The organism is Paenibacillus sp. OV219 (assembly GCF_900110075.1).
Classification (GTDB): Bacteria; Bacillota; Bacilli; order Paenibacillales; family Paenibacillaceae; genus Paenibacillus_Z.
The window spans coordinates 346,029-403,699 of record NZ_FOCJ01000005.1 but is presented as its reverse complement, the minus strand read 5'-3'; the positions used below and the strand labels follow the sequence as shown (position 1 = coordinate 403,699).

50 protein-coding genes and 1 other annotated feature (2 of these 51 cut by a window edge) are annotated in these 57,671 nt (G+C 50.6%); of the genes, 46 read left to right on the top strand and 4 right to left on the bottom strand.

Annotated features, from left to right (window positions below; genetic code table 11):
- Both BMY11_RS15660 and BMY11_RS15655 read left to right on the top strand, forming a co-directional pair.
- Positions 1 to 1,423, top strand: partial view of an EAL domain-containing protein gene (locus BMY11_RS15660; protein ID WP_090577774.1) — the 3' portion only. 1,328 nt of this gene lie to the left of the window's left edge; 1,423 of the gene's 2,751 nt are visible here — the last part of the coding sequence; its start codon lies beyond the left edge, outside the window; its stop codon occupies positions 1,421 to 1,423.
- A 28-nt stretch (positions 1,424 to 1,451) separates the two neighbouring features.
- The gene (locus BMY11_RS15655) at positions 1,452 to 3,098 is read left to right on the top strand and encodes a thiamine pyrophosphate-binding protein (protein WP_090577772.1); all 1,647 of its coding nucleotides are present in this window, start codon (positions 1,452 to 1,454) and stop codon (positions 3,096 to 3,098) included.
- 11 nt (positions 3,099 to 3,109) lie between these two features.
- Here BMY11_RS15655 and BMY11_RS15650 read toward each other — a convergent pair whose 3' ends face one another.
- Positions 3,110 to 3,676, bottom strand: a complete 567-nt coding sequence (locus BMY11_RS15650; protein WP_090577770.1) for a hypothetical protein — start codon at positions 3,674 to 3,676, stop codon at positions 3,110 to 3,112.
- Between the two features lie 245 nt (positions 3,677 to 3,921).
- Between BMY11_RS15650 and BMY11_RS15645 the strand changes: the two genes are divergently transcribed.
- The 4 genes from BMY11_RS15645 (at position 3,922) to BMY11_RS15630 (ending at position 7,591) form a co-directional block, all read left to right on the top strand.
- The gene (locus BMY11_RS15645; RefSeq protein WP_090577768.1) at positions 3,922 to 5,397 is read left to right on the top strand and encodes a protein adenylyltransferase SelO; all 1,476 of its coding nucleotides are present in this window, start codon (positions 3,922 to 3,924) and stop codon (positions 5,395 to 5,397) included.
- A gap of 120 nt (positions 5,398 to 5,517) precedes the next feature.
- Positions 5,518 to 6,450, top strand: a complete 933-nt coding sequence (locus tag BMY11_RS15640; protein ID WP_090577766.1) for a phosphotransferase family protein — start codon at positions 5,518 to 5,520, stop codon at positions 6,448 to 6,450.
- Between the two features lie 24 nt (positions 6,451 to 6,474).
- Positions 6,475 to 7,062, top strand: coding sequence for a DNA-3-methyladenine glycosylase I (locus BMY11_RS15635; RefSeq protein ID WP_090577764.1), 588 nt, complete (start codon positions 6,475 to 6,477; stop codon positions 7,060 to 7,062).
- The gene (locus BMY11_RS15630; RefSeq protein ID WP_143069281.1) at positions 7,055 to 7,591 is read left to right on the top strand and encodes an HAD-IIIA family hydrolase; all 537 of its coding nucleotides are present in this window, start codon (positions 7,055 to 7,057) and stop codon (positions 7,589 to 7,591) included. Before BMY11_RS15635 ends, BMY11_RS15630 begins: the two co-directional genes overlap by 8 nt.
- A gap of 50 nt (positions 7,592 to 7,641) precedes the next feature.
- Here the strand turns inward: BMY11_RS15630 and BMY11_RS15625 are convergent, their stop codons facing one another.
- Entirely contained in the window at positions 7,642 to 8,298 is a 657-nt protein-coding gene (locus tag BMY11_RS15625; RefSeq protein ID WP_256217526.1) for a TetR/AcrR family transcriptional regulator, read from the bottom strand.
- A 129-nt stretch (positions 8,299 to 8,427) separates the two neighbouring features.
- Between BMY11_RS15625 and BMY11_RS15620 the strand changes: the two genes are divergently transcribed.
- From BMY11_RS15620 to BMY11_RS15565, 13 genes are all read left to right on the top strand, one after another.
- On the top strand, positions 8,428 to 9,000 hold the full coding sequence (locus BMY11_RS15620) for a cysteine hydrolase family protein (RefSeq protein WP_090577761.1): 573 nt from the start codon (positions 8,428 to 8,430) through the stop codon (positions 8,998 to 9,000).
- Positions 9,001 to 9,010: 10 nt separating this feature from the next.
- Positions 9,011 to 10,348, top strand: coding sequence for a multidrug efflux MFS transporter (locus tag BMY11_RS15615; RefSeq protein ID WP_090577759.1), 1,338 nt, complete (start codon positions 9,011 to 9,013; stop codon positions 10,346 to 10,348).
- 6 nt (positions 10,349 to 10,354) lie between these two features.
- The gene (locus tag BMY11_RS15610; RefSeq protein ID WP_090577757.1) at positions 10,355 to 11,830 is read left to right on the top strand and encodes a sensor histidine kinase; all 1,476 of its coding nucleotides are present in this window, start codon (positions 10,355 to 10,357) and stop codon (positions 11,828 to 11,830) included.
- Positions 11,827 to 12,513: a response regulator transcription factor gene (locus BMY11_RS15605; RefSeq protein WP_090577755.1), complete on the top strand. Its 687-nt coding sequence runs from the start codon at positions 11,827 to 11,829 to the stop codon at positions 12,511 to 12,513. Before BMY11_RS15610 ends, BMY11_RS15605 begins: the two co-directional genes overlap by 4 nt.
- Before the next feature lie 57 nt (positions 12,514 to 12,570).
- Positions 12,571 to 13,413 (top strand): undecaprenyl-diphosphate phosphatase, encoded by an 843-nt coding sequence (locus BMY11_RS15600; protein ID WP_090577753.1) that lies wholly within the window; start codon positions 12,571 to 12,573, stop codon positions 13,411 to 13,413.
- Positions 13,414 to 13,445: 32 nt separating this feature from the next.
- Positions 13,446 to 14,597, top strand: coding sequence for an MGDG synthase family glycosyltransferase (locus BMY11_RS15595; protein WP_090577750.1), 1,152 nt, complete (start codon positions 13,446 to 13,448; stop codon positions 14,595 to 14,597).
- Between the two features lie 125 nt (positions 14,598 to 14,722).
- Positions 14,723 to 15,463 carry a YheC/YheD family protein gene (locus tag BMY11_RS15590; protein ID WP_090577748.1) on the top strand — a complete coding sequence of 247 codons (741 nt, stop codon included), beginning with the start codon at positions 14,723 to 14,725 and terminating at the stop codon, positions 15,461 to 15,463.
- 248 nt (positions 15,464 to 15,711) lie between these two features.
- Complete coding sequence (locus BMY11_RS15585) at positions 15,712 to 16,800, top strand: hypothetical protein (RefSeq protein ID WP_090577746.1); 1,089 nt, start codon at positions 15,712 to 15,714, stop codon at positions 16,798 to 16,800.
- A gap of 93 nt (positions 16,801 to 16,893) precedes the next feature.
- Entirely contained in the window at positions 16,894 to 17,748 is an 855-nt protein-coding gene (locus tag BMY11_RS15580; protein ID WP_256217524.1) for a L,D-transpeptidase family protein, read from the top strand.
- 206 nt (positions 17,749 to 17,954) lie between these two features.
- Positions 17,955 to 19,175, top strand: a complete 1,221-nt coding sequence (locus BMY11_RS15575) for an MFS transporter (RefSeq protein WP_177182670.1) — start codon at positions 17,955 to 17,957, stop codon at positions 19,173 to 19,175.
- A gap of 62 nt (positions 19,176 to 19,237) precedes the next feature.
- On the top strand, positions 19,238 to 19,531 hold the full coding sequence (locus tag BMY11_RS29090) for a beta C-S lyase family protein (protein ID WP_218150191.1): 294 nt from the start codon (positions 19,238 to 19,240) through the stop codon (positions 19,529 to 19,531).
- Positions 19,532 to 19,713: 182 nt separating this feature from the next.
- The gene (locus tag BMY11_RS15570; protein ID WP_256217537.1) at positions 19,714 to 21,462 is read left to right on the top strand and encodes a MalY/PatB family protein; all 1,749 of its coding nucleotides are present in this window, start codon (positions 19,714 to 19,716) and stop codon (positions 21,460 to 21,462) included.
- A gap of 21 nt (positions 21,463 to 21,483) precedes the next feature.
- Positions 21,484 to 21,945, top strand: a complete 462-nt coding sequence (locus BMY11_RS15565; protein ID WP_090577740.1) for a hypothetical protein — start codon at positions 21,484 to 21,486, stop codon at positions 21,943 to 21,945.
- Positions 21,946 to 21,984: 39 nt separating this feature from the next.
- Here the strand turns inward: BMY11_RS15565 and BMY11_RS15560 are convergent, their stop codons facing one another.
- The gene (locus BMY11_RS15560; RefSeq protein ID WP_090577738.1) at positions 21,985 to 22,593 is read right to left on the bottom strand and encodes a hypothetical protein; all 609 of its coding nucleotides are present in this window, start codon (positions 22,591 to 22,593) and stop codon (positions 21,985 to 21,987) included.
- Between the two features lie 169 nt (positions 22,594 to 22,762).
- Positions 22,763 to 23,031 (top strand) — a binding site (T-box leader).
- Positions 23,032 to 23,165: 134 nt separating this feature from the next.
- On the opposite strand from BMY11_RS15560, the gene asd reads away from it, so the two are divergent.
- From asd to BMY11_RS15510, 10 genes are all read left to right on the top strand, one after another.
- Positions 23,166 to 24,251, top strand: a complete 1,086-nt coding sequence (asd, locus tag BMY11_RS15555) for an aspartate-semialdehyde dehydrogenase (RefSeq protein ID WP_090577736.1) — start codon at positions 23,166 to 23,168, stop codon at positions 24,249 to 24,251.
- 202 nt (positions 24,252 to 24,453) lie between these two features.
- The gene (gene hppD / locus BMY11_RS15550; RefSeq protein ID WP_090577734.1) at positions 24,454 to 25,566 is read left to right on the top strand and encodes a 4-hydroxyphenylpyruvate dioxygenase; all 1,113 of its coding nucleotides are present in this window, start codon (positions 24,454 to 24,456) and stop codon (positions 25,564 to 25,566) included.
- 31 nt (positions 25,567 to 25,597) lie between these two features.
- Entirely contained in the window at positions 25,598 to 27,655 is a 2,058-nt protein-coding gene (locus BMY11_RS15545; RefSeq protein WP_256217523.1) for an AMP-binding protein, read from the top strand.
- Between the two features lie 52 nt (positions 27,656 to 27,707).
- Positions 27,708 to 28,664 carry a hypothetical protein gene (locus BMY11_RS15540; RefSeq protein WP_090577733.1) on the top strand — a complete coding sequence of 319 codons (957 nt, stop codon included), beginning with the start codon at positions 27,708 to 27,710 and terminating at the stop codon, positions 28,662 to 28,664.
- Between the two features lies 1 nt (position 28,665).
- Positions 28,666 to 29,934 carry a fumarylacetoacetase gene (gene fahA, locus BMY11_RS15535; protein WP_090577731.1) on the top strand — a complete coding sequence of 423 codons (1,269 nt, stop codon included), beginning with the start codon at positions 28,666 to 28,668 and terminating at the stop codon, positions 29,932 to 29,934.
- Between the two features lie 21 nt (positions 29,935 to 29,955).
- Entirely contained in the window at positions 29,956 to 31,116 is a 1,161-nt protein-coding gene (locus BMY11_RS15530) for a homogentisate 1,2-dioxygenase (protein ID WP_090577729.1), read from the top strand.
- 36 nt (positions 31,117 to 31,152) lie between these two features.
- Positions 31,153 to 33,015 carry an aromatic amino acid hydroxylase gene (locus BMY11_RS15525; RefSeq protein ID WP_090577727.1) on the top strand — a complete coding sequence of 621 codons (1,863 nt, stop codon included), beginning with the start codon at positions 31,153 to 31,155 and terminating at the stop codon, positions 33,013 to 33,015.
- Between the two features lie 504 nt (positions 33,016 to 33,519).
- The gene (locus BMY11_RS15520) at positions 33,520 to 35,781 is read left to right on the top strand and encodes a copper amine oxidase N-terminal domain-containing protein (RefSeq protein WP_256217536.1); all 2,262 of its coding nucleotides are present in this window, start codon (positions 33,520 to 33,522) and stop codon (positions 35,779 to 35,781) included.
- An 11-nt stretch (positions 35,782 to 35,792) separates the two neighbouring features.
- A complete protein-coding gene (locus BMY11_RS15515; RefSeq protein ID WP_177182669.1) occupies positions 35,793 to 36,629 on the top strand; it encodes a phosphotransferase family protein in 837 nt (278 codons plus the stop codon).
- Positions 36,630 to 36,706: 77 nt separating this feature from the next.
- Positions 36,707 to 37,429 (top strand): YebC/PmpR family DNA-binding transcriptional regulator, encoded by a 723-nt coding sequence (locus BMY11_RS15510; RefSeq protein ID WP_090577721.1) that lies wholly within the window; start codon positions 36,707 to 36,709, stop codon positions 37,427 to 37,429.
- 313 nt (positions 37,430 to 37,742) lie between these two features.
- Here the strand turns inward: BMY11_RS15510 and BMY11_RS15505 are convergent, their stop codons facing one another.
- Complete coding sequence (locus BMY11_RS15505) at positions 37,743 to 39,320, bottom strand: putative glycoside hydrolase (protein ID WP_090577719.1); 1,578 nt, start codon at positions 39,318 to 39,320, stop codon at positions 37,743 to 37,745.
- A gap of 151 nt (positions 39,321 to 39,471) precedes the next feature.
- Between BMY11_RS15505 and BMY11_RS15500 the strand changes: the two genes are divergently transcribed.
- From BMY11_RS15500 to BMY11_RS15425, 17 genes are all read left to right on the top strand, one after another.
- A complete protein-coding gene (locus tag BMY11_RS15500; protein ID WP_256217520.1) occupies positions 39,472 to 40,512 on the top strand; it encodes a stalk domain-containing protein in 1,041 nt (346 codons plus the stop codon).
- Positions 40,513 to 40,525: 13 nt separating this feature from the next.
- On the top strand, positions 40,526 to 41,182 hold the full coding sequence (locus BMY11_RS15495) for a hypothetical protein (RefSeq protein ID WP_090577717.1): 657 nt from the start codon (positions 40,526 to 40,528) through the stop codon (positions 41,180 to 41,182).
- 100 nt (positions 41,183 to 41,282) lie between these two features.
- On the top strand, positions 41,283 to 42,050 hold the full coding sequence (locus tag BMY11_RS15490; RefSeq protein WP_090577714.1) for a YheC/YheD family protein: 768 nt from the start codon (positions 41,283 to 41,285) through the stop codon (positions 42,048 to 42,050).
- The gene (locus BMY11_RS15485; RefSeq protein ID WP_090577712.1) at positions 42,034 to 42,216 is read left to right on the top strand and encodes a hypothetical protein; all 183 of its coding nucleotides are present in this window, start codon (positions 42,034 to 42,036) and stop codon (positions 42,214 to 42,216) included. The genes BMY11_RS15490 and BMY11_RS15485 overlap by 17 nt, the downstream gene beginning before the upstream one ends.
- Positions 42,182 to 42,346 (top strand): hypothetical protein, encoded by a 165-nt coding sequence (locus BMY11_RS28895; RefSeq protein WP_177182668.1) that lies wholly within the window; start codon positions 42,182 to 42,184, stop codon positions 42,344 to 42,346. The genes BMY11_RS15485 and BMY11_RS28895 overlap by 35 nt, the downstream gene beginning before the upstream one ends.
- A 191-nt stretch (positions 42,347 to 42,537) precedes the next feature.
- Entirely contained in the window at positions 42,538 to 43,851 is a 1,314-nt protein-coding gene (locus tag BMY11_RS15480) for a M20 family metallopeptidase (protein ID WP_177182667.1), read from the top strand.
- Entirely contained in the window at positions 43,838 to 45,166 is a 1,329-nt protein-coding gene (locus BMY11_RS15475) for an aspartate aminotransferase family protein (RefSeq protein WP_090577708.1), read from the top strand. Before BMY11_RS15480 ends, BMY11_RS15475 begins: the two co-directional genes overlap by 14 nt.
- Position 45,167: 1 nt before the next feature.
- The gene (locus BMY11_RS15470) at positions 45,168 to 45,929 is read left to right on the top strand and encodes an SDR family NAD(P)-dependent oxidoreductase (protein WP_090577706.1); all 762 of its coding nucleotides are present in this window, start codon (positions 45,168 to 45,170) and stop codon (positions 45,927 to 45,929) included.
- 51 nt (positions 45,930 to 45,980) lie between these two features.
- Positions 45,981 to 46,382, top strand: a complete 402-nt coding sequence (locus BMY11_RS15465) for a Rid family detoxifying hydrolase (RefSeq protein ID WP_090577704.1) — start codon at positions 45,981 to 45,983, stop codon at positions 46,380 to 46,382.
- A 3-nt stretch (positions 46,383 to 46,385) separates the two neighbouring features.
- Positions 46,386 to 47,648 (top strand): ROK family protein, encoded by a 1,263-nt coding sequence (locus tag BMY11_RS15460; RefSeq protein WP_090577702.1) that lies wholly within the window; start codon positions 46,386 to 46,388, stop codon positions 47,646 to 47,648.
- 7 nt (positions 47,649 to 47,655) lie between these two features.
- Entirely contained in the window at positions 47,656 to 49,590 is a 1,935-nt protein-coding gene (locus tag BMY11_RS15455; RefSeq protein WP_177182666.1) for a sensor histidine kinase, read from the top strand.
- Complete coding sequence (locus tag BMY11_RS15450; RefSeq protein WP_090577698.1) at positions 49,583 to 51,190, top strand: response regulator transcription factor; 1,608 nt, start codon at positions 49,583 to 49,585, stop codon at positions 51,188 to 51,190. Before BMY11_RS15455 ends, BMY11_RS15450 begins: the two co-directional genes overlap by 8 nt.
- A gap of 40 nt (positions 51,191 to 51,230) precedes the next feature.
- On the top strand, positions 51,231 to 52,610 hold the full coding sequence (locus tag BMY11_RS15445) for an extracellular solute-binding protein (protein WP_090577695.1): 1,380 nt from the start codon (positions 51,231 to 51,233) through the stop codon (positions 52,608 to 52,610).
- 266 nt (positions 52,611 to 52,876) lie between these two features.
- Positions 52,877 to 54,967 (top strand): type 1 glutamine amidotransferase family protein, encoded by a 2,091-nt coding sequence (locus BMY11_RS15440; RefSeq protein WP_090577692.1) that lies wholly within the window; start codon positions 52,877 to 52,879, stop codon positions 54,965 to 54,967.
- An 82-nt stretch (positions 54,968 to 55,049) separates the two neighbouring features.
- Positions 55,050 to 56,108, top strand: a complete 1,059-nt coding sequence (locus BMY11_RS15435) for a Gfo/Idh/MocA family protein (RefSeq protein ID WP_177182665.1) — start codon at positions 55,050 to 55,052, stop codon at positions 56,106 to 56,108.
- 60 nt (positions 56,109 to 56,168) lie between these two features.
- Positions 56,169 to 57,488, top strand: a complete 1,320-nt coding sequence (locus tag BMY11_RS15430; RefSeq protein ID WP_090577686.1) for a neutral/alkaline non-lysosomal ceramidase N-terminal domain-containing protein — start codon at positions 56,169 to 56,171, stop codon at positions 57,486 to 57,488.
- A gap of 179 nt (positions 57,489 to 57,667) precedes the next feature.
- A protein-coding gene (locus BMY11_RS15425) for an extracellular solute-binding protein (protein WP_090577683.1) crosses the window boundary here: on the top strand, positions 57,668 to 57,671 show its start. Its footprint extends 1,490 nt past the window's final position; only the first 4 of its 1,494 coding nucleotides appear in the window; the start codon lies at positions 57,668 to 57,670; its stop codon lies off the right edge, out of view.

Here is a 57,671-nt window from a genome sequence, read left to right as displayed (position 1 = left end):
GTTTCTGCGGAAGGACACTACGAGCTTCACCGTGGAATACGTCATCTCTTCGATCCGAGAGGGCGATGAAATTGTCGGCGAGGTTGTAACGTTCAAGGATATTACGCAGCGGAAGCAGATGGAAGAAGAAATCAGGTACCGCGCTTATTTCGACAGTCTTACCGATCTGCCTAACCGTCTTCTGCTGAAGGACAGACTTAGCCAAGGGCTAACTCAAGCGCAGATCAACAGCGAGAAGCTGGCCGTACTCTACTTGGATTTGGACCGTTTCAAGTTCATCAATGACTCGCTCGGACATAGCTATGGGGATTTGTTGCTGCGCGACGTGGCGAAGAGGCTCAGCGACTGCGTACCTAAAGGGGCGACCGTTTCCCGGCAAGGTGGGGATGAGTTTACGATTTTCCTCCCGAACATCAAGAATGAGAACGAAGTACAGAAGGTCGTTCAGCTCGTCATAGACTCCTTCACCGATCCTTTCCAGCTGCTCGAGAACGAGATCTACATGAAGGCGAGCATCGGCATTAGCTTATATCCGGATAACGGCGACACGACAGAGACACTCATCAAGAACGCGGATACCGCGATGTACAAGTCGAAGGAAATATCGGGCAACAGCTACCATTTCTTCAAAGAAGGGATGGACACGCGAACGTTTGAGCGCGTGAAGCTGGAGAACGATCTCTATAAGGCGTTGGATCAGAATGAGCTTGAAATTTACTACCAACCGCAATACAACAATAAGACGAACCGTATTGTCGGCGTAGAGGCACTGCTGCGTTGGAATCATCCGAAGCAGGGCATGATTGCCCCCGATTCATTCATCCCGATAGCAGAGGAAACTGCGCTTATCGTGCCGATCGGAGAATGGGTGCTACGAGAGTCATGCAAGCAGCTTAAAGCTTGGCAGAATCAAGGTTTCCCACTTGAAAGCATGTCCGTCAATTTGTCAGTGCGCCAGTTCGAGCAGAACAATCTGTTCGCGATGGTCAGCAGCGTACTTGCGGAAGTTGGCTTGCCACCAGAGCAATTGGAGCTTGAGCTGACGGAGAATCTGATTATCAAGAACCGCGAATTGACGCTCAAGACGATGAAGGAATTGAAGGGGCTTGGCATCAAGATCGCAATTGATGATTTTGGGACAGGCTACTCGTCACTCGGCTATTTGAAGAGCTTGCCGATCGATACGCTGAAGATCGACAAATCGTTCATGCAGGATATTACCAATGACGACGATAACGCCGCAATTACCGATACGATCATTACACTTGCGCATAACTTGAATTTAAATGTTATAGCCGAAGGTGTTGAAACGAAGCAGCATGTAGAGTTTTTATCTGCAAGGGACTGTTACTTAATGCAAGGCTACTTCTTCAGTCGTCCTATGAAAGCGATGGATATTGCGAAGCAATTTCTTACTGTTTAAAAATTAGGCGATATGGAGGCGAGCTTCAATGAGAGCAGCTAGAGCCGTTTTGGAGTTTTTGAAGGAAAATGGTGTGGAGCATCTGTTTGGCATTCCAGCAGGCTCGGTCAACGCAATATTTGACGAGCTATACGATATGCCAGAGATCACGCCAGTCGTAACTAAACATGAAGGAGCCGCTTCGTATATGGCGGCCGCATATGCGAAGTACACAGGCCGGCTCAGTGTGAGCATTGGCTGCAGCGGCCCTGGCGCGACCAATTTGGTCACAGGCGCAGCGAATGCAATGCGTGAGCATCTGCCGGTGTTGTTTCTGACGGGAGCGGTGCCAGTGGGAACGATGGGGCTTAACGCTTCACAGGAGCTTGATGTTAGCCCCGTGTTTCGCCCGGTTACCAAATACAGCGTGCTGGTCACAGAAGCGAAGGATGTGCTTCGCGAGGTAGCCAGAGCGTGCCAAATCGCGATCTCCGGTGTCCCTGGACCTGTACATGTAGCCCTTCCGATTGACGTTCAACATGCGGATATTGGCCTGCCCATTATCCCGCCATTATTACCGAGAAAACCAATCGTTCCAGCCCTCGCTGACATTGAGAAAGCGGCGAAGGCACTGCGCGAGAAGAAGCGCGGCTGTATCTTCGTTGGGCAAGGCGTCAGAGACTCCGTTGACTCCTTGCTAGAGCTGGCAGAATTGCTAGGCTGGCCGATCGTGACGACACCTCAGGCGAAAGGTTATATACCTGAGAGCCATCCGCAATATGTCGGTGTGTTCGGCTTTGCAGGACATGAGGCTGCATCGCGATTGATCACCGAGGACAGCAGCGGCGCACTGCTTATCGTAGGCTCCAGTCTTGGTGAGACGGCGACGAATAATTACAATACGAATTTAACGAAAGGCCGATACACGGTTCAGCTTGATTTCGACCAGACCGTGTTCAATCGTAAATACAGAATTGACCTGCCGGTGCTAGGGGATATCCATTTAAGCCTGCTCATGCTAATTGAGGAATTAAGAACGCTTGGAATTCCGGAGAGAAGCGTGCATGCGGATGATCACGGTGGCGCAGAAACCCCTCAAGTTATCACCGAAGAATATACGACAAGGAATGTGCTGCTGCAGCTTCAACAGTGCTTGCCTGTGGATACACGGTACACGGTGGATATCGGGGAGTTTATGTCCTACGTCATCCATCATATGAAAGTGCTTGATAAGGATACATATAATATCAACGTTCATTTCGGGGCGATGGGAACCGGCATAGCCTCCGCGATTGGCTCCAAGCTGGCAGAGCCGGAGCGACCTGTCGTCTGCGTGACTGGTGACGGCTGCTTCTTTATGCATGGCATGGACATCCTGACGGCGAAGGAGCTTGGCTTGCCCATCCTATTCGTGATCATTAACAATGCGCGTCTTGGCATGGTCTACCACGGACATTCGCTTCAGTTCAAGCGAACGCACCATGCCTTCGAACAGGAAGCGGTGGATATTGCGGGTATGGCCGCAGCGATGGGCATTCCAAGCCTGCGGATAACGGGTATGGACGAGCTTCAGCAAGCTAGCATCGATCCGTTGCTAGCCTTGAACGGACCAGCAATTGTGGAGGTCGTGTTGAAAGACAATAACACGCCTCCAATGGGTGATCGTGTGAAATTTTTGTCGTCCTTCGGCAAATAACCGATTGGATGTTAAAGGCTTGCACATGAAGTGCGGATGAAGGTGATAAGACTTCGCATGGTTTGCCCTTTGAAGGCATCAGAGACGGGTTTGCCAGATGGATCCGCATAGCTGCAGCTTGAGCTGTCTTGATCATACGTAAATCCGAGCTGGACAAGCGCTTCCAGTAGCTCATGCGGCATGGAGATCGAACTAGTCTGCTGCGCGTAATATGCGGTTGGCGTAATGGTGACGTCGACGTCTCCGGCCCCGGTATGTACGATGAACAAATCGCCTTGCTGCTGCAGCATCCAATGTCCTTTCGAGAAAAGCGAGATTCGCGCGCCTTCCAAACCAGACAGCGCATCCAGATTGACCGCGAGCGTTTCGTTCAGCATTCTGCGGACGTCCGGTCCTGTTACTGATCCTGCTGCTTGCTCAAGATAAGCTTCCAGGACCGATTGTGGGAGAGGCGTTAGCGGTAATGTGCCAAGGTCAATGTTGAAGATTTGGTGGATCATCGCAAGCAGTTCCGTGCTGCTGATGTTGGCGGCGCTTGCTTCAATAAGATTGTCCATCTGTGCGGCTTTCGTCATCATGGTATCTCGCTCCCGTCATGAATGCATATTGTTAAGCTCATTAACAATTATAATGGAAAAGCTTGCATCGTTGTGCATTAGATTAGCAATTTCAGCGAAGTATACGAAAGCTCGGACTTCATTGTCCGGGCTTTATTTATCTGTTGGCTGGTGATGGGCGTGAGGCAACATTGAACGTATGGTTATTTTCAGACGATTCAACTAGAATAGAGCTAATGAAGTTTTGCCAAGAGAGAAGGGATAGAATGTCTGACCAACAAACTGCGGGTGAAGCGGGCTGGAACCTTGATAACAGCTATGCCCGCTTGCCGGAGTCTTTCTATACACGAATGAAACCATCGCCAGTGCGCGCGCCAAAACTGACCATTCTGAATGAGCCAGTAGCAGCAATGCTTGGGTTAAATGCAGATGCGTTAAGAACGGATGCGGCGCTTGCTGTGTTTGCCGGTAATGAAGTCCCAGAAGGTGCTGCACCGCTGGCGCAGGCCTATGCCGGACATCAGTTCGGATATTTCAACATGCTCGGCGATGGTCGGGCGCTGCTGATTAGCGAACAAATTACGCCGGAAGGTGAACGGTTCGATATTCAGCTGAAGGGTTCGGGACCGACGCCTTATTCCAGAAGCGGGGATGGGCGCGCGGCGCTTGGTCCGATGCTGCGTGAATATATCATTAGCGAAGCGATGCACGCGCTTGGTATCCCGACGACACGGAGTTTGGCAGTCGTGACGACAGGCCAGTCGATTATCCGAGAGAGTGAGCTGCAAGGCGCGATATTGACTCGTGTCGCCGCCAGCCATTTGCGGGTAGGTACGTTTCAATATGCAGCAGCGAAGGGACATGTTGATGAGCTTCGCGAGCTAGCGGATTATACTACCCGGAGGCATTATGCTGAGATTGCCAATGATGAGAATCGATATCTTGCATTGCTGCAGGAAGTGATCAAGCGGCAAGCCTCATTGATTGCCAACTGGATGCTTGTCGGCTTTATACATGGCGTTATGAATACGGATAACATGGCGATTAGCGGCGAGACGATCGATTATGGTCCGTGTGCTTTTATGGACGTCTATAGTCTCGATACGGTATTCAGTTCCATCGACAGAGAAGCGCGATATGCCTATGGCAACCAACCGAAGATCGCGGTATGGAATCTTGCTCGTTTCGCCGAAACGCTGCTGCCCTTGCTCCATTCCGATGAGGAGCAAGCGGTTAAGCTTGCGGAAGAAGCGCTTGGCAAGTTTGCAGAGCTATATCACGGGCACTGGTTAGCAGGTATGCGAGCGAAGCTAGGCCTATTCGGCGAAGAGGCAGAGGACGAGAAACTCATCGAAGAATTGCTTCGTTTGATGCAGCAGCAAGGCGCGGACTACACGAATACGTTCCGTGCATTAACTTTTGGCCGATTGGACGAGATCGTCATGTCGTGCAGTGCTGATTTCGCAGCATGGCTGGAGCTGTGGCAGTCGAGACTCGGAAGGCAAACGGAGTCACCGGAAGCGAGTCATCAGCTTATGCGAAGCAGCAATCCTGCCGTTATCCCGCGCAATCACCGGGTAGAGGAGGCGCTCGCAGCAGCGGAGCAGCGTGGTGACTTCAGCGTCATGGAGGAACTGCTCACAGTGCTCTCGAACCCGTTCGCGCATTCGCCCGAGCAGGAGGCGTATGCGGAGTTGCCTTCACAGAACGGACGACCTTATCGGACGTATTGCGGGACGTGAGTTCAAGGTTCGGAATCGTTTGTTGGCGGTAGACAGCACTAAATGTCTATCGCCCTTTTTATTTTTGCGGTACACTATTTCCTGTAAATGTAAATATGATGGGGAGCAGGTGAAGCTAGTATGACCGCATATGAGAAACCGATTATCCAAACGACAGAGATCGAACAGATCCTGACTATGCAGTTAGGGACTAGCCTTATCACCGAGCTCATGCCAATGACAGGCGGGAATCTTAGCCGTGTATTCTCGTTTCGGTTTGATGGGCGAGAGGGAGTCATCAAGTTCAGCGATCTGGCAGGCGCTTACGATACCGAGCGTTTCGTGTCGGGACTCTTAACAGGTCATGGTGTGCCTTTCCCACGTTGCCTTGGACAAGGTCAGGTCAATGAATTATCCTTTTCCATTCTTGAGCGTGTGCCTGGGTCCATGTTGATTGATTGTACAGATGAACAGAAGAAGGCGCAGCTCCCTGAGCTAATCCGGATTTTGGCACAGATGAATGAAGTGCAGGTGGATAAGACGCGTGGCTACGGCTGGATCAAGCCGGATGGCAACGGAGCATCTCCGACATGGATGGCACATATCGAGTCTTTCTTCGCGGAGGACCAGACGGGTAACTTCTGGGAAGGATGGTATGATCTCTTCAAGACGACTTTTCTGGAAAAGTCTGTGTTCGACGAGTGTTACGCAAGGCTGCTGCATTATGCTCCGTTTAATGAACCACATCGACATTTTGTCCATGGCGACTTTCAACCTTGGAATATTATGTCGAGCGGAGATCGGATCACAGGGGTTATAGATGGCAACTGCGTGTATGGCGATTATCTGCTCGATCTGGAGACGCTGAGCGGCACATTAGGTGAGCTGGATGTAGTTGCAGCGTATCAGCAGCACGTTCAAGAGAAGGGATTTGAAATCCCGAATTTCGAAGAGCGAATGTTAGGCGCAAGCTACTTCAAAGGGCTGGATGCGATGCGCTTCTATACAAAGATGGGCTGGGAAGAGGCTTATCATGGCCTACGTCATTCATTAATTAATCTCGTTAATAAGTAAGATCTGAGAGGATGTATAGGTAGCATGCCGCCTGAGCGTACACTTGCACGTTGTGCCTGGGTCAACGAGGACCCGTTATATATGGACTATCATGATCATGAGTGGGGCGTTCCTGTCCATGACGATCAGAAGCTGTTCGAGCTGCTCGTTCTTGAAGGGGCTCAAGCGGGACTCAGTTGGTATACGGTTTTGCAGAAGCGCGAAGGTTATCGGGAAGCCTTCGACGGGTTTAATCCGGAGCGGGTTGCTGCTTATGACGATGCGTTGGTAGAAGTGCTGATGAGCAATCCTGCAATCATTCGCAATCGGCTTAAGATCCAATCTGCGATTACGAATGCAAAATGCTTCTTGAAGGTACAGGCTGCATATGGCAGCTTCGATGCGTACATTTGGCAGTTCATCGGCGGTGAGCCGGTTCACAATCATTGGCAGTCGAAGGCTGAGGTTCCCGCTACGACGCCGCAATCGGAAGCGATGAGTAAGGATCTGAAGAAACGTGGCTTCAAATTCGTCGGCTCGACAATCTGCTATGCATTCATGCAGGCGAGCGGGATGGTCAATGACCACTCGATGGATTGTAATTGGTATGCTGGGAGGGGTTCACTTGTCTAGTTTGCAGGCTGTATTCATTGATCGGGATGGCACCATCGGAGGAACGGGACATTTTATCCATCCGCGTCAGTTTGAGTTATTCCCGGGCGTTCAGGAGGCTTTACTCCTATTGAAGAAGCACCGCATTAAAGTGATCGCCTTCACGAATCAGCATAATATAGCCAAAGGGCTTGCGACTGAGCAGGAGTTCATGGAGCAATTCGAGTCATATGGATTTGACGCTTCGTATATTTGTCCGCATGAGCCGGAAGAGGGCTGCGGTTGCCATAAACCACGTCCAGGTATGCTGCACCTTGCTGCAGAGGAGCATCAACTCGATCTGACGAACTGTGCAGTCATTGGCGATGTGGGATCCACGGACATGCTTGCTGCTGCGGCTGTTGGCGCGCGCAAGGTTCTCGTCAAGACAGGATGGGGGCAGAAGTCGCTCGATACCTACCGGCATAAGTGGTATGACCAGGCATCACCTGATTATATAGCAGATGATCTCATGGACGGGGCGAGATGGCTCATTAAGGATCTCCTCTAAAATAATAAAAACAGACAGCAATAAGGACGCCCATCACACGGGCGTCCTTATTATTTGCCAATAAAGGTCGAGCACAAATGCTCCACAATCTCATCCGCCGAATAGCCACGTACATCACGTTGGAACAAGTAGGAGTCGCTGCTAAGAGCCGTGAGCAGGAGATCAGCTTTGAACACGCTGTTCGGAGGACTCAGCTCCTGCTGCTTCTGCTTCTGCTTCTGCTGTCCCGTTGCCTCTATCTCGTCGAAGTGTTTAACAAGCAGCCCATGCAGCTCATCGTATAGCGGACTGCGGGTTCGTGACTTCGGCTTGCTGGTCTGTGCTGTATCTTCAACACCAGTGACAAGCTGCGTCTTCGTTTCTCTGAAGCGGATAAATAGGGTGAGAATGCCCTTAAGCCGCGCTTCGGGCAACGCTCCTCGATTTTGCTCCAAGTAGGCTTCAATATCCTCGAATAAGATAACGATATTGTCTTTGATCAGATCAAGGCAGAGCTCGCTCTTGTTGCGATAGCGCCGGTACAGCGTCCCGGGGCCGATCCGGGCTTCCGTTGCAATTTGGTTCATGCTGACTTGCTCGACACCATGTTGCTCAAATAAATGAAGTGCAGCGTCCAAGATGCGCTGCCGGTTCTCTGCTGCATCTCGACGTTCAGTGCGTGGTGGGATTGGGTTGTCGGATTTATTCGATTTATCGAATTCACTCAATGTATGCTCACGCCCTATGGTAAAAGTTCTATGCTCGAACCTGCATTGACAAGTGGAGATGTCTCCATTTAATATGAAGAGGAGAGTTCTCCGCTTAATGCTATCATAAACGAAGAGGAGTGTACACAGATGGCTACACCTACTGGCAATACTGCACTATTAGTTATGGATTTACAGAACGGAATCGTTTCCCGTTTCGCGCAGAACGAGGAACAGCTGCTGCCCTTTCAGAAGGCAGTCGAAACTGCCCGCAAACATAACATACCTGTCTATTTCATTCGGGTCGCATTCCGTGAAGGCTATCCAGACGTTAGTCCACGTAACAAAGCCTTTTCACAGATTGCGAATTTTGGCGGCATGACTGTGGATGATCTCGCTACTCAAATTCACGAAGCGGTGAAGCCAGAGCCCGGCGAGCATGTGATTACGAAGAAACGCGTGAGTGCGTTTGCCGGTAGCGATCTTGAGGTCATTCTGCGCTCGCGCCAGATCGACACGCTCATCTTAAGTGGAGTTGCAACTAGCGGGGTTGTATTGTCAACCCTTCGTGAAGCGGCAGATAAAGATTTTGTCATCCAAGTATTGTCTGATGCTTGCCTCGATGCAGACGCGGAAGTTCATCGCGTACTGACGGAGAAAGTATTCCCGCGGCAGGCGAATGTGCTAACCGTTGACACGTGGATCGACAGCTTGAAAGCGTAGGCTGATCGCTATGCCCATTTGGAAAAGAAATTTATTCGTTTGCTGGTTCGGGATGTTCGTCACGAGCATCGGCATGAGCCAGATTGCGCCGGTATTGCCGCTCTATATTAAGCATCTTGGCGTCAGCGATACAGATGCGATCTCCCAATACTCAGGCATCGCCTTCGGCATCACCTTCATCATATCGGCGATCTTCTCGCCGATATGGGGGCAAGCAGCCGATAAGTTTGGTCGGAAGCCGATGCTTCTGCGCGCGAGCCTCGGCATGGCAATCGTTATCTTCAGTATGGGATTCGCCCATCATGTGTATGTATTGATCGGCTTGCGCATGCTGCAAGGGATCATTACAGGCTACGGCACCGCATGTACGACGCTCATCGCAACGCAGACAGATAATGAGCATGCCGGTTGGGCGCTGGGAACGCTCTCGACATCGAGTATCGCAGGTTCGCTGCTTGGACCGACAATCGGCGGCTTTATTGCAGAAAACTTCGGAATGCAGAACGTGTTCTTCATTACCGGCGCTCTCATGATGGTCGCATTCCTTACGACATTGTTCTTCGTGCAAGAAAACTTCACGCGTCAGCATAAGAAGACGCTTCGCATGAAGGAAGTGTGGGAAGCCGTACCGCAAAAGAGCTTAACTGTCATGATGCTCGTAACATTCTTCGTGCTGACGGTTGCACTGTACTCTGTCGAGCCGGTGTTGACGGTCTATGTGACGAAGCTTTCGAGCAGCTCTCATCATGTTGCGCTGCTTGCAGGCGTCATCTTCTCCGCTTCCGGGATTGCGAATATTATCGCAGCTCCGAGGCTTGGCAAGCTGGCTGACCGTATCGGTACGCACAAGGTAATTCTCGCTGCGCTAATTGTTGCTGGCGTGACGTTTATCCCGCAAGCTTTTGTCACGAGTCCATGGCAGTTGATGGTGCTTCGTTTCATTCTCGGCTTGTCGTCAGCGGGACTTATGCCGGCTGTGAATACAATTATTAAACGGATTACACCTGCGGCAATTACCGGGCGCGTGTTCGGACTGAGCATGGGCGCGGCGTATTTGGGCGTATTCATCGGCTCGCTGCTTGGTGGTCAAGTGGCTGCTTGGTTTGGCGTCGAATATGTCTTCCTCATAACTAGCGCGCTGCTACTCATTAATGCAGTGTGGGTGTACTTCCAAGTGTATAAAAAGGTTCAGTTCATGCAAGTGATGAATCCCGTCAATCCGGTCAATCCCACCCAAATAACTGGCGGGATTTTTGTTCATACATTTTTAAGAAAAGGTTCACGCATAATTAAGAAGCATCCTGTACGCTTATCGAAGCTAAGAAGCTGTCAATTACGAGGAGAATAGAGCTGCATGTCAATTCGCTTGAAACTATTAGTATCCTACGCGGCCATGCTGTTCATCCCGCTTGTTTTAATTATGGTAATCACGTCGCTGCTGCTCGTCTCGCTCCGAGGGGAGTTATCGTCTGTTCAAGGGGCATATGAGTCGACGGAAAATATGTTCGACCATGAGGTCGTGGAGCATGTCGCGAAGGAGATGAAACGTTCCATTGAGCGTGATCCTGAGCTGATGAAAGACTCTAAATATTTGGATGAATTGACGACAGAGTTGCGAAAGAACGATGCAGGCATGATTATTCGAATGGATGATAGCATTGTCTATGACTCGGCTATAATCGGACAAACACCGGAGCTTATGACAAGCTTGCCGACCTATAAGGGCCCGAATACCGTTACACGTGACCATGTGCGTAGACTCGGCAATATGGACTATCAGTTTATTCAGTTTGACTTCCTTAGCATCGACAAGAAGAAGAGCACCGTGTTCATCATTACGGAGATTAATCCGGTTGTATATTTCATTCATCAATATTTTGGTGCGATGTTTGTTGGCCTGCTTATTATACTGATCGGGACGCATGTGATTCTGACGACGTACATGTCGAAGAATATTATCAAACCGCTGCAAGCGCTTCGGAAAGCGGCTCGTGAGATCAAGGAAGGACGGCTTGACTTTCAGCTCGATGTCGCGCGCAAAGATGAGATTGGTCAGCTTGGAACCGCATTCGAAGAGATGCGATCGAGGCTCCAGAAGTCGCTAGAGGTACAGCAGCAGTACGAAGCGAACCGCAAAGAACTGCTCGCAAGTATCTCCCATGATCTACGAACGCCGTTGACTGCCATTCGCGGATACGTTGACGGCATTATGGAAGGGGTTGCCGATACGCCGGAGAAGAATCACAAATATATGCGGACGATCGCAATGAAAGCCGATCAGCTGGATCATCTTATCAACGAGCTGTTCCTATACTCGAAGCTGGATTTGAATCGTCAGCCATTCCAGTTCGAAGAGGTCGCTCTTATGCCGTTTCTGCAAGATTGGTCGGAGGAGCTGCAGTTTGAGCTGGAGAAGAAAGGGATCGCGCTGCAAATCGATATTCAACTGCCCTACGATGTCATCGTTACGATGGACCGCGACCATTTCCGGCGTGTTCTGAACAATATTATTCAGAACAGTGAGCGGTATATGGATAAAGCAGAGCCGGTAATTCGTATAGGCGCATATCAGCATCCGGATGCTGCGGTGATTGAAATAATGGATAATGGGACTGGTATTGAACCGATTTCGCTTCAGCATATTTTTGAGAGGTTCTATCGAGTTGATCAGTCACGCAACGTCAATACAGGAGGAAGCGGCCTAGGGCTTGCCATTGCCAAACAAATCATGGAAGGCCATGGCGGTGCCATTGCTGCTATAAGCAAGCTGACTGAAGGTACAACGATTCAATTGACGATCCCCACTAAACAAGGGAGTACGAGCGTATGAAATCAATTCTAATCATCGAAGATGATGTTACAATCTCGGAGCTGCAGCGGGATTATCTTGAGATCAGCGGGTTTAAAGTCGATATCGCAGCAGACGGCGAGCAGGGGCTGCAGCTTTGCTTGAATGGTTCATTCGACTTGATCATTCTCGATTTGATGCTGCCAAAGATGAACGGCTTCGACGTTTGCAAAAGAATTCGCGAGAAGAGGGACGTTCCGATTCTAATGGTCACCTCAAGGCGCGAGGATATCGACGTAATTAGAGGCCTCGGAATAGGCGCGGACGATTATATTACGAAGCCGTTCAAGCCTGCGGAGCTTGTTGCCAGAGTGAAAGCTCACCTCGCGCGGTATGATCGTCTGATCGGCACGAAGGAGACGAAGAATGACATTCACATTCGCGGTTTATATATTGATCCTGATACCCGTAGTGTACTGGTCAATGAAATGGAAACCGTGCTGACGACCAAGGAATTCGATCTTCTCTATTTTCTCGCTAGTTATCCGAACCGAGTGTTTACGAAGGAGCATTTGTTCGAACGAATTTGGGGCGTGGATGCAATGGGAGATCTGCAAACCGTCACTGTTCACATCCGCAAAATCCGTGAGAAAATCGAGGCGGACTCAGGGAATCCGACATACGTTGAGACGGTCTGGGGCACTGGGTATCGGTTTAAAGGTTGACCTGATCATTGAAGTTGTTGAAGTTGTTCAACATTCGGAAGGAGCATCAGAACAGTTATGCCACACGTTATTAATGCCGTGATCCAAGGTATCATCGAAGGGTTAACGGAATTTCTACCTGTCTCATCGACAGGACATTTAATTCTTTCAGGCAAATTGCTCGGCTTCACAGGCGAGAAGGCCGATACGTTCGAAATCATCATTCAGCTCGGCGCTATACTGGCTGTTGCCGTCATTTACTGGCGACGTATTCTCAATTTGCTTGGGCTTACGCGTATCAAGCCGGATTCCGGTGATGGGTTACAAGCAGCCTCATCCCAGCAGCCAGAACATAAGCTGAATTTGCTGCATCTGATTATTGCTTGCTTCCCAGCAATGGCGCTTGGCTTAATTTTGCATTCTTTTATCAAAGACTACTTATTCTCACCCTATACGGTACTAGCTGGACTTGTGTTTGGTGGGGTGTTCATGCTGATCGGTCAGCGCAAGCAAGTGGCTGTTCAGGCCGAGGGCATCGATCAAATCTCGTATAAACAAGCGCTGCAGATCGGCTTGTTTCAATGCTTAGCCTTATGGCCGGGCTTCTCGCGCTCTGGCGCGACGATTGCTGGCGGTTTGCTGACAGGGATCAGCTATCGGGCCGCAACGAATTTCTCCTTCCTGATCGCGATTCCGATGATGTTCGCAGCGAGCGGCTATGAGCTGTTGAAGAGCTACGATACGCTAAACGCTTCGGACGCGGGCTTCTTCGCGACAGGGTTCATCGTGGCTTTCATCGTGGCATTGCTCGCGGTCATTACATTCCTCAAGCTGCTTGAGAAGCTGAAGCTTGCGCCGTTTGCATACTACCGTTTCGTGCTTGCGGCTGTGTTCTTCGTTTATCTGCTCATCAATCACTAGTCAGCGAAAAATCCAGAAGGAGGCGGCATGACATGAGTAATCAGGGAGCTGTGCTCATTCTGACCGGAGATTACGGAGCAGGCCATCTGAGAGCGGCTGAAGCGCTGAAGGACTCGCTGCAGCAGCAGCATCCTCACTTAGCTGTACAGATCGTTGACGTCATGTCCGTCACGCATCCGATCTTTAGTCCCGTCAGTAAATATATGTATTTGCGCAGCATTCATCATTTTCCGCGGACATACGGTTTTCTCTTCCGAAGGACGAGGCAGCAAGGCGCAATTTCGAATACATTCAAGACCATTCAGAAGCTTGGACTTCACAGATTGCATTCACTCATCGACCGAATGAAGCCATCGGCAATTGTGTCTACGTTTCCGCTCGCCGCAGGCGCGGTCTCTATATTGAAGCGGGCCGGTCTCGTGAAGGTTCCCTGCACGACGGTCATTACGGATTACACGGATCACAGCTACTGGCTGTATCCGCATACTGATCTCTATCTCGTCGGGAGCAATTCTGTTGCTGAACGTCTGCGACAAGTGGGCATCTCCGGGAGCCGGATCGCAGTCACAGGAATTCCTGTCAAATCAGCCTTCTACAGCTTGCTGCCAAGACAAGCCGCACGGGAGCTGTTCAGGTTACAGCCCGATATGCCAACTATAATGATTATGGGCGGTGGGGAAGGGCTGGTCGCTCGCGGAATCGGCGAAACGATTCGCAGCACACATCGGTTGCTTAGCGGCGGTGTCCAGTTCATTGTCGTATGTGGACGTAATGAGAAGCTTCAATCAGAGCTCACTCAGCTGGTCCTCTCGAATCGCATCCCGGCACTCATTACGGGCTACACCGAGCATATCCCTGAGTTTATGGCGGCATCCGACCTGCTCATCACGAAGCCAGGAGGTCTTACTTCATCTGAAGCGCTAGCTGCTGGTCTGCCAATGGTGCTCGTTCAGTCGCTCCCAGGACAGGAGGAGGATAATGCCGCTTATCTTACCGCTTGCGGTGCGGCTTTGCGTGCCGATGAGCTGCAGGATGTGCCGATGCTTCTTATGGGATTACTGCGCAGTCCGGATAGGCTGCGCCAAATGATCAAACGAACGCTTCAAGCGAGCATACCGAACTCAGCGGATGTCGCTGTTTCAACCATCATGCGTCAAGTTGCGAATGCGCTCATCATTTCTTAAATTTATGTCCCTAACGATAGAAGCCTAACAACGCAGCGTCATGAACCGAATACTGTATTTACAGCTTTATCGGTACGGTACGCAAGAAGCGTAGGCAAACAATCGGTTGAAGATGGGGGAACATCATGACGCGTTATGTGGGGAGCAAATGGAAGAAGACCGCTGCACTCATGAGGGAGCGAGAATTATCAGAATACGTGCCCGAAACCGCCCAATTGTCCAAATCATCGCTTCATTCGTTATTGAGAAAATATGAGATGGTCTATGTGAAGCCAGTCGTTGGCATGCATGGGAATGGTGTCATGCGAGTGGAACGCACAACAGCGGGCTATCAGTTTCAATCGCAAGATCGTATCCGCAGCTTCACACATTTCGATGACATGTACCGGTCCATTCTAGTGCAAACTCGCAAGAAACGATATCTTGTCCAGAAAGGGATAAGGCTGCTCAAGCATAATGGCCGAAGATTTGACATACGCGTCATGGCCCAGTATTCGCCAAACCGGCAATGGGAGACGACGGGCATTATCGGAAGAGTTGCGGCCAAGAACAGAATCGTAACCAACTTTCATGGCGGTGGCAAGCTTGTCGCAGCAAGCCGATTGCTCGCAGAGCATACGAACTATGTTTATCCTAAATTGCATTCCTTGTCCAAGCTTGGCGTAAAAGCAGGCAAGGCGATGCAGCAAGCATTCCCTGGCGTCTATGAAATAGGGCTCGACGTAGCACTCGATCAATCACTGCGTCTATGGATATTGGAAGTGAACACGAGCCCGGACCCGTACGTGTTCAAGAAACTTCCCGATAAAACGATCTTCAAACGCATTATGCGATACGCCAAAATGTATCCGAAAAAGAGAGCCTGATCTCGACCAGGCTTGCAGAGAGCCCGAAGAGATGTCCATGAGACTTCTTCCTGGGCTCTTTCTCATGGACAAAACTTCCAAATTAGTTATTGTTGATAGATAAAACATGTGCTAGAATCGCACTTAGGTAAAAATGCCCATAAGTGCAACATTTTTAAATACGAGTAGGGGGGAAAAGGTGTACGAGTGGGGATTTGATTCTTAATACATATTCAATCTATCGATATGAAAGATAATTGGGAGGAACTATGAACAAGCGAATTACTCTATTCATGCTCACTTTTGCACTCATTCTCACACTTCTGCCGGTTTCTGTCGCGCAAGCCGACGCAAAAGCCGATCTACAGAAAAACGTCGCACTTATTATCTCAGCATTCGCGAAACAAAGCGGATTCACGGCCGCAGACGTTGATTCCATTATTACCGATCTGAACAATGACAACAGTCGGGAAGTGGTCGTCTGGATCAAGCATCCAATGGATTCCAATACTGATTTCTACCTTGGCGTTTACAGCCTTGGAACGACGAAGAAGCTCCAGTTCGAGAAGCTCTACTCCAGCGATTATATTTACGATTCCTATGTCACAGTAAGAACGATCAAAAATCCGCGCTACAAAACGAGCCTCGCGGTCGTTTCCTTCGGTAATAGCTACATCGATGCGGAAGTGTATACGACCAAATATGGCGTGTTTAAGCGAGTCGGTTCAGCTTATATGTCGTATTCGATGCCTAACGGCGTCTATATGAAGGACATTAACGGCGACGGCTATGAAGAGTTTGTCGGCCTGAACAACGAGTATGATCTTGGCAATGAGCAGCTGAGCAACGCGGAATATCCGGTAGGAAAAGTCATTTATAAGTGGAATGTGAATAAATTAACCTATGTTGCTTCGCAATATGGCAGTGACGGCAAGCTGGACAGCACGCGTAAGCCGGTTGGATCTTTAACTTCTGCGCAAGCACTTGCTATGCTGAAGAAAGCCTATACGATGCAGATTGGAATGTCAGGCTACTACGAGTTCGACACAGTACGCGCGAAGATGAAGCCTTCCTTCAGCAACAATATCGTTTCCGGTTTTATCCGCAACGGATTGAAGTATGACTATGGCTTCGGATACAAGCCGATTTACCAGACGAACGAAGATAATGTCTGGCTTCTGCCTAAATTCACGAACGCGCCGGTACAATTCAATATCTCGACAGACAAGAACCGTATCAAGATTGTGCAGAAGCAGAAGAAGGAATATAGCGGCGGCAGTTATGACCGAAATGCGACAGCAGTGCTTGTAAAAACAAAATACGGGTGGAAAATTGATAATTACGGCTACAATTTCTAATCATCAACTACTTGTCCAGTCATATATTGATTAATATTCAAAATATGAATGGGAGGTTGTATACTTCTGAAACCGTACCTTGCAAAGTCAGTCGTGCTCACGATTCTCCTCGCGTTCATTGGGGTATTCCTTGTCCCAGTTAACACGAACGCAGCAGGGAGTAAGAACGAGCTAATCATTGTCAACAAAGGAACGAATAAACTGGCGTTCTATATCGACGGCGAGCTCGTTAAAACGTTCTCGGTGGGGACAGGAAGGTCGCCTGATCTGACACCAGAAGGTTCGTTCAAGATTGTGAACAAGATCAAGAACAGACCGTATTACAAAGACCATATCGCAGGCGGCGATCCAACGAACCCGCTCGGGGACCGATGGCTGGGGCTGCAGGTAGGCGCGACGTATGGTACGACTTACGCCATACACGGGAATAACAATAGCAAGTCGATTGGCAAGTACGTCAGCGCCGGCTGCATTCGCATGCTGAATGACGAAATCCATTGGCTGTATCCGCAGATTGTAATTGGCACGAAGGTCATTGTTACGACATCGAAGCTGGATTTTGCCACGATTGCAGAGCAGAATGATTATCCGGTCACGCATTATTTTGCAGGATCGCTGTTACTCGATGGCAAGTCGGTGAAGCTCGATCATGAGCTATTGATGATGGATTCCCGAGTGTTTATCCCCATGCGAGAGGTGTTTGAGCTTCTAGGCGCACAAGTGGGCTGGGATGAGCAGACGAAGACAGTTACTGCGATCATTGGCTCTCGGACCATCACGCACAAGGCTTTAACCGGAACAGTGAGCGTTGGAGGCTCTACGGTAGCGATCACAAGTTCACGAATTGTCGATAACTCGCTGCTACTGCCATTACGAGATATTACGGAGCTTATCGGCCATCAAGTCGATTGGGATGGAACGAAGAAGCAAATTCGAATTACATCATAATGCACTAATTTACGTACTGGGCTGCCTTGTTGGGCAGCCCTTTTTGTTATGGTATACAAAATTCGGTGAATCGTTTAAATTAGAGAAACAATATATTTATCAGGGGTAAAATGATGACTTGGACGAAACGATTCACCAAATTCAGGAAACAATCGGACAGCCGAAAATATTTAAAATTGATTACGAGCGAGGGCATTTCGGGAGGGATGCTTGGAAGCATTCTCGGAGGACCGTTTCTGACCGGATTCATGCTGTATCTTGGCGCATCATCGGCACAGATCGGCTTCGCGCTTGCGATTCCCGCATTCGCCAACCTGGCGCAAATATTCACAGCGATTATTACTCATAATGTCGATAATCGGCGAGCATATGTATTCGGTTACGGCGTTCTATACCGGGTCCTGTGGGTACTGACAGGGCTGATCCCGTTCGTACTTCCCCAGAGCTATTGGGTATATACATTCATAACGTTATATTTGCTTTCGTATTTATGCTCGAACATTGCAGGCGTCATCTGGGCATCGCTCATCAGCGACATGATTCCCGCACAGGTGCGAGGACGGTACATGGGCATTAGGAACACGATTGTCGGTGGACTTGCCGCATTAGCTGTGCTTGCAGGTGGTCAATTACTGGAGTTGTTCTCGAAGCAGAACGGATTTATCGTCTTGTATGCCATTGCGGCAGTATGTATGGTTTGGAACGGTTATCATTTGTTCAATTATCCGAATCTGCCCTTCGAGAAATCACAGGAATCCCAGAAATTGAAGCTGCTTGTGAAGCCGCTCAGGGACCGTTCATTTCTTCGCGCGACCTTATTCCTTGCTGCATGGATCTTCTTCCAGAACATGGCGGTTCCGCTGTTCTCCTATGTGATGCAGGATGTGCTCACCATTAGCATACAGTGGGTAACGATCATTACGACGATCCAAATGGTCGTTATGATGGCGAGCTACTATGTGTGGGGCAACTTGAATGCCAAGTACGGGACGAAGCGTGTGCTGTTGTGGACATTACCAATTATCTCTGCAGCCTGCATGTTATGGGGTGCAATTGCATGGCTTCCGGCGATTCCGGTACTCATATTGGTGCATATGCTTCTAGGGGTTGGTACTGGCGGCTTCACACAGCTAACGTTCAATTTCACGATAGAAGAAGCGCCTGGCTCGGAACGGACCATCTATGTGGCTGTTTTTGCAGCGTTGACAGGCTTTACCGGATTCCTGGGCCCGATTCTCGGCGGAGAAATCTATCGGAAGATGAGTGCGATGCCGTTTTGGCTGGAGCACTACGGCTTCAGTGCAGGCATGGGGCTTGTTCTGCTAGGCTTGGCACTCACTGCGGGACGATCCATGTTGAGCAGCAATCGTAAAAGCTTCAGCAGAGCGACAGGATTGCGCAAGCAACAAGAAGAGCTGGTAAGCTAATTAGCTTAGCGGTTCTTTTTGCTCGAATCGATAGGACAATGGATACAGTGGGAGGCAAACGCATGCGTTATGATTTCGACCGTGTCATTGATCGCCGGAACAGCTCTAGCTTCAAGTGGGATGGCGTCGCTGCCAGCTATGGTCCAATCGAAGATACGATTCCGATGTGGGTGGCAGATATGGATTTTGCTGCGCCACCGGAAGTGGTAGAGGCTTTGCAGAAGCGAGTCCGGCACGGTATATTCGGCTACTCGTTCCGCCCGGATTCGTATCTCGAAGCGATAACCGATTGGTTGGATAGACGGCATCAGTGGCGCGCATTGATCCGGCGTGGATTGCGCATAGCCCTGATATGATCGCCGCACTGTCAATCCTCATAGAGACGTTCACAAAGCCAGGAGATAAAATTATCTTTCAAGCGCCTGTCTACAATTTCGCTAGAATTATCGCTAATCAGGGACGTATCGCAGTCAATAATCCACTTCACTATTAGAATGACACCCATACCTACACGATGGATTTGGATGGTTTGGAAGCGATGCTTGAGCTTGATCAGACTGTGACGATGCTCATCCTATGCAGCCCGCACAATCCGATCGGCCGGGTGTGGCGGCGTGAGGAGCTGGAACGATTAGGACAAATTAGTGTGAAATATAACCTGCTCGTCGTATCGGACGAAATTCATGCTGATCTTGTGTATGAGGGCAGCGAGCATATCCCTTTCAGCTCGATCTCGGCAGATCTTGCAGCTCGTTCGATCACCTGCGTCGCCCCGAGCAAAACGTTCAATTTACTAAGCATGCACGCAGCAACCGTTATTATTCCGAACGATACGTTACGAGCACAGTACAATCATGCATTGAATAGGCTTGGGCTGGACTCGCCGAACACGTTCGGTAGCCTCGCGCTTGAAACGGCTTATCGTGAGGGTGAAGAATGGCTGAACGAACTGCTTATCTATTTGCAGAGCAACATTCACCTCGTTACCGAGTTCTTCAAAGCACGAATGCCACAAATACGTGTCATACAACCGGAAGGGACGTATCTCATTTGGTTGGACTGCCTGGATCTCAAGCTGAGCATGTCTGCGCTCGAACAGTTCTTCGCCTACAAGGCGAAGGTCATTCTGCAGCCTGGCTATTCGTTCGGCGAGGAGGGGACTGGATTCATGCGCATGAATGCAGCATGCCACATGGGAGTAATGGATTGGTTCCGCGAGCAATTCTCCGGGCAGAAATTATGTCCAATTGAACATCTGGAAAGCTACAAAAGGCTTGGAGAGCAGGTCTATTCGCTTCATGTCGAGCTGGCAGAGAGTACCTCTGCGCGTGCTCAAGCGATCGTGCAGGCTGCACGAAGCATTCAAATTATGGCTGATGAGCTGCTCGGCGATGCGCTTGATGGCGCTGTTCCTAAGGCCGTGCCGATTGTAACGCATGATCAGGCAGACGTCTGGTACGGCATGCTGCCCGATATTATGGTCGCCGCAAGACAGGAAGCTGCGTTCTCGAACTCTGCGCGCATGAAGCTGCCGATTCGGCTCGGCACTCAGATTGAAGGTCCGAAGCCATGCCCGGAACAGCACATCGCCGGACTGAGAAGAGCTGCCGCTGGACTCGAGGAGCTGCTCGCGCTCGAAGTGTCCGTTGCCCGAGGTGAGAAGGAGACGTACAAGGAAGCGATTCTGCTGTACGAAGAAGCGAGAACGCGCAAGCAAGCCGGCGATTCTATCGTGGGCACGATCTCGAATGGACGACGTGTCTCGGAGGAGAGCCACGAGGATGCGGAAGAGCAGTATTGGATGGCGTTATCGAATTACATCCTCGTCGCGCAAGGGTTGAAGGACCCTGAGATGCTGAAGAACATGCCAACGGCTTTACCTGGCCCGAACGGCGTCATCCCGTGCAAGCTGGACTCAAACGACCTCTGGAAAGTGACTTCGCAGATTGCTATTAGTGAAATCCGCAAGGCAGGGGAGTACCTCCAAGCGGAGCGCGATCTTGTCGAGCACTGGGAGAATTTCATTGAGACGAGAGTAGAGCGTGAATATGAAACGACCGTTGAAGAGCTGCTAAAGCGCGGCCATATCAAGGAAGATTCGTATTGGTACTGCTGTCCATTCCCGGCTGTGTACCGCGTGCAAATGGATTCGGTGAATGTGCTAGGCCATGTTATTCCTAGAGGGCATGTGTTTGTGTTCGAATACGGAGATGACGGCGAGCCGGGCCGATTTATTACACAGCCTACTTTCCAATCCGCAGATGAGCGAAAATATTGCGACGACTAATGGAGTGGCAGGAGAGCAATTATGGGACTAATAAATCGAATGATCCACCTATGCCGAACGTTGACGTATAAGGAAGAGGAGGCTGTCTCCTTCGAGGTCTATCTTGAAGCGGCAAATGAACGACTGCGCGAATTTGCCGTTATTGTGAGCCGGCTAGAGTCTGAGCTGTTATCAGCAAAAGATAGACGTCAAGCTATTGAGAAGCAGCAGCAGCAGTTTCGGGAGCAAGCGGAACAAGCCGCTGCTCAGCAGGATGCGGAGGCGGCGAAGCGCTATCTTGAGCAGGCGTACACGAGCAAGACACGTTCTGATGCCATGCTGCAAGATATTCGGAAGCTGGAAGAGCGAATCGCCGTGACCAAGGAGCGTTTCGCGGAGCTGACCTGCGTAATTGAAGAAGCAAGCAGCAAGCATGATGCGATCATGATTCGGAATTTGCTGGCGACGACAGAGATCGAAGCGAATAAAACCATTCATAGATAAACGAAAGGCTGCCGGTCGGTGTTGACCAGGCAGCCTTCTTCATTCAGGTCTTGTGAACAAAATCGTAATGGAATTGATGGCTTCATTCACATTCATTAGCGCATCTCGGATGATCAGCTCATCAATCGCTTCTCCACCTTTGAGAATCGGTTCTCTCGAGGCGATTTGAGCCATAAGCTCATCATTTTGCTGAATTCTCTCGTCCGTAATGGCTTGGAGTGATTTCAAATGCTGCTCATATTGTTCGCGTTCTGGTGATTTGTAAGGAATCCCTTGCGACAGTGCGATCAGGGCATCGTCGAAGAAAAATTTCATATAGAGGACAATTGGGCCTGCAAGCAAATCCTTCATCGTCGCTACTTCCTCGTCCGTCGCCTTGACTTCATCGACGAGCTCCCAGAACTGCCTGATGGTCTCAGGCGTCAAGTTGTTTCGGTCACGCACGACCCGTGCGACGAACATTTGAAATCGATCTTTTTGGTGCTCGGTCATGTGCTTGGAGAGGGTGACTTGGGACTCCTCCGTCTCGATCACGGGTTCCTTGTCCTTGTCTCTGTCCAGCTGCCATCCGCAGCCGACTAAGCTGACTACCATCACAATTGCAAGCGCGGAAGCTGTGAGCCATCTCAGTTGAATCGCCTCTCTCATCCGATGTGATACAAGTTAGTAAGGCTTTAAAGCATCTCCCTCCTAAAGTATGTAATCGCTGCTCGTATCAGTAATAAACAATTCGCTGGCTCGGCTTCACCTTATATGCTGCGAATTTTCAAAAAATGATTTACCTTGCCACCGTAATCTGATAATATAAACGCAACATTCAAATGCGATGAAGAGAAGAGTAGGTAAAGAACTGCTTTTACAGAGAGCTCCGGCAGCTGGAAAGGGGCAAAGCAAACTTTATTGAAAAAAGGCTTAGAGCAGCACACCGGAACTCGCAATCGGCGGGGGATGGGGTGACAGGAGCTCCTGTTACAGAGCTAGAGTATAAGCATTCGCTTTCCATAATGCCGTACTCGAAGAGGCTGGAGTGGCGACATTTCGGCGAATCTAGGGTGGTACCACGAGCATGCCAATCTCGTCCCTAAGACTTTACGAAGTCTTGGGGGTGGGATTTTTTTGTTATAAACGGTGCTGTTGCAACTCGGCTCACGTTTGCATAAGGTACACCAAATGAGATTATGTAGAGAAAATATATTTTATCTGAAAGGAATTGAATTGGAATGACAGATAAGCTAAAAGTTGGTATTGTCGGTGGCACAGGGATGGTCGGTCAGCGTTTTGTTGAGCTGCTGAATCAGCATCCATGGTTTAAAGTAACAGCAATTGCTGCGAGCGCTAGTTCGGCTGGAAAAACGTATGAAGAAGCGGTTCAAGGCAGATGGAAGCTGTCCACGCCAATTCCTGAAGCAGTGAAGCAAATCGTTGTACAGGATGCTTCGAAAGTAGAAGAAGTAGCAGCTGGCGTTGATTTCGTATTCTGCGCAGTCGATATGAAGAAGAATGAAATAAAAGCGCTCGAAGAAGCATACGCGAAGACAGGCACGCCTGTTGTTTCGAATAACTCGGCACATCGCTGGACGCCAGACGTTCCAATGGTCATTCCGGAGATTAACCCAAGCCATCTTGAAGTCATCGCAGCACAGCGCAAGCGTCTCGGAACGGAAACAGGCTTCATTGCCGTGAAGCCGAACTGCTCCATCCAGAGCTACGTGCCAGCGCTTCATGCGCTGCTTGATTTCAAGCCGACGCAAGTTGTCGCTTCGACTTACCAAGCGATCTCTGGCGCAGGCAAGAACTTCACAGATTGGCCGGATATGCTCGACAACGTCATCCCTTACATCGGTGGCGAAGAAGAGAAGAGCGAGCAAGAGCCGCTTCGTATCTGGGGTACGGTTGAGAACGGTGAGATTGTCAAAGCAAACGCGCCGCTCATCACGACACAGTGTATCCGCGTTCCTGTAACAGACGGCCACTTGGCGACTGTATTCGCTTCATTCGAGAACAAACCGGCGAAGGAAGAAATTCTTGCTCGCTGGCGTGAATACCAAGGCCGTCCGCAGGAGCTGGGATTGCCGAGTGCACCGAAGCAGTTCATCACTTACTTCGAAGAAGAGAACAGACCGCAAACAAAGCTTGACCGTGACACCGAGAATGGCATGGGCGTATCGGTTGGTCGTCTGCGCGAAGATTCGATCTATGATTTCAAATTCGTTGGGCTGTCGCATAACACGCTCCGCGGCGCAGCAGGCGGTGCAGTTCTAATCGCCGAACTGTTGAAGGCAGAAGGCTATATCGTAGCCAAATAAGCTTCTATACGAAACAGCAAGCTAATCCGAGTTTACTCGGGGGCTTGCTGTTTTTTTCGTTTCGGAGAGGAATAGCAACAAGCTGTCGACAATAAATTGGAAAGTTCGCCCATCCGCCGAATAAATATTAATACAGCAGCTTCGTCACCATAGGCAGGTGCTGAATAACATAACGGTAAATGCGAAAAGGGATGAGGACAGCATGAAGAAACAGCGACGGATTGGCCAAAGTGGTTCGGATTTCTTCCCAGTGCGAGGCGTCGAATATCTCGAGCTTTATGTAGGAAATGCGAAACAGGCCGCACATTACCTGAGCAAAGGCTTCGGCTTCCGCCAGGTTGCTTATGCGGGCCTTGAAACCGGAGAGTCCGGCAAAGTGTCGTATGTGCTTGAGCAGCAGCAAGCACGAATCGTAGTGAGCGGCGCGTTATCGCCAGATCACCCGATTGCGGAGTTTACGAAGAAGCACGGCGACGGCGTGAAGGATATTGCGATGCGCATGGATGATGTAGAGAAGTCTTATCATGAAGCGGTGTCGCGCGGCGGGATTCCGGTGATGGAGCCGAAGGAAATAAGCGATTCGAATGGAACGGTTCGGCTCGCCGTTGTCGGCACATATGGAGATACGGTGCATACGTTAATCGACCGCAGCGATTATAAGGGAGTCTTCCTGCCGAAGTATGAAGCTTGTGACTTGATTATTCCCCACAGTCCGTCGGGGCTAATCGGCATCGACCATGTCGTTGGCAATGTAGAGCGGATGGAGGAATGGGTGGAGTACTACGAGAATGTGATGGGCTTCAAGCAAATGATTCACTTTGACGACAAAGACATCTCGACGGAATATTCGGCGCTGATGTCGAAGGTGATGTTTGGCGGCGGGCGAATCAAATTCCCGATTAACGAGCCTGCAAACGGCAAACGCAAGTCGCAAATTCAGGAATTTCTCGATTTCTATCATGGCCCAGGCGTACAGCATATTGCGATTCTCACGAATGATATTATTTCCACTGTGTCCACGTTACGGGGAAACGGCATTGAATTCTTGAGTACGCCAGACAGCTATTACGAAATGCTGCCGGCTCGGGTAGGCGTTATTGATGAGGAGCTGACGAAGCTTCGTGAGCTTGATATTCTCGTGGATCGCGATGATGAAGGCTACTTGCTCCAAATCTTCACGAAGCCGATCGTCGACAGGCCAACACTGTTCGTCGAGATCATACAGCGCAAAGGCGCGGTTGGATTCGGGGAAGGCAACTTCAAAGCGTTGTTCGAGTCGATTGAACGCGAACAAGCCCGCAGAGGCAATCTGTAATAGAGGCTGATGCTGTAAGGAGATGCTGAATATGCGGCAAAATCCGGTATGGCACCCGACAAAAGAAACGATTAAGCAGACACGGTTATTTCAGTTCATGCAGAAGCTCGGCTACGACGATTACGATGCGTTCTATGAGAGGTCCATTGCTGACATCAGCTGGTTTTGGGATGCAGTGGTGCAGGATATGGGCATCGTCTGGGAGCGAGGTTACGATCAGACCGTCGAGCTTGTGCGAGGCATTCAATGGCCCAACTGGTTTATTGGCGGGCGTACGAATGCTGCGACGAATGCGCTCGATCGTTGGCTTGCTGATCCGGTTACTGCGGAGCGGCAAGCGCTCATCTGGGAAGGCGAAGACGGCACTTCGCGTTGCTTCACATACAGTGAGCTGGCAGCTGAAGTGAATGCTGCAGCTGGCGGCTTGAAGCGGCTCGGCGTGCATAAAGGCGACCGGGTCGCAATCTATATGCCGATGATTCCAGAGACGGTTATTGCAATGCTCGCCATCGCCAAGCTCGGTGCAATCAGTATTCCAATCTATTCGGGCTACCGAGCTGAGGCGGCTGCGAAACGTTTAGCCGTGGCAGGCTGTACAGTTGTGATTACCGCAGATGGATTCTATCGTAAAGGCAAGATTATCGTGCTTAAAGAGGAAGCCGATAGGGCGGTGGATACAGTGCCTTTGGTCCAGCATGTCGTCGTTGTACGGCGGCTGGGGGATGCTTCCATGCTGTTGCGTCAGGACCGCGATGTGGACTGGAGCGAGTTTGCGCGGCGACAAGAAGTTGTAGACTCAGAAGCAGTAGCAGACGCAGAAGCAGAAGCAGAAGCAGAAGCAGAAGCAGAAGCAGAAGCAGAAGCAGAAGCAGAATCGCTACAAGCAGAACCGCTACAAGCAGAACCAATGGACAGCGAAGAACCGTTGATGCTGCTCTACACTTCCGGTACAACTGGTGTACCGAAGGGCATTATTCATACGCATACGGGCTTCCCAATTAAAGCCGCTTTCGATGCGGGCTACGTAATGGATGTTAGGCCAGGCGATGTCATGCTGTGGGTGACGGATATGGGTTGGATGATGGGTCCTTTTCTCGTCTACGGCACATTGTTGAATGGCGCTGCGATGGTGCTTTATGAAGGTGCGCCGGATTATCCGATGCCGAATCGGGTGTTCTCGCTCGTGGATAAGCATCGGATCACCCATCTAGGCATATCGCCTACGTTAGTCCGCAGCATTATGAAATATGGAGATGCCTGCTATCGCGATTGTACGCTCTCCTCAATGCGAGTCTTCGGCTCTACGGGAGAGACGTGGAATGATGAGCCTTGGCTATGGCTGTATGAGCAGGTCGGCAAGTATCGTGTGCCGATTGTAAATTACTCCGGCGGTACCGAAATATCCGGCGGTATTCTTGGTAATGTGCTGTTGAAGCCGATTGCGCCGGCTGGTTTCAATTCGCCCATTCCTGGTATGGATGCAGATGTTTATTCGCATGAGGGGAAGCCAGTGCGCGGCGAAGTAGGTGAGCTTGTGTTGAAGAGCCCGTGGCTCGGCATGGCAAGCGGTTTCTGGCAGGACCCCGCGCGTTACGAGCAGACGTATTGGTCGCGATGGCCGGATACATGGGTACACGGCGATTGGGTGACCATCGACGATAATGCCGGCAGTTGGTACATTACCGGTCGATCCGACGACACACTTAACATTGCGGGCAAGCGGCTTGGCCCTGCCGAGCTGGAATCCGTGCTGACCGCTCATCCGCTAGTCGTGGAAGCAGCGGCTATTGGCGTCCCTGACGATACGAAGGGAGAAGCAGCTGTCTGCTTCGTTGTCATTCATCGGCCTGATGCGAGTGTGATCGTGGATCTTAGCCATGAACTTCCCCAGCTGGTCGCCGATCAACTTGGCAAAGGGTTCAAGCCTAAGGCGATCTATGAAGTAGAGGCACTGCCGAAGACGCGGAACGGAAAAGTGATGCGAAGAGCGATCAAGGCAGCCTATCTAGGCGCTCCGCCAGGCGATCTGTCGACACTGGAAAATCCAGACGCGGTTGAGGCGATTCGGCATTTGACAAGCGATGATTAGGAGAGAAGATACATCACAAGCGATCCATTCGCAAGAAGGAGGCTGTGAAATCATGATAACGAGCATTCATCCTTTCATGGAAAAGCTCATTGATTACGCGGGTTTGTTCCCTCCAGCAGAGCTACCCATGCAAGCGGCGATCCAGCAGTATCACAGCTATATGCATGATCAAGACCAATGGATGTTAGGGAAATTCGTCATCCCGATTGCGCGACTGAACGAGCTTGCTCCCTTTAAGCGGATGTTCTCAGCTAATCATCCGCTATCGTTGTCGGTCATTGGGAATCGAAGCCGCTCCGCAGCGGAATGTCTGACGCTCTTAACGGGCAGCCTCGAATGGATTGAAGAATTCCGCAATCAATACCAGCTTGCGGCGGCTGTTCACTCACTGGAGCTGCCGCTGCCTGCGGTTACAATCGATCATGAACTGCTTCAGTCCATCTCGCAAGAAACGTCTGCCGCTCGGTTAATAACGTTCTGCGAGCTGACCTATCCTCTGGATTCGCAGTGGGAGAATGCAATGAATGAAGCGATTGTGCAGTTTGCTGCTTTCAATGCGGACTCTAATGTGTCGCTCGGCATCAAGCTGAGAACAGGCGGCGTAATCGCCTCGGCGTTCCCTTCTCCGAGCCAGGTTGCTACAGCGCTCGCAGCGTGTAGAGACGGGCAAGTTCCGATGAAATTTACTGCGGGTCTGCACCATCCTATTCGCATGCTCCGAGATGAAGTGCATACGAAGATGCACGGGTTCCTCAATGTATTCTTCGCAGGTCTGCTCGCTTGGGAGCATGGGTTGGATCACGATGCGATCCGATCTATCTTGCACGACGAGGAACCAGCAGACTTTGAATTCGGAGCAGATGGCATCAAGTGGCGGCAGCTTGCGATGTCTTCTGAGGCCGTGAAGCGATGTCGGGCGAAGGCGATGCTCTCTTACGGCAGCTGCAGCTTCGACGAGCCGCGTGAGGAGCTGCGGGAGCTGAACTGCTTGGAGCAGAGGAGGGGATAACGTGACACGGAGTAGATCGTTTATCGAAGTGGAGCCCGAGTCGCATTTTCCCATTCAAAATCTGCCCTATGGTGTGTTTCGCCCTCAGCACGGAGGACTGCCACGCATAGGAGTCGCGATTGGCAGCTATGTGCTAGATCTGGCTGCGCTCGATGAAGCGGGCTGCTTCAGCCATCTCCCTGCAGTGACGGGGAAGGGTATCTTCGCTCAACCGACGTTAAATGCATTCATGACGCTCGGGCGAGAGGCTTGGCGGGAAGCACGCGGTTCGCTAAGCAGGCTGCTTGATGCGGAGGAACCGACGCTTCGCGATGATAAACGGCTGCGGGCAGCCGCTTTCCACTTGCAAAGTCAGGTTGAGCTATTGCTGCCGGTGCAGATCGGCGATTACACGGATTTCTATGCTTCCAAGTCGCATGCGACGAATGTCGGTACGTTATTTCGCGGTAAAGAGAACGCATTGATGCCGAACTGGCTACACCTGCCTGTAGGCTATCACGGCCGAGCGAGCTCCATCGTTATCAGCGGCACCGATGTGCGGCGTCCGAACGGGCAGGTCAAGCTGCCGAATTCGGAAGCTCCGATCTATAGCCCGAGCCGTCAGCTCGATTATGAGCTGGAGGTTGGATGGATCATCGGAACAGGCAACGATCTAGGTAAGCCTATTCCGATCAACGAAGCAGAGGACCACCTATTTGGACTTGTCCTCGTTAACGACTGGAGCGCACGTGATATCCAGGCATGGGAATATCAGCCGCTAGGCCCGTTCCTCGGTAAAAATTTTGCAACATCCATTTCCCCTTGGGTCGTGCCGCTAGAAGCGCTAACTCCATTCCGAATCCCAGCTCCTGAGCAAACGCCCAGGCCTCTGCCTTATCTCACACCTGAAAGCGCGAATTCTTTCGATATTAAACTCGAAGCCAATTTGCAAACAAACGTGAGTGAGCAGCCAGTAACAATCACTTCAAGCAACTACAGCCACCTGTATTGGACGATTGCTCAGCAAATCGCGCATCACTCCGCAGGGGGATGCAACCTGCAAGCTGGAGATCTGCTCGCATCAGGCACGATTAGCGGAGAAGCGAAGGAAGCTCGCGGCTGCATGCTGGAGCTGACTTGGCGAGGGACGGAGCCGATTCAGCTGCCGAGTGGCGAGGAGCGGATATGGCTCGCGGATGGTGACCGTCTGACCTTGACCGGTTATTGCCAAGGCGACGGCTACCGTGTGGGCTTTGGCGAGGTGACAGGTCGAGTGCTGCCGGCATTTTGAGGAAAGGAGGTTTTAATCGGCATGCCTTTCTATCATCGAATGGGGGACATACCACGTAAGCGGCATACGCAGTTCAGGCGTCAAGACGGCACGCTGTACCGGGAGCAGGTGATGGGGACGAAGGGCTTCTCCGGCATTCAGTCCATTCTGTATCATCATTCCGGACCAACGGAGATGCTCAGAGTTGATCTGCATGCGCCTTGCCTGATTGATTATGAGGATCAAGGCCCGCTTCGCCATCGGCATTTTTTGACTGCACAGGCCCAAGAAAGCGGCGATGCGGTAGCGGGGAGGCGCTGCATTCTCAGTAACGAAGACGTCACCATCTCAATCGTGAATCTCGCGCAGACGATGGATTACTATTATCGCAACGCGGACGGAGATGAGCTGCTCTTTGTCCACTATGGGAGCGGCAAAATCGAGTCGATGTTCGGTACGCTCAGCTACGGGGTGGGTGATTATATCGTTATCCCGACAGGCACGATCTATCGTGTTGTTCCTGAAGAAGGGGAAGCTGCGAAGCTGCTCGTCGTCGAGACAACAAGCTGGATTACAACGCCGAAGCGGTACCGGAATGAACAGGGACAGCTGCTTGAGCACAGCCCTTATTGCGAGCGGGACATTCGCCTCCCTGAGAAGCTGGAGACCCATACGGAAGAAGGGGAGTTCGAAGTACGGACGAGACGAAGTGGGTTTCTGCACAAACATATCTATAGGCAGCATCCACTCAATGTCGTAGGCTGGGACGGTTACTTGTATCCGTATATTTTCAATATTGGGGATTTCGAGCCGATCACCGGTCGTATCCATATGCCGCCGCCGATTCATCAGACGTTCGAGGGGCATAATTTCGTCATCTGCTCCTTCGTGCCGCGGTTGTTCGATTATCATCCGGATGCAATACCAACGCCGTATTTTCACAGTAATGTCGATAGTGATGAGGTGTTGTATTATGTGAAGGGCAATTTCATGAGTCGCAAAGGTGTCATGGAAGGCTCGATAACCCTCCATCCGAGCGGGATGCCGCACGGTCCGCACCCAGGCAAGATTGAAGCGGGACTCGGGAAGAAAGAGACGCTTGAGCTGGCAGTCATGATTGATACGTTCAGGCCGCTACGCGTGGCAAGAGGAGCTCTGCAGCTGGAGGACCCGAATTATCCGACTAGCTGGATACCGAATTGAGTCGTATTTGCGCAAAATCGTGAGGGAGTCGATTGAATGAAACAGATTCCGCCTCATTTGAAGAAATACGTCGCTAAACAGCATTACGACGATTATACGCCGATCAATCATGCGGTATGGCGCTATGTGATGCGGCAAAATCATCATGTGCTGAAGGATCGCGCACACCCGGCGTTCGTTGAAGGATTGCGCAGCTCGGGTATTGTAACCGAGCAGATTCCACGCGTCTCCGAGATGAACGACTGTCTCGCTAAGATCGGCTGGGGCGCTGTCATTGTGAATGGGCTCATTCCCGGTGCCGTGTTCTATGAGCTGCTGGCGAGCGGTATTCTGCCCATTGCCGCCGAAATTCGTAAACTAACAAACATTGAATATACGCCTGCGCCGGATATCATTCATGAAGCGGCAGGGCATGCGCCGATTCTGTTCGATCCGGAATATCGCTCCTATGTGCAGCAGATGGGAGAGATCGGAACGAAGGCTTTCTCGATGAAGGAGCGAGGCGAGGCATTCGAAGCGCTTAGGCAGCTAACGATCGTGATGGAGGATCCGAACTCCACGGACGAAGAGAAAGAAGCCGCACAGCGACTCGTCGAGCAGAAGCAGCAGGCCGTCGTCTCGCTGTCCGAAGCCGAACAAGTGTCGCGACTCTTCTGGGCGACGGTCGAATATGGGCTCATCGGCGAGCTCGATCATCCGCGCATTTATGGCGCGGGGCTGTTGTCCTCGGTCGGGGAGAGCAAGCACTGCTTCACGGATGCGGTAGCGAAGCTTCCCTACTCGGTAGTGGCTTGCGCTGCGAGTCCCAAGGTTGTGACGGAGATGCAGTCCAAGCTGTTCGTCTGCAAGAGCTTTGATGAGTTGAAGGCAGGCGCGGAATTGTTAGCGAGTACGATGGCCTACCGGGTTGGCGGTACTGAGAGCCTGGAGAAGGCGAAGCTTTCCAAGCAAGTTGCGACATTCGAGTTCAACTCGGGGCTATGCGTGACGGGCATCGTGCAGGAGGTTGTGACCGATCAAGATGGCGAAGCGATCTATGTGAAGACTGCCGGAGAGACTGCGCTGTCGGCGGGTAAACAGCAGTTAGCTGGACATGGTACCGACTATCATGCGACAGGATTCGGTACGCCAATCGGGCAGTTGGCAGGTGGGATCGCACTGGAGAGCTATGACGATGCTGCGCTGGCGGGGCTCGGTATAGCAATCGGCAGCTCATCGACGCTTGAATATGCAAGCGGCGTGGTCGTGAAGGGCAGAGTAAAACAGATCCTTCGGCAAAATGACGCCTTGCTCCTCATTTCATTCGAGGATTGCACGGTGACGCTAGCGGGGCGCGAGCTGTTTAAGAAAGAGTGGGGCACGTACGACATGGCGGTCGGTTCTCGAATTGTCTCGGCTTATCCCGGAGCGGTTGATCCGATTGCGTACTATAAAGTTGAGCTGGACTTGGAGCAATCTGAGTCAGCAGAGGAGGAGCAGGAGCAGGAGCAAGAGCAAGAGCAGGAGCAGGAGCGGGAGCGGGGGAGGGAGCAAGAGCAAGAGCAAGAGCAAGAGCAAGAGCAGGAGCAGGAGCAGGAGCAAGAGCAAGAGCAAGAGCAAGAGCAAGAGCAGTCCGTATCGCTGTCCGAGTTGGAGCAGCTGTATCAGCTGACGGCAACAATTCGTGCAAAGCAAACTTTGAGCGAGCCAGACGTGTTGGCTCTTACAGACATCTATCAGAAGTTAGTTAGCACGTATCCGACGGATTGGCTGCTGCGTCTGGAGCTGTTGGAGCTAGTCGTGAATTATCCAGAGCTTACCTTGTTAGAAGCCCCGCTTCGAGAGGAGCTTCATGAGCTGAACCAAGCTCCTGCATTAACCAACTTGATTACGAATGGTCTTGCGGTCATTGTCGTCTAGCTCCCCGTAAACCTTCTCCGCTGAGAAGGGCCACATATGTATGAGTCGTGACGGCAGAGCTCTCAGGTAAGGAAACAGACAAGATCGGCTTGTTGGCGAAGCTGAGAGAGCGTAATACGTACTCTCAGCACAAAAATCGGCCGATTGATGCACTGAGAGTACAGATTCAGCACTCTCAGATAAGGATACAGCCGAAATCGGCAACTTGGCGAAGCTGAGAGAGCGTAATACGTACTCTCAGGACTATAATCGGCCGATTGATGCAATGAGAGTACAGATTCAGCACTCTCAGATAAGGAAACAGCCGAAATCGGCCGCTTGGCGAAGCTGAGAGAGCGTAATAGAGAGTAGCCGATTGAATCGAGCCTCTCTATGTGTGCTCTCAGCTTCAGACTTAATCCAATTTGATCCAAAATAAGGAATTTGTCGCAACCTTTCTCATCCGCATGCGTCTATGGGAGTATACAGGCCTATATTGGACAGGAGGATGAGTCGTTGTTACGCATGAGAAAAGCTCGTTATGCATTCATAGCACTATTGCTTATCGCATCCATTGTACTTCAGCTCCCCGTCATTGCATTCGCCAAAACAGAAGCAGAATCGGCAGCTATTAAAGTGACGATGAATGGCAAAAGCTTTACCCCGAAGTCCGCTCCTTATAGGGACGGGAGCAATATCTACTTGCCTTTGCGTGATATGGGCGAGCTGCTCGGCACGACAGTTTCATGGACGGCGGCGACCAAATCGGCAACGCTGTATTATCCGAATCTGTCTATTAAGCTGATCGTAGGCGAATTGACGGCGACCGTGAATGGACAAGCAATGACGCTGAGCGTACCGCTTCAGCTCGTTCAAGGCCGCATCTACGTGCCGCTTCGCTTCTTGTCTGAGGCGACCGGGGCTAAAGTAGAATGGGATGCTGCCGCAACAACGGTGCATATTACGCGCAGCGACGACTTGTTTAAAGAATATCCATGGAGCACGATGTGGTTGAATCGCAAAACAGGCGAAATTTATATGACGAAGGACGAGCAAACGCCGGTTACATTGCTTGGCAAGCTGGATGGGACCATTCAAGGCACGATCTCGATCAACAGCGGCGGGGCGACGAGCAGTGACTATGTTCTTACCATCGTCGATAAAGTAGGCGTGCAGTATACGGCTTACGAGCTTCTCGTACACGCGAAGAAGATCGTCGCTCAGCAGAAAGCGGTTTATAAAGGACGTTATGAGCAAAATGCCTCCTACACGCAAGTTCTTGTCTCGGGCGCCTGGCAAGCACGGTATTTATTGACCGATGGACGCGACGTGTCGGTATACGATCAGAATGCGAAGCCAATCGAGAGCTACAATCTGCCGGAGCTGTTCGGTAAAGACGATGTGTATACACTCCAAAGCATTGGTGTGGATTATGTTGTCGCAAGGCCGAGTTCAACAGGACTCTTGACGCTGCTTGATCAGAAGGACAATTCCGTCGTCGTCTTGGCGGATAAACTGCTGACTGGGGACGAGCTGAAGTATGCCCGGACGAACAAAATTCCGTATCTCGGCGATACGCTCAATTTTGCTGCAGATATGGGACACGGGCAAATGGACTTCTTCTATACAAATCCGCTTGAATCAAACAGGCAGTCATATCGACTTACCTATATGCGCCCATCTTACGAGAAAGAGCGCGAGCAGCTTCCAAAGAGCAAGCCTCTGAAAGAACTTGCAGCAAGCTGCAGCCCGCAAACGGTGGAATCCGTGTATCTCCAAGAGGGGGATCTTGCGTATTTTCCGTTAGTGGGTGCCAATCCGGATGATCATGACAAGATAAACAAAGCATGCAGCTTGCTCAAAAAGTTCGTTTCGAAAGGTGTTGTAAAAACGGTAAGACCTGTCGTAACGGAAACGTTCTTCCATGGTATGGACATAGAGTTCACGGACGGGGTTAGCTATATCGAAGTAGCTGAAGGGGCTGGCCTTACAATAGCACAGGGTAATGACAAAGCACTTGTTCTGCAAGACGCTGAATCCTACCATCTCTATAACGAATTGAAGGTGGAGCCGCCGCCGCTTGTCGTTACTCCGAATCCTGCTCATTTTGGAGAAAAGCTTCATCTGGTAGGGGTCAATGGCGATTCGCAGAAGGAATCACCTCTTATCGTATACTGGGTACCGATTCAGAACAACTATAACAGCGCTGATCCCGATCCTTCGCTTATTATTTATAAGAGTACAGCGAAGTTCGGTCGCTATTCAGTCGATTTCAAGATGCCAGCTTTTGGGACAGCTGTTGATGGGACGTTGAAACCGATCCCACTGGGTAAAGGCTATATTCGGACTTCCGGAATGAACTACGGTAATGGATCCAATTTGCGTGCGGAAATTGAGCTGAAGCCGGCGACGGGCGTGTTCTTGTCATTGAACGGCATTCCTGTTGCTGATCCGGCTTCGAAGCCGTTAACGGAGAATGGGCGAGTGTATATTCCGGTCCGATCGGTGGCGGGGCTGAGTGGTCAGTCCGTTAATTGGGATGCGAGGACCAGTAGCGTACTAGTTCGGACGAACACATCTGCAATAGCCTCTTACAAAGGCGGGGCTTCCTTGTGGATCGACGGCAAACTAGCGGCTGCAGAGCTTGCGCCTATCCTTCGCGGTGGCATTGCTTACATACCAATTCGTGCAGTTACGGCAGCGTTTGGCTTACCCGTTGTATGGGACAGCGCGAGCCGAAGTGTGAACCTGACGGTAAAGACAACTACCAATTCAATCAAGGGATAGGAGACAACGAGATGCTTGGAGAATGTGTCGGAGTCGGTTCAAGCTGTGAAGTTTATGAATGGGGCGGGAGTGCAGACAAAGTTGTAAAGCTATATCATTCAAACTGGAAACAAGAAGATGTGCTGCGCGAGTACAGTAACTGCTCTGCAGCATGGAGCAGCGGTCTGCCAGTGCCAAGACCCTATGAGATGGTGACATGGGAAGCCCGGAACGGAATTGTTTATGAGAGAATAACGGGAGAAACGCTCGTTAATCGAATCTTTCAAAGCTTGTACGCGTTAGAGCTATTCGCGGCGGAAGAGGCGGATCATGAGCTTCGGCAGTATGCGCGAGTGCTGAATACGATTCATCAGACGCCAGCTGAAGGGATCATGACGAGTCAACGCGACAATTTGAAAGCAATCATCGGCCATCCAGAGCCTCTTACTGCCGAAGAGATGGCGGCATTACATACTTATCTGGAGCAGCTGCCTACGAAGAAACAATTGTGTCATGGGGATACGAACCTTAGCAATCTCATTATCGACGGTGATCGTCTCGTCATGATTGATTGGATGCATGCTGCAATTGGCAATCCGGAAGCGGATGTCGCAGAAGTATGTGTCGCCATTGAATATGCGGTTCTTCCTCCTGAAACGCCTGCCGAGGTGGACCAATTCTTCCAGTCTGTAAGACAAACGGCGTATCGTATATTCATGGACGAATATTGCAGCGTATCAGGTGTGACAGAAGCTGAGATTCGAGCCTGGTATCCACCGGTTGCTGCACGTTCTATGGCGTCCGGCGCTCTGCCTGCTGAGCAAGTGGAGAAGCTGGCTGCGATGATTCGGGAGCGGATCAGGGGTTAGCACTTGTCTTCCCTATGTATTATTCAATATAATGGTTCAAGGATCATTATATCTTCGTTTAGGAAAGTGGGTACAGCATGGGACGCAAGTGGAATAATATTAAAGAGAAGAAAGCATCGAAGGACGCAAGCACAAGCAGGGTTAACGCCAAGTTCGGCATTGAGATTTATGTGGCAGCCAAGAAAGGTGAGCCGGATCCGGAGTCGAACCAAGCGCTTAAATTCGTACTCGAACGCGCCAAAACATACAATGTACCGAAATCCATTATCGATCGCGCGATTGAGAAGGCTAAGGGCAGCGGGGATGAGAACTACTCTGAGCTGCGCTATGAAGGCTTCGGTCCAAGCGGTTCGATGATCATTGTCGACACGCTGACGAATAACGTTAACCGCACAGCTGCGGACGTTCGTTCGGTGTTCAATAAGCGTGGCGGTAACATGGGCGTTAGCGGCTCGGTTGCTTATATGTTCAGCCCAACTGCGGTTATCGGTGTAGAAGGCAAGTCCGCCGACGATGTGCTTGAATTGATGATGGAAGCGGATGTAGACGTTCGCGATATTCAAGACGAAGAGGAATCGGCGATCGTTTATGCGGAGCCGGATCAATTCTACTCGGTACAAGCTGTTTTCAAGCAAGCGGGTACGACTGAGTTTACAGTTGCTGAGCAAACGATGCTCGCGCAAAATTTCGTTGAGTTGTCGGGAGACGACCTTTCTTTGTTCGAGAGACTAATTGATGCGCTCGAAGATTTGGAAGATGTTCAACAGGTTTACCACAACGTGGAGTTCCCTGAGGAATAAGAAGTTGGAGGCTGCCGGCGTTTATGCGCTCGGCAGCCTTTTGTTGACCGCCAAGCCGCTTGCCCGGCAGCAACTAAGCTAGTAAAGGAGTACAGGGATGACACCGATTTTATTTATACCCGTAGCCATTATGATACCGGTCATTCTGCTCATCGGTTATATCGTGGTCTATAACAAACGTCAGAAGCAGGACGACAGCGAGTAGCTAATTTGGCCCCAATAGCCTCTCAGGCAACCGTGCCTCTACAATTTGAGAAGCCCCGTTCGGATATCGAACGGGGCTTCTTCACGACTGCTGCCGGGAAGGCTAGAACTACGGTGTATAGTTCACGTCAGCGGAATATTTGTTGTTGGCGTTCCAGATTAAGAACTCATGAATGCCTGAATCATGAAGCGCTTGAATTTGGGCGTCGACCTGCTCTTTGCCGTAATGGATATAACTGCCCTTCGCAAGCCAGGAAGCGGTAAAGTCTTGTATCCACGGCCTAGAGATCGGAGGTGTCTCAAGTGCGTCAAGCTTCTCTTTCTCTCGCTTTGCATACTCGCTCACGAGGCGGTACGGCTCGATATCCGGATGCTTGATGCCGAAATACCCGTCGCTCCAGTGGCTCGGATAGATCATGGATGAGATGACGTCGACATTGTCCGAGATGCGGCTGAAATTTTGCCCGATGCCTGGTGCTTCCGGCAATGTAGCGGAGTATCCGAATATATCGACAGACACTTTCACCCCGTAAGGCTTCAACTGTTCCCTCGCAAAATGCACGAAGTCCGTAACCGCGTCAACGCGCAGCTGAGTGAACCGTTCTTTCTGACTAAAGTCCGGTGCCTTCGGTATCGTCTTCTTGTAGTCGCTGAGCGCTTTCTGCGCATCGTCCATCGCTTTCTTGTTCTCGTCCGTATTGCTGCCGTTATACGTCGTGGTCGCTGTATCATACGCCGTCTGCAGAGGAGCAAGCCCCGAATCATACGCTGCCGTTGCTTCTGAATAGGCTTTCTCTTCCTCAATGAACTTGGTCGGCTTCTTATCCTTGTACTCGCCCATTGAATATTGAAGCACTTTGTCTTTGCGCTCGAACCCTTCTGGGAAGCGGACGTAGTCGAATTGGATTTCTTGGAAGCCGAGCTTCGCGGCGAGAATGGCGGCGTCGACATTGTGCTGCCAGTTCGCCTTCAGAAATGGATTGATGAATCCATCACCGTTGCCGTTGCGCCAAACTTTGCCGTCTAGTACATAAGAGAGCTCGGGATGCTTCTTCGCAAGCACCGTATCCTTGAACGCTACAATGCGGGCAATCGGATAAATGTTATGCTCATGCAGCGTCTTGATGAGTGCCTGCGGATCACGCATATACGGCTGGCCGAACTCGGCTAGATCACCCTCGGGCTTGAACGTAATATAGCCATCATCGTCCTTAATGTCGATTACCATCGCATTGAGGTCAGTATCATCAACAAGCTTCAGAAGCGTCTGCATCCGCGCGCCGCCTGCAGACCAGCCAGTTACGTAGATGCCCCGCACCGCGTCCGGATATTGGAAGGTGTAAGGCGGGACGAAATCTGGCGTAGAAGGCGTGGTCGACGGATCATCAGTTGGGGTAGTTGAAGGATCATCCGATGGCGAGGTCGACGGATTGTCGGTCGGTTCGGTCGAAGGATCATTCGATACATTATTCGATGGTGTGTTTCCAGTATCATTAGATGGTGTGCTTGGCTCCTTATTGGTATTCGTGCTGGAAGCGGAGGGATCGTCCTTCGTACCCGTGTTGTCCGTTTGGCTCGCTGTATTACTTGGCACCTTATTCGTAGTTGTAGTTGGCGAATCCTCCGAACAGGCCGTTAACGACAGCAGCAGTGCGCTCAGCAACCAAGCGGCAAAATGTTTTTTCACAGCGCTCGCGCTCCTTTAGTTCGACGTTTACTAAACTATATGGCACGAGCCCGCCTCGAATGCTTCGCTCGATAAAACTTCAAGCAGCAGCAGAACTTATTGGGCCGATACGCGTTTAATAAGTACCTAACGTGGAAGGAGTATCCTTAAGATGCTAATGACTGGAAATTGGAAAATGATCTCAAGCATGCTCGTTCTCGCGGCTGTTACGATAGCGCAAGGGACTAGTCTACACGCTGCAGAGGCGGAGCAGATACCTTCGTTATTCCTGGACGGGAAGCCATTCACAGCACCTGTCATCATCGAGAACGGCATCAGCTTTGTTCCGATGCGCCCGATCTTCGAGGCGGAAGGTGCCAAGGTTGTATGGGATGAAGCTGCTCATTCGATTACAGCGAAGAAAGACAACTCGGTTATTACATATAAACTGGGAGATCAAGTCGCTTACAAGAATCAGGAGAAGCTAGAGCTTCCAGCACCTGGACAGATCATAAATGGATTAACGATGGTTCCGCTGAGATTCGTGAGCGAGCTGCTTGGCAATGCGGTCAAATGGCATGCTGCGCTGCATACCATCACCATTTCATCGGCGCATTCATTTGACACGAACGTTACATATGGTGTTCATTTAAGAACGGTTCCTAGCGGCGAGGATGCTGCAACCGTTGTCCGCATGCTGCCGAAGGCAGAGCGCATCCATGTCATTCGGGAGGTTGACGCGAATTGGCTGGAGGTGCAAACGGAGGATAATGGGATCGGATTTATTTCCGCCAAACCGAAGTATACGGATTACTCGAGTCAAAGCTTGTCCGCGATGCAGGCTGATGCCATTATCGCATTTGGCGGGGCTTACCTGGGCACACACTATGAGTTTGGAGCTGATTCTGATCAGACGAATACGTTTGATTGTTCTTCTTTCGTCAAGCATGTTTTTGGCGAGGTGCTAGGCATTGATCTTCCGAGGCTCTCCTACGATCAGGCGAAAGAAGGTACAGAAGTGAAGCTTGACGAGTTGCGTAAAGGAGATCTTCTGTTCTTCAGCGCACGCGGGCTCGACATCGGACATGTTGCAATCTATGCGGGAGATGGCCGTATTCTGCATACTTACTCAGACAAGCTTGGTGTTCATTTTGAAACCTTCGAAGGACAGTGGAAAGAGCGATTCGTTACAGCACGTAGAGTGATTGACTAGAGGAGAGGTACCATTGGTTAACAAGAAATGGATGATTAGCACGGCAGTACTGGGATTGATCGTGCTGATCCTGCTTATCATTACGGTTCGGCAGCATAATGAGAATAAGTACGATGATCGTTATATTTCAGAGAAATTGAGCAATACTGTCTCGGGTCTATCACACGCTATTCTTGAAAATGACAAGGTTCTTAACGATACACTGAAGGATACAAAGGGGAAGGTTGTACTCACTTCTCTTCATGCACAGATGCTCTGTGGGAATACTCACGAAATCATGAATCAAATGCAAGAGCTTGATCATTCTGCAGAGTTATTAGGGAAGCGTCGGCAAGACGGTAATCTGAACAATGTAGCCAAATTCACTCTAGATGCAGAGCTGTATTTGTCGAGGAAGGTGATGAACAATGGCCTTCTCTATGATTGTACAGCTCCAAAATCCGATCTCACATTAAATGATGAACAAAAGGACTTCCTTCAGCGGCTGCAAACGGCCAACAAGGAATGGGCACGGATCGTTATCAAATATATTCCAGGGGCAACGAATAGCGAGGCATGGAATTCGTTCTGGGACAAGAGTCGGGATGGATTTGTGCGTCGATCATGGTGGGTAGAGATGCAGAAGGACTTTGCTGCTTCCTCGGGACAATTGCCATTGCTGCCAAATTGATCGACACATCGCCTATTTTTGATGGGAGCCCGTTATCCGCCGTGCCATTTCTCGTCTAGGAGAGTAATCTATCCTTGGTAGGTGCGAAGGAGATGATGGAATGCCTCGAAAAGGCGGCCGCGGCTTCTCGATCAAGAGTAAATGGACGAAGACCAAATGGTTGCTGTCAGACCGGAAATTAAGACGCTTCGTTCCGGAGACGAAGCAGTTCACACGTATATCGCTTAAACAAATGACCGGCAAATATAAGATGGTTTACTTCAAACCGACTGGCGGAACAGGTGGCGGAGGAATTGCTCGAATTATTCGTAGCTTGGGCCGTACTTTCCACGTGAAGAAGGATTTGCGTTCGGCAAAATTGACTTCAAGGCGCGCGCTTTACCGCAAGCTGAAGTCGATCGCCAGCGGCAGGAGCTATTTGCTCCAGAAAGGGATCAAGCTGAGTACTTGCCGCGGCCGACCATTCGATCTCCGCATGACGATGCAGCGGTCCAAAAAACGCAAATGGGTGTCGACCGTGATGTTCGTCAAGCTCGGCAAGCCGGGTAAAGTCGTGACGAACTATCATCAGGGCGGCAAGCTGGCGCTAGTTGAGCCGACCTTGCGGCGCACAGGCTACAACAAGTCGCAGGTAGCGAGCTATACGAAGCAGCTGAAGAAGCTCGGTATGGAAACCGCGCACTGCTTCGATAAGCGCAGCAAGAAGTTCAATGAGCTTGGGCTGGATGTGGCGCTCGACCATCACGGGAAGCTATGGATTCTCGAGGTGAATACACGTCCGAGCTTCAGTGCGCTTAAGTCACTCAGCGACAAGAGTCTATATCGCACCATTGTGCGGTATGGAAGAAATTATGGACGAACAAGGTGAAATGGCTGTCGCCGTTTTTTCTTTCGCCGTGCAGGTTCAAGGGGGCAAATCGTTCGCCGATATCGCGAAGGAGCATGGCGTATCCCGCCAGCAGCTGATTGATACGCTGTTGTCTGAAGTGAATACGAAGATTGCCGTGGTTAAAGCACGGCGACATTACGGATGAGCAAGCAAATCAGAAGAAGCAGGCTGCACTGAAGGAAGTCGAAGATTTCATCGACCATACGCAGACGATATTTGAGATGAAAGCGAAGAGAGCGCAAGGCGAGAAGAAAGAGATTGAAGGAAAGCATTAAGCACAGATTGATGTACAAATTGAAGAAAAGAATGAAGCAACAATCAGGGGAAATAGGAATGGGAGAAGGCTGCCGGTGTCGGTGGCCTTCTTTATTTGTATAAATGTGGAAATAGGCATTGTAGGACGAGCTGACGCTGTTCTATACTCTAATTAGTAAATAAATCTTACTAATTAGATGGAGGAATTAGATTGAATGTTGCGTATCAGGCACTAAGTTGGCTTGAGGCTCATGAAACCGAACTAATTCGTACACTAGCCGATCTAATTATACGTAGAAGTGAGAATTTACCACCTGTCGGGGACGAGAAACCAGTGCAGCTATATCTCAAGCAGCAGCTTGATGCACTCGATTTCAGTACGGAGCTTTATTCATTAACTGAGGTAAACGGACTAGCTGAGCATCCGCAATATTGGCCTGGTCGTGATTACACGGATCGGCCCAATCTGGTTGCAGTGAAGAAAGGAGCAGGAGGAGGTCAATCGCTCCTATTCGCTGTTCATGCGGACGTTGTCCCTGGCGTCGCTGGTCGTCACGCACCGTTTGAACCGGTTGCCCTGAATGGCCGAGTCTACGGTCGCGGCTCGAATGACATGAAGGGCGGGATCGCCGCTATTCTGCTCGCATTTCGCTACTTGAAGGAGCACGGGATACGGCTACGGGGGAATGTCATCCTCGAGAGCGTCGTCGACGAAGAGATGGGCGGCGCTAACGGCACACTGGCAGGTCGCCTTCGCGGCAGCCGCGCGGATGCTGCAATTGTGCCTGAACCTACAAATTTACGCGTGTGTACTTCGCATACAGGCGGCGTCACTTGGCGAATTACGGTGCAGGGTAAAGGAGGAATGGGCTTTGGAGGCGAGGAGGTTACGAATCCGATCTATGCGATTGCACACATGGTATCGGAGATTGAACGTTATGCCGCTGAAGTCCGCGAAGCGAAAGTGTTCCGCACACCTTCAGGGGCAGTAACGACACCGAACGTCGTTCTGTCGATGATTCATGCGGGTTCGTTTGATCCAGGGATGGCTGACGGAGTGCCGGAGTCTTCCTTCATAGAGGTATGGGTTGAGTGTATGCCAGGTGAGTCATTGGCGGATATGGAGCGGGAATTCAAATTACGGATGGAGCGAGTCATTCATCAAAGTGATGAGCATGGGAAGCTGAACGTGAAATGGGAGCAGATCACGCGGTTCTTGTATGGGAGCGAAGCCAAGACGTCGCTTACTGATCTCCTGCTGCCTCTAGCAAGTGAAATAACCGGATTGCCAATGGAGGCCCACATGGCTCCGTTCGCCTGTGATGCATTTATGTTCAATCAGTTCTCGGACACACCTGCGATCATACTTGGCCCGGTCGGTGAGAATGCGCATGCTGCTGATGAATACGTGGAAGTGAACAGCTTGCTGCAGCTAGCCTGCATCTATATTGAAACGATGCTCAGCTGGTGCGGCATAGCAGAGGATGACTCGAACGGAGGAGTGATGCACGGTGAATCACTATGAACACTCGAAGCAGCTATTAGCAGAAGCGAAGAATTATCTGGCAGGGGGAGTATCAAGCTCGTTACGCGCTGCCATGCAGCCAGTTCCGCTCTATGCCTCATCCGCGTCGGGTTCTCGGTTGATTGACGTGGACGGAAACACGTATATCGATTATTTGCTCGCATACGGACCGCTCATACTAGGGCATGCTCATCCGGTATTAACGACAGCCATCACTCAAGCGATGCAAGCCGGCTGTACATACGGGTTGCAGCATGAGGCGGAAATTGCGCTTGCCAGGAAATTGACCGAGTTGATGCCAGCGGCAGAAAAAGTCGTCTTCAGCGGCTCTGGCACCGAAGCGGTTATGCTTGCGCTTCGTTTGTCGCGAGCCTATACGGGCAGATCGAAGATCGTCCGGTTCCAAGGCCATTATCATGGCTGGTCAGACAGCATCTTTACCTCCTTCCCGAGCTCGGATATGCGCGGCGGCGAGATGTCTAACGCAGCAATTGAGCCGGGAACGAGCGGTCAAAGCGCGAACAGCTTGTCGGACATCATCGTCCTTCCATGGAACGATGAAGCAGCCTTTATCGCTGCGATTCGCGCACATGGACCGGAGATCGCGGCGGTTATCACTGAGCCGGTGATGTGCAATTCTGGCTGCATCCAGCCGAAGACGGGTTACTTGGAGCTGCTGCGGAGTATAACTGCGGAGCACCATATTGTGCTGATTTTTGACGAGGTCATTACCGGCTTCCGACTTGGACTTGGAGGGGCTCATGCGCACTTCAGCGTCACGCCGGATCTGGTCACGGTAGGTAAAGCGCTCGGAGGAGGTATTGCGCTAAGTGCGGTTGTCGGTTCACATGCCATCATGGATTTGGTTACATACGGCCATGTGAGTCACTTAGGGACTTTGAACGGTAATGGCGCAGCCATGGCGGCAGGCCTTGCGGTGCTCAGAGAGCTATCGAAGGAAGATGGAGCCGTCTACTTGAGGATGGAACAGCTGACTCATAGGCTCACCGAGGGGCTTCGCGAATTACTAATACAGCATCGAATAAAAGGCTTAGTCAATCAGATCGGTCCTGTGTTTAATCTGATGTTCACGGATGCGCCGGAAGTGTCGACATTCGATGCCTTTAATGCTCGCGACGCGCTGCTCTATGCCAAATTCGCGGAGAAGCTGTTGGACGAAGGTGTGCTCGTGCGATCGAATGGACTATGGTACATCTCTGCTGCGCATACCGAAGCTGATATCGAAGCGACGCTCGAAGCTGTCGATCGCGCGTTTGGTCAGCTAAAGATAGAACGATCCGAAAGCAGGTGCTAGCATGGGACGTCTCTTCTCGAAAGTCGCTATCGTAACCGGCGCAGGCATGGGCATCGGGCGTGCCATCGCGCTGAAATTCGCCTCCGAAGGCGCTTGCGTCGCCGCAGCAGATCTCGATACAGCTGCGTTAGAATCGGTTACATCGGAAATTCGCGCAGCAGGAGGAACCGCACTTCCGCTAATTGCGGACGTAACCGTGAAAGCTGATGTTGATCGGATAGTCGAGCGTACCTTTGCTGAGTGGGGAGCTATTGATGTGCTTGTCACCAGCGCGGGCATTTGCCAAGAGACGGAATTCCTCGCGATCACCGAGGAGGAGTGGGACCGGCATCTCGCTGTAAATTTGAAGGGAACGTTTCTCATCAGCCAGCAGACGGCGCGCACGATGGTCGAATGTGGCACGCGAGGATCCATTATTCATATTTCAAGCGTGAACGGCATGCAAGGGGAGGCCAATCAAGCGCATTACAATGTCAGCAAAGCAGGCGTAAACTTGTTGACGATGTCGATGGCGGTCGAGCTTGGCCGAGCCGGGATCCGCGTCAATGCGATCTGTCCGGGATTTATACAGACACGGCTCACGCAGGCGCTTATTGATCAACCATCGCTCATTCGAGAGTATTTAAAGTCCGTTCCTCTCGGACGGGTTGGCCAGCCGGAGGAAGTGGCGAATATGGCATTATTTCTCGCTTCTTATGAGTCCAACTATGTGAGTGGTCAGACGCTCGTCATAGACGGTGGGCAGCTGAACAAATTGGCTTGATAGGTAAGCTAGTATCGGAGATTTATTCCACAATAATCGGAGGGATGAACGATGACATTCTATTCGAAGCGTCCAGTTCAGACAAAAGAGGCGCCGGGCAACACGGGACCCTATTCGCAAGGGCTCGTAGTTGGGCCATTCGTCTATGTGTCCGGCCAAGGCCCGCTCGATCCGCAAACCAAAGCGGTCGTGAGCGGGACAATTGAAGAAGAAACGATGGTTACTTTCAAAAACATTGAAGCGATTCTCCTTGCAGCAGGATCTTCGTTGAATGACGTTGTGAAAGTGAACGTCTATTTGCAGGATATCGGCGACTTCGAGCGCTTTAGCCGAACGTATGCGACGATCTTTGAGAGAGTCAAGGTGCTGCCGGTAAGAACAACAGTCGGCGCGGGTCTGACCGGAATCAAGGTGGAGTGCGATGTCGTAGCGCTCCAATCTCGGCAGGAATAAACGATGCTCAAACGACCTACATCGAAGATAAGCGCTGCAGCTTTTCCAGATCACAGTACGAATCTACTGCTCGTCAAGCAGTCGAATCTCTCCTTGCTCTTCACCCTTATTCAGAAGTATGAACGAATTTCAAGGGCGCAATTAGCAGAGATGACTCAGCTAAGCCCAACCACCGTCTCGACACTGACCGATGAGCTGCTGTCTAAGCGGCTCATCCGTGAGACGGGAGCAGGGGTGTCAGAGACGCGCGGCCGCAAGCCGATTATGCTTGAGATCCGCCCGGATGGCGGCTATGTTGCGGCAGCTGAATGGATGAACGACCGATTCAGCTTATTTCTTTATGATTTACAAGGAAATGAGGTGGGTGGCGGCGAATCCATCATCAAGGATTACACACAAATTGCTGATCTCCTAAGTCGCCGATTGGATGAATTGGTCGCCGAATATGGATTGAGCGCCGCCAAGCTGGTCGGATTATGTATCGGTATTCCGGGCCTTATTGATTTCGAGCATCAGCGTGTCATTCAATCCACTGTCCTTGCGATTGAACGAGACAATAACTTCTACGAGCAGCTGCAAGTCAGATATGGCGCAATGCCGATTATGCTCGGCAATCAATCTAGCTTTTACGCCTATGCGGAGCAAGCTTATGGTGCGGCGAAGGCGTACAAGGACATGATCTTCATTGACAGCAATGTCGGGATCGGCGCAGGCTTTCTACTAGATGGCAAAATCTTCACCGGTTCAAGAGGTCTCGGAGGCGAGATCGGACATATGACGATCGACCGTCACGGTCCTCGCTGCAAATGCGGCAACCGAGGCTGCCTGGAGCTCATGGCTGGATTGCCTGCCATCCTTAATAAACTCCAGTTCGCAATCCTATCAGGGAGAGCGACATCGCTTCAACCACAGCTAGAGACGAATCCGATTCCGGCCATTCGCTCAGCCTTTGAACAAGGTGATCTGCTAGTCGTGGAAGTATTGGATGAAATGGCTCGTGATTTAGCCTTCGGCATTACGAATGTCGTCCATCTCATCAATCCCGAAGCTGTCATGATTGGCGGCAGAATAACCCAGCTCGGAGATGCGTTCTTGCGTCTGCTGCAGGATGCTGTCGCGGAGAAGCTACCTCACATTCCGCCTGATAAGCTGGCGGTGCGTTATTCCGAGCTTCAAGAAGATGCTGTTACACGCGGGGCTTCACGCTATCTGCTTGATCAGATTGGAAGCAATTTATCCGTACTTCATCATGTATGGTCGGAGTGATCTTACGATGAATCGTAATGGCGGGAGATCGTGGATACGATCGCTATATTATGTCATGATCAGCAACATACGCCGGTTGAATATTTTCTACCGGCTCCTCTTCTCATTCCTGCTAGTCATTATCGTCCCTTCCCTCATCATTGGCTACTTCGCCATTCACAAGTATTCCAGCCAAATCGAGCTGAACAACAGCAAATATTCCAATCAAATGATTAGCATGATTAATAAAGTAGTCAGCGAGCGACTTGTGAAATACGAGGATTTGTCCTATCGCATCTATTCTGACGAATCTATCGTTTCGTTGCTCAACACGAATCGGTCGCTCAACGCCAACAAGGCTATGAACGCGGAGGAGAAGGAGCGCTACGATATTACGAAACGTTCACTGAATCATTATTTGTATGAAATTAGCCAATCTTCCGGATTGATCCTGAATATTGAAATTGTGACGGACATAGATGAGTATACGCAGATCAGCCGGAATAACGAGATTCGCGGCGCTTTTCTGAGAGATATTAACGTGTTCAGACAGTCGGATAACTACATAAGGGCCATTTACTCTGACGGCAATCCGGTATGGTTCGATACATCCAAAGAGAATAACGTCTATGCCAGCCAAATCATGCAGGATCATGTTATTAGCAACTACATCACTTTACTAAGAGAATTGCCGGACCCGAGTGGTGGGAAGCCGCTAGGCGTCATTGTTATGAATATCTCAACGAAGGTGTTCGCGGGCATGTTCGGGAATAGCGATATAAGCAATAATGTCAATTTGCTGCTCCTCAGCGATCACGGCGTCATCTATTCCCTTAATGAGAATATTAACGGCCCTATATTGGATCAGCATGTCGCGACAGGGCTGTTTCATAATAACAAGAGGAACTTCGTGACGAAGATTAATGGACAGGAATGCTTTGTGGTATTGAAGGATTTTGAATATACCGGTTGGACGCTTGCGAGCTTGATCCCGATGGACAATCTGCTATCTAGTGTGTTTGAAGTGCAGAAGATTATCGTCCTTACGAGCGTGATCTGCATGATCATTGCAACGATTATTTCCTTCTTCGTGACGATAAGCATCTATTATCCGCTCAACAGGCTGAAGAAAACGATGGTGATGATGGATGAGAAGAACATGGATTTGCACTACGCGGACGATATTCACGATGAGATCGGAATGGTCGGTCAGCTGTTCAATACGATGGTCACGAGAATCCGAAGCTTGATCAATGCGATCTACGAAGCCGAGCTTAACCAGAACAAAGAAGCGATTCGGCGCAAAAATGCACAGTGGGACGCCATGCAGATGCAGATCAATTCGCACTTTCTTTACAATACGCTCGACATGATCAGGTGGGAGGCGATGTCGCTGGAGAATGGGGAAGGCAGACTAAGCCAGATGATCGCTTATTTTGCCGGATTCCTTCGATTAGGGACGAAGAAGAACGATAAGCTGGTTTCGATTCAAGAAGAGATCGAGCATGCAGAGACGTACTTGAAGGTGCTCTCCTTTCGACAGCGGGGGGAGATCGTGCTTCATCAGCAGATGGAGGAGGGAGTTCTGGAATGCCTGATTACGAAGCTATCGCTCCAGCCGATTGTGGAGAACGCGATTGTTCACGGACTTGCCAGGCGGAAGAACGATAAAGAAATTGCTATTAAGGCGTTCCGATCAGGGGGCGACATTATCATTGAGATTCGAGATAACGGGATTGGGATGGAGCCTGAGAAAATAGCCCGAATCAATGAGGAGATCAGCCATTATAACAGTGATTCGAGCAGTCTTGGATTGAAAAATATTAACGAGCGGCTGCAGCTGTTTTTCGGCGAGCAGTATGGGCTGCGAGTAGCCAGTCAACTGGGACAAGGTACTTGTGTCTCCGTGCAAATTCCCTATATGAAGGCTGAAGAAGACGGAGGGATCGGGCGGGATGTATAGTCTGCTGATTGTCGACGATGAGGAATTCGTTCGGGAAGGTCTTCGCAAATTTGTGGAATGGGATAAGCTGGGCTACAGGGTGGTCTACGATGCAGATTCGGCGGAGAAGGCGCTCGAGATTATGGAGCAGGAATGCATTGAGACGGTACTAACCGATATCATGATGCCTGATATCGATGGTCTGGAGCTTATCGGAGAGATCAATAAACGGTATCCGGATATCATTACGGTCATCCTGAGCGGATTCGGCGAATTCGAGTATGCGCAGCGGGCACTGCGGCTTGGCGCTGTGGATTACTTGACCAAGCCGGTTAATTTCGCAGAGATCAATCGTGTATTCGGCATGGTGAATGAGATGCTGGAACGCAAGAAACAGAGCAGAACGATGCAGGCGGATTATTATCGTTTCATGACCGAGCAGCTGTTGAACAATCTTGTGAAAGGCAGCTTCAATGACGAACAGCTCATCCGCAAGAAAGCAGAGACACTCCAGCTGGAGCTGCCAATCGGCGATTACCGTCTCTTGCGCGTCCATCTATCAGGGGCAAATGCAGTGCCGGCTGAGCCTTCAATAAGCGACAAGCAAGCGAGCCAAGATCAGAAAACGCAAGCGATCCAGCTGTTAGCCGCCTTTTTGCAGCCATTCGGTGTTTGTCATGTGTTCAATAACGATATTCGAGAAGTAAGCGCTATTCTCTTCACGAACGAGGATAATTCCAGGCTAGAGATTGTTATGAGACAGCTACAAGAGGAGCTAAGCTGCAGCCTTGGATGTACAATCCATATCGGGCTTGGACGGGGATACAACGACATCATGCACGCGAAGAAATCATACGATGAGGCGGGCAAAGCGCTCGAATACCTCGTCTTCAAGAAGCAGAGCGGTGTCTTGGGTTACGATGAAGTCGCGCGATTCTTCACCGAGCAGTCTGTAGTGACGGATGAGGCCAAGAACGTTATCCTCTCGTATCTGTCGCAGGCAGACTCAGCCAGCTTAATTGCTCATGTCCAGTCCATTCTGGAAGATATGGCGCTGAAAGCACAGACGAACAGCCCACTCATCCACAACAGCTGTATTGAAATCATGCTTATCGTGAACAAATTTGCCCATCATAGCGCTGACGAAACGGGAATAGGGACTTCGGCGGAAGAGAGAAATTCCTTCACGATCAAGCAGTTGATGCAGCTAGAAAGCATCGACGAGATCATGCAGTTCATGGAACATTATATTACCGTGTCGATGGAGAAGCTGGGGAAGGTCCGAAAGAAGACGACAGGCAGAATTATCGACTATGCGATGAAATACATTACGGAGCATTTCTGCGAAGAGATTACGCTGAGCAAGCTCTCCGAGGTTCTGTTTGTCCATCCGGTCTACATCAGCCGGTTGTTTAAAGAGGAGCTTGGCGAGAACTTCGTCGATTATTTGAAGAAGGTCCGTATTGAGAAATCGAAGGAGCTCTTGTCTAATCTCTCGCTTAAAGTGTATGAAGTGTCCGAGATGATCGGTTATGACAGCCCGAAGTATTTCAGCAAGCTGTTTAAAGAGATTACCGGGATCACGCCAAAAGAGTATCAGGATCATCACGCGGCCCATTGAGATGCGGTATCCATTCTTCGAACACCAGGAGGATTGATCCATGCGAAAGTTATCCGTCGTCTTCATCGCGCTAGTTGTATTGGGGGCCTTGCTGTACCAGTATGCTGCGAAATTCATGCGAGGAAATGCAGAGGATCAGACAGCGACCGGGTCGAACAATCAAACTGTCATGTCTGCGGATGCGGAAGCACAGCCCGTCGAGATTACGATATGGGACAGTACGACGAAGGATGAATTTATTGTGCGCGAAAGGGCAGAGTTTCTTAAGCTGCATCCGAACATCCGCATCAATGCGGTCGTCCATGAAGGTGACGGCGGGGCGGACTTTTATCAAGGTGTAGCAGCCGGCAACGCCCCGGACCTTGTCGTGCTGAATCAAGCGCTCATGGATAAATATGTGAGAGCGGGCATTATAGCGCCGCTTGACCGTTATTTTGCCAGCTGGGGTGAATCCAAGTATTTTATTAAGAAATGGCTCGATTATTTCATGTATAACGGGCAGCTATACGGATTGCCTGGGGAGTCCTCGACCATTTTCTTCGGCTATAACAAACGTCTGTTCCGAGAAGCAGGCATCGCAGCACCGCCCCAAACATGGGCTGAGATGCTTGAAGACGCGAAGAAGCTGACGATCCCTGCAAAGCAGCAATATGGATATAACATTCTAGCCTCCGAATGGTGCGAATGGTGGTTTCAATATTATGTGTGGCAGGCAGGAGGGGACTTGACGAAACAGAATCCGGACGGCACTTTGAAGCTGACCTTCACGGACCCGGCTGTCGTTAAAGCAGCGGAATTTTATCAGCAGCTAATGAAGGCTCATGTCACGCAGACGGATTTGTCCATGAAATTTGATGCGCTGCTGCAGGCTTTCGCGAAGGGGAAGGCGGCGATGATGCCTTTTGCCTCCGATTGGGTCGCATGGGCGGTCAGTCTTGGTGCGGATATTAATGATATTGGGCTCGCTCCGTTCCCCAAAGGTCCCGGAGGAACCGGGATGACCGGTGGCGGACCGGGCTGCTGGGCGATTAACGCGAAGACGACGAAGGAGAAGCAGGACGCGGCTTGGGCCTATATTTCGTTCGTCAGCAGCAAGGGCTACATTACGGAAGAACAGCAGAATCTAGCGGAAATTAATGGTGCAGCCAATCCGGTCATTATCCCGAGAACGGACTTTACGATCGGCAATATTGTGAAGATTGACCCTGATCTGCTTCATGTACTGAAGGTTGTGGAGCTGGAGACTAGACCGGAGTTCTACGGCAAGGGCGTTGTTGGCAAGTATGTCGATCATGCGGTGCAGCGCATTGTAAGCGATCCGAACGTGAAGCCGTTTGAAGAGTTCAAACGAGCACAGGAGCAAGCTGAGAAAGAAGTTCTGAGTGATTTCAACAAAGATATTCTATCGGAGAGCAATTAGGCATAGCACTTTCGCTTAGCAGAGACTTTGCATACGTTTCCACTATGGAGAGCATGAGGACGCTTCCGTAGCCGGTGACGCGCGCAAGGTCTCTTTGTTTTCTAGCTTCAAACTCGCATGAACTGGTTGATTTAAAGCACTTTTTTTAAATTTTGTAGCATGTTTTATTTGCTGTCTTTCTCTTAGAATTATCCTCAAAGAAGGATGAGAAAGGCAGGTGGCGATGTACAGCGTTAATAAGATTACGAAAAAGGGAGGCAATTGCGATGAACGGAAGAGGGATGCGAACATGGCTTCGTCCATGCTTGGTCGTAACGAGCGCAACATTCATGCTAGGTTCCGTGAGCTTCTCAACTCTAACAGCTGCAGATTCCAGCAATGATAAGGCAGCAGCTAGCCGAACAGCTTCCCCGAGCTGGTTTGAGATTTTCCACGAGGATTATTCGCCTACGCCAGAAACGGATCCGACAGTAGCTTCGTTCTTTGCACAGAAGATGGGTACGGGCAAAGAGATCGTATCCTCGTTGACAGAATCAGAGATGGATTGGTTTAAGAGCAATGGCTATGCCGTCTCACTCAATAAGAACGCGAGCACGGAAGTGTTACAGCGCCGAATGGTCTATGAACCTAATTACGCGCCGGGAACGTACGCGGATATTTTACAAGAATGGGGTAAGATGAAGGCGCTCTCCAGCTACTATACGAATACGCTCGGCAAGCCTAGCAAAGTTTGGTGGGACATTATGGCGGAATGGGATGGATCGGGCTTCTGGATGGCGGTGCCGCAGCATCCGTTCTTCTGGGAGAACAAATCCTTCCCTGCTAAAGCGGACGCCTACACGGCATTTAAGAACTATTATTTTACTTTGAACCCGCTCGGTTCGCTGCTTAAGCAAACACCTGCTCAGCGAGGAACAAACGTATACGCAGTAACGGATCAAGGCAGCTTCGCCGCGTATCCTTACCAGTGGGGCATCGATATGAACGCAGTGGAGACGGCAACAGAAACCGTCAACGATATTCAGACGAGTATTGCCTTCCTCAGAGGCGCGGCGAAGCAGTACGGGTCGAAGCCATGGGGAGTTGACGTTTCATTCTGGCAGTTCCTCAGCGCGACACCATCAACTTATGACGAGAATAACAAGCGAACTGGCGGCTTCTCGGAGAGCTATCTGGCTAGACATATGTATGCCGCTTATATGAACGGTGCGAATGCGCTCCGATTGGAGCCTGTCATTCTGAACAAGGCGAATTCAAGCACGGAATTGAACCCGCTCGGTACAGCGGAGAAGGCGTTCGCCGACTTCAGCTTAACTCGCCATCCTCGTACTGGAGCGAGCGGTATCGGTACGACAGAGGTGCCAGCTGCATTGATCATGCCGTTCGATAACGGCTACGACGCACGGCACTGGCAGAATCAGCGCGGTGCCGGGCAGGATAAGACCTGGTACAAAACCTATGACTTTACAGATGGCGATTGGATGATAGATAACCTGTTCAATCAGCTCTACCCCGATTATTGGAAGCACGGCACGAATATAGGAGCTCCGTACACTGATAATGCGTCCTATACGAGTTTCTTAGCGGGTAACGGAGATACGAGACCGTACGAGCCGATCGGCAATTCCAAGTGGGGCGATTCGTTCGACGTCCTGTATGACAATGCTTCCGATAAGGCGTTGTCGGACTACAAGCTGCTCATTCTATCTGGTGATGTTAAGGTCGATAAGGTCATGCGGAAAAAGCTGAAGGCACTCGTCGAAGCAGGCGGTACGCTGATTGCGAATGTGAATCAAGTCACGCCGGCCGATGAGGAGCTGCTTGGGGTGAAATTGACTTCCAGCACTGGAACAGGAAACACTTCGAGCTGGCTTGCCGATAGTTCTGCTTACGTGGAATCTGCCTATACGTACGCCAAAGTAAAGCTGACCTCAGCGAAGAAGGCTGCTGTGAACAGCAACGGTGACGCAATCATTACACTTAACAAAGTGGGCCGAGGCAAAGTGTATTTGACGACGCCTGCTTATATGCAGAACAACAGTAAGGATCAGCTGCTGCATATTGGCAGCAAGCTGATTGATACGGAGATACGCGCGAACGTCTCTGCAACGCTCGAAGGCAAACCGGCCATGTACATCGTGAACACGGATGCGAACAAAGTCGTAGTGATGGTCATGAACAACAGTGGTACGACTTGGGATGGCAATGTCGTCGTGAATAAGCCCTCTTCGTCGAAATATAAGACGCAGGAGTGGATCACAGATACACCAGCAATAAGTAAGGTCGTCGGCGGAAAGGTCAAGATTAGCGCTTCAGTCCCAGCCTACGATGTGAGGGTATACGCCATAACTTGGTAAGCTGCCACAACACCGCTGCAATCGTGTTGCAATGACTGTTGCAGCGGTAAATCATGAGCGGATGGGGAGAGTGATGCGTTCCATGAAGAGCGAAACAGGAAGAAAGCTGGGCTTCGGCATTATATCTGCCAGCTACATGGCAATGGATCATGTGAGAGGCGTCAAGGCGAATAAGCACGCTGAAGTGAAAGCGATCTGCGATATTGATCTAGCGAAGGCGGAGCGTGTAGCCGCTGAATTCTTCATCCAGGACTATTATGCCGATTATACGGAGCTGCTGAAGCGGGATGACATCGACGTTATCATCGTGTCGACACCGGATCAGCTGCACGCCGAGATGACTATCGCCGCATTAGAAGCCGGGAAGCACGTATTGTGCGAGAAGCCGATGGCATTAACCATCGAGGAGTGCAAGCAGATGATCGATGCGTCGGAGCGAACGGGTAAGAAGCTGATGGTAGGGCAAATATGTAGATATGCGCCTGGGTTTGCGCTTGCCAAGAAGCTCATTGATGATGGAGAGATTGGCGAGCTCTTCTACGTGGAATCGGAATATGCACATGACTATTCGGAAGCGCCTGGCGTGGGGAACTGGCGCATAGACCCGGTTCGGCTGCGTCATCCGGTGCTGGGCGGTGGCTGTCATGCTGTTGATTTGCTGCGGTGGATTGCAGGCAATCCGTATGAGGTGACGGCGTATGCAAACCGGAAAGTGCTGCAATCCTGGCCGGTGGACGACTGCACCATTGCCATCATGCGCTTCCCGCAGGATGTCATTGGCAAAGTGATGGTGTCCGTCGGCTGCAAGCGTGCCTATACGATGAGGTCGGTGTTCTATGGAAACCAAGGGACGATTATTGTCGACAATACGAGTCCGACGCTGACAATCTATAAGGATAGAATTAGCGGCGACACGGGATTGTTTAATGACGTTAACGATCAGACGATCAGCATTTCGCATCCCGTTAATATTCGCAGTCACAATACGATTGATGAGATTAAGGAATTTGTCGATATTCTGCTGAACGACGACCAAGTACGCACAGACGGTGTCGAAGGCGCGTCAACCGCAGCAGTGTGTCTGGCGATTGTAGAATCGGCATCCACGAATCAAAGTGTGCGTATCCAGTATGATTTTTGAGAGTGAGAGTGAGAGTGAGAGTGAGAGTGAGAGTGAGAGTGAGAGGGGAGTTCAACAGCTATGGGAGCAACGATTAGAGCAGGGGCTTGGCGAACCTGCATCACACCGCCGCTTGATGTACCGATTGCGGGCGGATTCTTCGAGATTCGGCCGACCGAAGTGCTGGACGACTTATATGCAAGCGCGCTTGTCATCGATGATGGGGTCGCTGAGGTTGCTTTAGTCTCCGTCGATATTTGTTTCATCGGAACTTCGATCATCACGGAAATTGCAGATGCGATAAGTGAGAAATGCGGCATTGCGAAGACGAATATTTTGCTCACTGCGACGCATACGCACAAGAGTCCGGAGCTAATGGGCGGCGGGCTCCGCGATGGGCAAGTGAACCGTGAGGAGCAGGACTTTTATTTGGCTTTCTTCAAGAAGTCGCTCGTGACGTCGGTCATAATGGCACAGAAGCAGAAACAGCCTGTCCGCATCGGCGTCGGTCGAGGCGAGAATAAGAATCACGTGTTCAATCGGCGGCTACGGAAGCCTGACGGTTCGATTGTCGTGAACTGGGTAGACCGCAGCTTCACTCAGGATTGCATCGCGGATGGCGTCATTGATCCAGAGATGACTGTGATTCGCATTGATCGTGCTGATGGTGAGCCCGCTGCAATCATCGTTAATTATGCGCTTCATAACAACGCAATCACGGACCAGCTTGTCATTAGCGCGGATCTATCGGGCTATATGTCGAGCATTATCAGGAAGGTGTATGGCGATGATGTCGTTGTCTTATTCCTTCCTGGCGCTTGCGGAGAGATCAACTGGATTGATTACCGCGATTTCAATCAAGTGTTCGACCTGAAGCTGTTCAAGCAGATCGGAACTGGGCTTGCAGGTACGGTGCTGCAAATTATGCCGATGCTCGAATACCCCGAAATTGCGGATATTGGCGTACTGCATGAGGAACTGATCATTCCTGACCGGCCTTACAATGATTATGACGACAAACCGGATACGACGTTCGGCCCAGTGGAAGGAAGCCGGGACGTATTCGAATTCTACAGAAGCACGAAGGAAGCGAATAAGGACAAAGCGCTGCCGCTCAACAAAGTGGATATCCATGCGATTCGCCTCGGACAGCAAATTGCGATTGCGACAAATCCTGCAGAGCTGTTCGTCGAATATGGCCTGGCGATTAAAGAGAGGTCACCTTTCAAATACACGCTCATCTCCGAGCTAACGAATGGCAATGCCGGCTATGCGTGTACAAGGGCGGCGTTCGAGGAAGGCGGCTATGAGGTTCGCAAATCAGGAGGCAGCCATATGGATATCGCTGCCGGTGAGCGGATTGTCGAAACGAGTGTGAAGTTATTGCGCGGTCTACTATAGGGCTGCTTCATTAAGAGACGAAGAGTGTCTACTCTTTGTCTCTTTTTATTTGCCTCGCATCTAGGTAGGCAAATGCGCTAATTTAAAGAACCATTTGTTAATTTAGAGTCATTCATTTCAATTGTGACTACTCTTATACTCGAACTATAAACAACAATAATCTAGGGAGGTAGTAAGAGATGG

Excerpts from the sequence above, each read along its gene's own strand:
- BMY11_RS15595 (WP_090577750.1), top strand. The coding sequence starts at position 13,446 with ATGAGTAATCAGGGAGCTGTGCTCATTCTGACCGGAGATTACGGAGCA.
- BMY11_RS15440 (WP_090577692.1), top strand. The coding sequence starts at position 52,877 with ATGAACGGAAGAGGGATGCGAACATGGCTTCGTCCATGCTTGGTCGTA.
- BMY11_RS15600 (WP_090577753.1), top strand. The coding sequence starts at position 12,571 with ATGCCACACGTTATTAATGCCGTGATCCAAGGTATCATCGAAGGGTTA.
- BMY11_RS15465 (WP_090577704.1), top strand. The coding sequence starts at position 45,981 with ATGACATTCTATTCGAAGCGTCCAGTTCAGACAAAAGAGGCGCCGGGC.
- BMY11_RS15520 (WP_256217536.1), top strand. The coding sequence starts at position 33,520 with ATGAGAAAAGCTCGTTATGCATTCATAGCACTATTGCTTATCGCATCC.
- BMY11_RS15655 (WP_090577772.1), top strand. The coding sequence starts at position 1,452 with ATGAGAGCAGCTAGAGCCGTTTTGGAGTTTTTGAAGGAAAATGGTGTG.
- BMY11_RS15510 (WP_090577721.1), top strand. The coding sequence starts at position 36,707 with ATGGGACGCAAGTGGAATAATATTAAAGAGAAGAAAGCATCGAAGGAC.
- BMY11_RS15620 (WP_090577761.1), top strand. The coding sequence starts at position 8,428 with ATGGCTACACCTACTGGCAATACTGCACTATTAGTTATGGATTTACAG.
- BMY11_RS15565 (WP_090577740.1), top strand. The coding sequence starts at position 21,484 with ATGGGACTAATAAATCGAATGATCCACCTATGCCGAACGTTGACGTAT.
- BMY11_RS15590 (WP_090577748.1), top strand. The coding sequence starts at position 14,723 with ATGACGCGTTATGTGGGGAGCAAATGGAAGAAGACCGCTGCACTCATG.
- BMY11_RS15575 (WP_177182670.1), top strand. The coding sequence starts at position 17,955 with ATGCTTGGAAGCATTCTCGGAGGACCGTTTCTGACCGGATTCATGCTG.
- BMY11_RS15445 (WP_090577695.1), top strand. The coding sequence starts at position 51,231 with ATGCGAAAGTTATCCGTCGTCTTCATCGCGCTAGTTGTATTGGGGGCC.
- asd (WP_090577736.1), top strand. The coding sequence starts at position 23,166 with ATGACAGATAAGCTAAAAGTTGGTATTGTCGGTGGCACAGGGATGGTC.
- BMY11_RS15485 (WP_090577712.1), top strand. The coding sequence starts at position 42,034 with ATGGACGAACAAGGTGAAATGGCTGTCGCCGTTTTTTCTTTCGCCGTG.
- BMY11_RS15530 (WP_090577729.1), top strand. The coding sequence starts at position 29,956 with ATGCCTTTCTATCATCGAATGGGGGACATACCACGTAAGCGGCATACG.
- BMY11_RS15540 (WP_090577733.1), top strand. The coding sequence starts at position 27,708 with ATGATAACGAGCATTCATCCTTTCATGGAAAAGCTCATTGATTACGCG.
- BMY11_RS15525 (WP_090577727.1), top strand. The coding sequence starts at position 31,153 with ATGAAACAGATTCCGCCTCATTTGAAGAAATACGTCGCTAAACAGCAT.
- BMY11_RS15430 (WP_090577686.1), top strand. The coding sequence starts at position 56,169 with ATGGGAGCAACGATTAGAGCAGGGGCTTGGCGAACCTGCATCACACCG.
- BMY11_RS15605 (WP_090577755.1), top strand. The coding sequence starts at position 11,827 with ATGAAATCAATTCTAATCATCGAAGATGATGTTACAATCTCGGAGCTG.
- BMY11_RS15635 (WP_090577764.1), top strand. The coding sequence starts at position 6,475 with ATGCCGCCTGAGCGTACACTTGCACGTTGTGCCTGGGTCAACGAGGAC.
- BMY11_RS15455 (WP_177182666.1), top strand. The coding sequence starts at position 47,656 with ATGAATCGTAATGGCGGGAGATCGTGGATACGATCGCTATATTATGTC.
- BMY11_RS15560 (WP_090577738.1), bottom strand. The coding sequence starts at position 22,593 with ATGAGAGAGGCGATTCAACTGAGATGGCTCACAGCTTCCGCGCTTGCA.
- BMY11_RS15450 (WP_090577698.1), top strand. The coding sequence starts at position 49,583 with ATGTATAGTCTGCTGATTGTCGACGATGAGGAATTCGTTCGGGAAGGT.
- BMY11_RS15470 (WP_090577706.1), top strand. The coding sequence starts at position 45,168 with ATGGGACGTCTCTTCTCGAAAGTCGCTATCGTAACCGGCGCAGGCATG.
- hppD (WP_090577734.1), top strand. The coding sequence starts at position 24,454 with ATGAAGAAACAGCGACGGATTGGCCAAAGTGGTTCGGATTTCTTCCCA.
- BMY11_RS15650 (WP_090577770.1), bottom strand. The coding sequence starts at position 3,676 with ATGATGACGAAAGCCGCACAGATGGACAATCTTATTGAAGCAAGCGCC.
- BMY11_RS15500 (WP_256217520.1), top strand. The coding sequence starts at position 39,472 with ATGCTAATGACTGGAAATTGGAAAATGATCTCAAGCATGCTCGTTCTC.
- BMY11_RS15435 (WP_177182665.1), top strand. The coding sequence starts at position 55,050 with ATGAAGAGCGAAACAGGAAGAAAGCTGGGCTTCGGCATTATATCTGCC.
- BMY11_RS15490 (WP_090577714.1), top strand. The coding sequence starts at position 41,283 with ATGCCTCGAAAAGGCGGCCGCGGCTTCTCGATCAAGAGTAAATGGACG.
- BMY11_RS15585 (WP_090577746.1), top strand. The coding sequence starts at position 15,712 with ATGAACAAGCGAATTACTCTATTCATGCTCACTTTTGCACTCATTCTC.
- BMY11_RS15645 (WP_090577768.1), top strand. The coding sequence starts at position 3,922 with ATGTCTGACCAACAAACTGCGGGTGAAGCGGGCTGGAACCTTGATAAC.
- BMY11_RS15640 (WP_090577766.1), top strand. The coding sequence starts at position 5,518 with ATGACCGCATATGAGAAACCGATTATCCAAACGACAGAGATCGAACAG.
- BMY11_RS15610 (WP_090577757.1), top strand. The coding sequence starts at position 10,355 with ATGTCAATTCGCTTGAAACTATTAGTATCCTACGCGGCCATGCTGTTC.
- BMY11_RS29090 (WP_218150191.1), top strand. The coding sequence starts at position 19,238 with ATGCGTTATGATTTCGACCGTGTCATTGATCGCCGGAACAGCTCTAGC.
- BMY11_RS15570 (WP_256217537.1), top strand. The coding sequence starts at position 19,714 with ATGCTTGAGCTTGATCAGACTGTGACGATGCTCATCCTATGCAGCCCG.
- BMY11_RS15615 (WP_090577759.1), top strand. The coding sequence starts at position 9,011 with ATGCCCATTTGGAAAAGAAATTTATTCGTTTGCTGGTTCGGGATGTTC.
- BMY11_RS15515 (WP_177182669.1), top strand. The coding sequence starts at position 35,793 with ATGCTTGGAGAATGTGTCGGAGTCGGTTCAAGCTGTGAAGTTTATGAA.
- BMY11_RS15460 (WP_090577702.1), top strand. The coding sequence starts at position 46,386 with ATGCTCAAACGACCTACATCGAAGATAAGCGCTGCAGCTTTTCCAGAT.
- BMY11_RS15545 (WP_256217523.1), top strand. The coding sequence starts at position 25,598 with ATGCGGCAAAATCCGGTATGGCACCCGACAAAAGAAACGATTAAGCAG.